Below are 57,671 nucleotides of genomic sequence, written 5' to 3'. Positions count from 1 at the left end.
TGTGAAGATTGCGGAAGACGAGACCAAAAAGGCCAAGGCAAAAAAGGTGACGTTGATTGAACTGGAAATTGGCAAACTTGCTGGGGTCGAGTTTGAATCACTCGATTTTGTATGGCCAGCCGCGGTAAAGAATACTGTGCTGGAAGATGCCGAACGGAAGATTGATGTCAAGGAAGGATTGGGGCAATGTGGGGATTGTGATACGGTTTTTGAAATTCAACATTTTTATGATTCCTGCCCCAAATGTGGTAGTAATCTCAAGGGTATAATTCAAGGAAAAGAACTTAGGGTGAAGGCCCTAGAGGTCATCTAATTTAAAACTTAATACTATGTGCGGTACTTGCGGATGTGGAAGCGATGGGAATGGCGCTAAAATTTTATCCCCAAAAATGGGCAAAGAGGAACATGGGCATCACCATGATCATGGACACAGTCATCATCATGACCACGACAATGACCATCATCATGGGCACCACCACCACAATCACGACCATGATCATGACCACCATCATAAAACCGTTTTGGAGGTGGAACGTGATATCCTTCAACAAAATGAAATTATGGCAGCCAGAAATAGAGGTTACTTTGATGCCAAAGGCGTATTTGTCCTCAATCTGGTAAGTTCTCCCGGTTCCGGAAAAACGTCACTTTTGGAACGTACCTTGAAAGATCTAAAAGGTAAAATTCCGTTTTATGTGATTGAAGGCGATCAACAGACCCTGAACGATGCGAACCGAATTGCAGCATTGGATGTTCCTGTTATTCAGATCAACACAGGGAAGGGGTGTCATCTTGAAAGTGATATGATACATGACGCGGTCAAAAAATTGAACATCGGCAATGATTCGGTTTTGATGATCGAGAACGTGGGCAATTTGGTCTGTCCTTCCATGTTCAATCTAGGGGAACATAAAAGAGTGGTGATCGTGAGTACTACGGAAGGGGATGATAAACCCATCAAATATCCGGATATGTTCCATACTTCGGATATCTGCATCATCAACAAAATAGACCTAGCCCCTTACTTGGACACGAATATTGAGGAGTTGAAGACAAATGCCCTTCAAGTAAATCCTGAATTGGTCTTTTTTGAGGTTTCCGCAACTAAAGGAACCGGAATGGAGCAATGGTATGAATGGCTGGAGACCAATATGAAGTTGGTTCCTGTGGACCACTAAAATAAACTATTATGTGTTTGGCGATACCCGGAAAGTTATTGGAAATCACCTCGGAACTGGATGAAACCTTCCGCATGGGGAAAGTCTCTTTTGGAGGAGTTAAAAAGGAAGTGAGCCTAGCATTGGTGCCCGAGGCCAAAGTAGATGATTATGTTATGGTGCATGTTGGCGCAGCTATCAGTGTTGTAGATGAGGAAGAGGCCAAAAAAACCTTTGAGGTACTTTCACAGTTGGGAGAATTGAATGATTTGGAGCATCCACCGGAAAGCAATCCATAATTTTCATACCGTGCCCTATTTTGAGCTCAAAAACGACGAGATTTCTTTTCCTCCCGCATACTTTGCGGATATAGATGGATTGTTGGCCGTTGGGGGCACCATGTCCGTGGAGCGACTGCTTTTGGCCTACAATAGCGGTATTTACTATTGGCACTATCCCTTAAAACACATCAAATGGTGGTCTCCTGATCCAAGGATCGTATTAAAGCCCGACTCGTTTGTGATGACCAAATCCGAACAGGATACCTTTTTGAAAGATTTTGATATACAGGTAGATACCCGTTTTGAAGAAGTCCTTCGTGGATGCCAAAGTGTGTTCAATATCCAAGACCGAATGGACAATAATTGGCTAACCGAACGGATGGTCCGGTTGTTTATGGAATTGCACCAACAAGGTTGTGCCCACTCTATTGAGGTTTGGCAAAATGATGACTTGGTCGGTGGATTGTTCGGCGTAGCCATCGGAAAATTGTTTTTCGGGGAATATGTGTTCGCCAAAGTGGAACGTGCTGATGAAGTGGCGATGGTTTATTTGATCGAAAAACTCAAAGATCAGAATTTTGACTTGATCGATATGCAAAAGGAGACATTTTTGCTGCCGGGTTTCGAATATGATGAAATGCCCAGGTTGGAATATGTGGATCTGTGCAAAGAAAATGCCCGATTACATCCTGAAGATTACCAAGATTTCAACATTTAATAAATTACAAGATGAACCTATCCTTTGAAGAACAGTTACAGCATGCCAATGTGCTTTTGCAGGAAAATGATCTGGAGAAGTCCATTGAAATTTATTTGGAAGCACTTCAACTGGCCCGAAACGACCAGGAAAGAATCCATTTATATAGTGTTTTGGGCAGATTGTACCAAAAAATGAAAAATCCCAAAGAAGCACTAACGGCTTTTGAAAAGGCCTTGTCATTTTGCAATGAGGAGATCTGTAATCTGGTGGAGAAAGCCTCATTGTTGAACAATTTGGCGGCCATTTATGTGGATTGGGACAGGGCAAAGGCCATCGAGAACTATAAGGCAGCCTCCGAAATATTTTCAAACCAAATTGAAGAGGGAAAAGTGGAGTTTATGCCACATTTGGCCAACACTCAACTGGCGATGGCTGAGGTCTACAACAGAAAGAATGATTACTATTTTGCCAAAAAGCACTACAAGGAAGCACTTAAATATTATGAACGCTTGGCCGAAAATATCTATCAAGGCTTACGGGCTAGTGCACATTATCAACTGGGGAATATTTATACAGAGGAATTCTACGAGTTCGATGCCAAAATGCAATATCTGAAAGCCCTAGCCCTCTATGAAAGTCTAGTCAACGCAGGTGAAAAAAGTGTAAGACCGCATTTGGCTGCGGTCCTTAATAATTTGGGGGTTACGTTCAATGCCATGGGAGAACCCGAAAAGGCTTTGGAATATTATGACAAAGCTTTGGCGGAATATCAAATTTTGGCGAAGGAAGCCTTTGACGTCTTTCAACCATATGTGGCGGCCACCCGAAACAGTATGGGAATTGTACATGCTGAATTGAAGCAACTTGAATATGCCATTGATTTTATATCAAAAGCGGTTGAAATATATAATGACCTAGCTGATGCACGTCCCCAAGAATTTACACATTACTTGGCCACTGGGTTGCATAATTTGGGATTGTTCCATTTTGAATTGAAACAAATGCAAAAGGCGGCCGAGTATTTTCATCAAGCCTTGGAATTACGAAAAAGGCTGTCTGCTGCACAACCCGAAAATTTCGATCCAGATTATTGTGCCACCGCCTTGAACTTGGTGGAACTGTACCAAGCCGAATTGGAGGAAAAGGTTGATTTGGAATACCGGGCAAAGGCCCTTGCTCTCCTAAAAGAAGTAGAAACAAGGTTGGGTCAAGATGAAGACCACAGACCCGTGATCAAAAACATGAAGGGTGATTATGTTTTTTATACAACTTATTTCAATACTGTGGATGAAGAACAACTGGATATGAATCAGGCCTATGGCAGAATCAAAAACTTAAATCAAGAAATTGATAGTACCATTGATGCGATGGAGAAATTGGTATTTCAAGAAGAAATTTGGTCGCTCCTCAGTTCAAAATTTCAACAATATCCGCACAATGAGAGATTGCAAAAAGAATTGGCTATTGCGTATTCCAATTTGGGATGGCTGTATTTGAGGACAAAGCAGTTTGATCAGGCTATGGAGGTTTTACAAAATGCTCCCCGGCTTCCAAATCCGCTGTGGTCCTTAAAATGTAATCTGGCCCATGCCTATCTTCTAAAAGATGAATGGGAAAAAGCGCAAACCCTTTATGCTGAATTAAGAAATCGGGTTAATGATGAGGGAAAATCTTTCCAGGAAATTATCTTGAACGATCTGAATGTTTTGGCAAGCGACGGAATTCATCACCCAAATTTTATTCAGATAAAATCCCTGTTCTCCTAAAAACAATTTATCAAAAAAAGGAACCGACCAAGAAGTGCTTTCCAAATTGGAATAATCACTTTTTGACCGGTTCCCATTACATATGAAAAAGGTATCGTTTTCTATATTGATCAGATGAACAACAATTGGGTTCCCTCTTGATCGGCCCTGCTGTAGAAGTCGCCGATGGTAAGGATGCCATCCAATTCATCGATGAGGTCTTCTTTTTCCAAGTGGAACATGTCCACTGCCAATTTACAGGCCCATAGCTTGCATCCGGAATCTGAGAGGATTTCCAAGAACTCGCCTACGGGGGGCATGTCCAATTTTTCCATTTCTTTCTTCATCATGGTAGAAGCGAAGGCTTCAACACCGGGCAATCCGCCCAACATGGTGGGCATGTGCATAGCTGGGTTACCTACCGTGGCCACATGGAGATGTTCCAATTTTTTCTTTTGAATGGCTTCCAATCCAAAGAAGGTGAAAAATATTTCTGATTCAATGCCTTCCATTCTTGCTCCGTTGGCCATCACAAATGCCGCGTAGACATTTTCCAAGGTGGCCTTGGAGAGGATAAAGAGCATTTTTTTGACTTTTGTTTGACTCATGACCTTACATTTTAGGGTTCATTCAATTTGCTTAAATACAGCTTTTTGGTTTTGGAACACCAGCGATCATAGTGGCTTTTTTCAAGGGGCCTCCAGGGAACAGGTCGTAAAAGGCCTTAATGTCTATTACGCCACTTTTTTTGATGCCCCTGATGGACAAAGGTTCTTCTTCTTTGAACTTTTGTTGGATGTAGTCTATGATGGCCCAGTGTTTATCGCTCATCTCAATGCCTTGTTCTTTGGCTATCTCTATGCCAATTTCTTTGTTCCATTGGGAAAAATCGGTTAGATATCCTTCTGGGTCCACGGAAATTGTTGCATGTGCTAATGTCTTGTCCATTTTGATAGATTTTTATGGTTTATATGCTTTTTGATTCTTCGAATTTTTTGCCTTTTTCGCTCATGGTTGCGGATACGAAGGGGATATGGATACCCTTGATCAACATGTTCCAATAGATCCACCTAAAGGCCAGTTTGCCCATGTGGTTCATTCTACTTTCCTTCAGCAGGTTCAACGGTCCCACTCCAGGGAAAGGGAATGTTCCTTCAACAGGTTCATGGGTGTAATTGAAATCGATCAACAATGCTTTGCCATCACCAGTTTCAATAAAACAGTTGGCATGGCCATCGAACTCTTCTTTCAAGGGCTCCCCGTTGATGTACCTCATGATGTTCTCTGTCAAGATTTCCGCCTCAAAGTGGGCCACGGAACCAGCTTTGGATGCTGGTAGGTTGGTGGCATCGCCCAAGGCAAAAATGTTTTCATAATCCTCGGTTTGTAAGGTGGCCTTGTTGGTAGGAACATAGTTAAGGTCGTCTCCCATACCGGAACGTGCGATCAACGCATCTCCCATGTTGGTGGGAACGGTAACCAGAATGTCATAGGGCACTTCGGTATCTGCGTAATCAATGATCTTATTGTTTTCATAATCCACACGTTCTATATTAAAGTCCGTAACCTCTGTTATGTTTTTATCGGTCAACAAATGGTGAAGGGCTGCAGTGGCTTTGGGTTTGGTGAAGGCACCACCCAAGGGGGTCACGAAAGTGATTTCCACTTTGTCACGCATACCTTTGTTTTTGAAATAGGAATCGGCCAAGAAGGCAAATTCCAACGGAGCAACGGGACATTTGATGGGCATCTCGGTGATGTGCACCACCAATTTTCCACCTTCCCATTCCCTGAATTTGTCACGTAGGGCCTTGGCACCTTCATAGGTATAGAAATCAAAAACGCTCTTATGCCATTCAGGCCCCTTCATGCCCTCAACTTCCTCAGGCGCTATCTTGGTGCCTGTGGCAATGATCAAAATATCATAGTGGAGTTCATCGCCTTTTTCCAACAACACTTTGTTTTCTTTAGGCTTGATCAATTCAATTTTCTCTTGAATATAATCCACACCCTTGGGAATAAACTTGGAACCTTTCTTTTTTACCTGGTCCGTAGTATATATATCAAAGGGCAAGAACAAGAACCCTGGTTGATAGTAATGTGTTTTGTACTGGTCTACAATTGTGATTTTCCATTCGCTATGGGGAAGCTTGTGTACCAGATGGTTCGCCATCATGGTTCCTGCTGTTCCCGCACCCAATATGACCAAATTTTTCATGATTTCTAGATTGTGTGATTTACTGGTGTAAAAGTAGATCAAGGACACATCCATAAATATGATTATTATCAGTTTTGACCAATAAGTTGTGTAACTTAGGTTACATAAGTATCTATAAAACAATTAGATATAAAGAAAGTGCCCGCTGTGAGCCAGTCTCTTGGGAGCAATTTAGACTTCGCGAAATGGTAATCAGGCCACCTTGTTTTTTAACGAAACACTCTTCATGATTTTAGTAAGGAGCAAAGGCCCGTTGACAGGTTTGGTCATCAGATCATTTGCACCCAATCTGAAGATTTCTTTTCGGGTATTGCTGGTATTATCAGCAGTGAGTACAATAATTGGTATTTGGGTGGGGCAGTTGGCCTTTCCACTGCGGATGATACTCGTCGTTTCAAAGCCATCCATTTCGGGCATCTGTAGATCCATCAAAATCAAATCGAAGGATTTTTGTTCCATGATTTCCAAAGCTTCCTTGCCATGGTTGGCTATGGTCAGGTTCATATTCTCCCACTTCTTGAACAGGAGTTTCACCACGGTCTGGTTCATTTTATTGTCTTCAACCAACAGTATTTGACTTTTTTGTAAACCAAAATCATCCTTACTCAATATTGGCTCCTTGTCCAGGACCACCAATGCGTCTTCATCAATTTGGAAGGATAGGCTTAGTTTACAAGTGGTACCTTTCTTGTCGTTGTTGGTGATATCGATGGTACCGCCTTGTAGGTCCACATAGCTTTTTACGATGTACAGACCCAATCCCAATCCGCTGTATTCTCTTTTGTCCTTGAAGGATTTTTTGGTAAAAGACTCAAAAATGGTGCTCATTTTTTCCTTTGAAATACCTATTCCCGTATCCTTTATCGTAATGTCAAGGGTAAAGCGATCAGAACCTTTGTGTTTTGTAAGCATATTGAATTCAACAGTGCCATTATTGGTAAATTTAATGGCGTTGTCCAATAGGTGGTTGAGGATTTGAACCAATTTACCTTTATCACCAACAATCCGTTTTGGCAGGGTGTCCGGCATGGAAACCTTGAATTTCAATTGTTTGGTTTCTGCTTTTTTCTGCTGGGCAGCAATCACTTTGGCAAGGGTTGAAGGCAATTCAAATGAAACCTCTTTCAACTCTTGGTCTCCCTTTTCAATTACCGTAAAATCTAAGATGTCCTCAATATTTCCCAAAAGATTTTTTGAAGAACTGAGGATCAACCTACATTTTTCTTCCAAATCCCCATCCTTTTCATTTTGTTGGAGGGCACTGGCCACTCCCATGATCAAGTTCAAGGGTGTTCTCAGTTCATGGCTGATGTTGGAGAGGAAGGAAGATTTTATCTCGTTCATATCCTCTGCACGCTGGAGCGCCAGCAGCTGATTTTTTTCATTCTCCATTCGGAGGAAACGGATCCTGTTGCTCATGGAAATGGACAGGAAGATAATTTCAAACCCAATACCAAACTTTGCCCCGTTGTTGGTGAAGAATGAATTTTCTATGGTATTGAAGTTATTGAGAATGAAAATCACAAATCCAAATACCAGAAAAGAAATACCCATAATAAAGTAAGGGTCCACAGGAACTTTTTTACTTTTCACCAATATCAGTGAACTGATCATGTGGATCAGCACCAATATTCCTATGGCATTGGCCAATGGGTAGCAAAAGGCAAATCCGCCAGGAAAGGTTAACAAAAGCAATGTTCCTACCAAGGTGGAAACACTCAAAAGGTTACCGGTTCGGTGCAAAAGGGCACTGTTCTTTTTCAGGTTCAAGAATTTATCGCCATATCTTCCAAAAAAAAACAAGGAAACAAAGGCAGTCAAGAGAACAGACCTGTCCGAAAGCCAACCTCCTTCAGGAGTAAGATATTGATGGAAAAAACCATCAAGTGAAAACTGCATCAAGGCGATAAAAAGTACATAGAGACCATAATAAATGAACGCCTGGTCCTTGAGTGCGAAGAAGAAGAAAAGATAGATGATGCAGGCCAATACCAAAATACCATAAAAAAAGCCGTAAAAAACCTGCTCTTTATACGTAAGGTTAAAAAATTGGTCTTTTTTATAAAGTTGAAGAGGAAACATGACCACCTCGCCATCACTCTGTATATGGATATAGGCGGTTACCTTTTCGTTGGGCTTCAGTTTGAGGTCAAATATGGATTTACGGTGCTGTACCGTTTTTTTATCAAAGGGTATTTTGTCACCACTGGCCTGTTTGTTCACTTTGCCATTGCCATCAACAACGTAAAGGTCCACCAAATCGGTGATGGGTCTTCCTGTTTCCAAATAATATTCCTGATAAGCGGAAGAGGTGTTCTCTATGTCGAACCTTAACCAATAGTTTTCATTGGAGAAACCGATGTTTTCCTTGAGCGAGGAAAGTTGAATAAAAGCTAGATCATTGTTCTTCCGAATATCCTGGAAATCATATTCCGTTTTCCCTGCCAAAAAAATGGAGGCATTCTGCCGTAGGGAAACAGCATTGGTTTTTCCATCTAAAATGAAGGTGGCGGCCATCATTACTGTCGGTAGCGAAAAGATTACGGCATACAAAAAAGCTTTGGCCGCAAATGAGGTCAACTGTCGCATAAAGTAGGCATTATAATGTTACCCTTTGGGAAAGTAACATCATGTTTGTTTGGTTATCGAACAATAGCTGTTCAAATACAAGTTAAAGGAACAAAAAACCTTTCATCTTGTTAACTTTTGAAGATGTTCTGCATATTATTTCGATGTTCGACATAGTTTGCCCAACCCTGGGATGGCTTGGTTTTATTGGATTAATCTAGTTTTTTGCCCAAGCTTATTATTAAAAAAGTCAAGGAATTCTGAAAGGAATTCCGAACATCGTGGACTAAATTTTCCATATCCAATCCGTTAAAATTGAGATAATGGGAAAAAGAAAACTGATTTTGGCTCTTTTCTTGGCGATAGGGGTCTTGGCCCAAGCGCAAAGTATAGACTACAACACCAAAAAAGGATATGCCGCCAATGGCTATGATGTAGTTTCTTATTTTGATGGAAAGGCTATGGAAGGCTTAAAGGAATTTACCACTACCTATGATGGGGTAAACTACAAATTTGCAAATGCATCCAATTTGGAAAAATTCAAAGCAGATGCCAAAGCGTTTCTTCCGGAGTATGGCGGTTATTGTGCCTATGCGGTCGCTGTTTCGGGCAAAAAGGTAAGCGTGAACCCAAAAACCTTTGAGGTTCGGGATGGCAAGTTATACCTGTTCTACAATTCGGGCAACACCAATACCTTGGAACTTTGGCTTAAAGAATCACCGGAAAACCTTCAAAATGAAGCCGATACCAATTGGCAAAAGATAAAGAACAACTAACTTTTGATGGAAGGCTTCAGAAAAAGGGTTAGAGAAATCAAAGCGGTAAATATGGTGTTGGAAACCACGTACCTTGGATTTTCTTTCTATCTTATGTTCCAATTCATCAAAAAACTAAATTCAATCAAACTTCAATGATCCTATTCAAATCTTCTTTGGATACCCTTGAACAATTCAAGCAGGTACTATTGGGATTGCCCAAAAATTGTTACTCGCGTTCGTGCAGTGTACTTTCCAATTCCAGTATTGGGCAACATACACGTCATATTATAGAACTTTATCTCTGTTTGCTGCAAGGTTATGATACAGCCGATGTGTCCTATGATCGCAGAAAGCGTGACCTTCAAATTGAACAGGATCTTTCATTCGCCATCCAACAACTGGAATTTATCCAAAAACAATTGGATCGTCCAAATAAATCCATCAAGATCAGTTACGAACTGGCAGGTTCCGAAACTCGTTTGGATTCCAATTATTTTAGGGAGGTCATGTACAATCTGGAGCATACCATTCATCACCAAGCCTTGATCAAGGTAGGTATTGAGCACTTTACCAGTTTGTCACTTCCTGAATCTTTTGGAGTGGCACCTTCCACCATGCAATACAGGGAAACATGTGCACAGTAAGTTTCATATCACGAGGCGATTGCTATTATATTACCTCCAACAGGGATGAACACATTTCCCGACCCATTTCCCATGAGCCAAAAAAGGAGACCATTGGTTCCATGAAACTTTTGTTTCCGAAAGATCCCAAAGCAGGGGGTACTTGGTTTGCCGTGAACGAGTTGGGTTCCGTGGGCGTGTTGTTGAACGGTGCCTTTGTTCGGCATGTCCCTAAAAATAACTATGCAAGGAGCAGGGGGTTGATTTTGTTGGATGTGCTTGCATCAAAAAATCCGTTGGGCTTGTTGGAACAAATGGAACTCTACCAAATTGAGCCTTTTACCTTGATTTTGTTCACTTCCAAATTATTGGAGTTTAGATGGGACGGTACCCAAAAATATTTTAGGCCTTTGGATAAGGCGCAAAACCACATTTGGTCCTCCGCCACCCTGTACCAAGATGAGGTGATGGCACATCGCGCTAATTTATTCGGTCGATTTGTAAATGGGAACGACCAAATCAATGCCCGGGATGTGATGATTTTTCATTCCAACAACCACGACGATTTTGAGAACGGCTTTATCATTAACAGGAAAACAGGCTTGAAAACCTTTAGTGTCACCCAAGTGGTTTTGCATGAAGATGAGATCTTGATGAGGCATGCCGATTTGCTTAACGATAGCATCCTTGAGGTACCATTTTCATCCCGTCAACTTATGGTGTAATGATTATGGATTCCCTTAAACTTATGTGGCATAGGATTACCCATTGGGAGTATTGGCCCTTTTGGATGGTGTATTACCCTATGTTCCCGGTTTGGTTGTATTATTCCTTCAAAGCACGCTCCTTTTTCTTTTTCAACGCAGCCAATCCTGCCATGAAAAATGGCGGTATGGCCATGGAATCCAAAATGGTGATCTATAATATGATCCCCCGGCAATTCATCCCAAAGACGGTTTATATTCCAAAAGAACAATCGCCAGAAATGGTGTTGGAAAAGGTTTTGGCTTCGGATATTGGTTTTCCCTTTATTGCCAAACCCGATATGGGCATGAAAGCATTTGGGGTGGAAAAAATTCATAACAAGGATGAATTTCGAAGTTATGTGTCGTGGAGTCCATCCAATTTTTTGGTACAGGAGCTTATTCCCTACCAGAAAGAGGTAGGAATTTTTTATGTCCGCAAACCTGGGGAAGATCAAGGGACCATTACGGGAATCGTTTCGAAGGAATTCTTGTCCGTTAAAGGAGATGGAAAAAGTACCTTGTTGCAACTGATCAAGAAAAACCCAAGGAGCCACCTGCAGTTAAAACCTCTTCGGAAAAAATTCGGCGAGCGATTGAACGAGGTGCTTTCTGAAGGGGAGGACTTGATTTTGGTGCCTTATGGAAGTCATACCCGTGGTGCCAAATTTGTGGATATCAGCCATCGTATCAATAAAGACTTGACAAAGACCATCCATGCCATCTGCGACCAGATGAAAGATTTTCATTATGGTAGGTTAGATGTGCTGTACAATACCTTTGAGGAGCTGTGCGAAGGGAGAAATTTCAAGGTGATCGAAATCAATGGAACAGGGGGGGAGGCCACCCATATTTATGATCCCAAACACTCCATTTTCTGGGCATGGAAAGAAGTGGCCAGACATTGGGGCTTACTGAACGAGATCAGTATTTTGAATCATAAAAAGGGACATTCTTATCTGAGTTTTAAGGATGGAAGGGCCATGCTCAAACAAAACGGGCAGAACCAGGCACGGATACGCATGAGTTTCCACTAGTTTTCCATCAAACCCAACAACTGTTCCTCAGCCCCTTGTCCAGGTCTATCGGCAAATCTATTTACCAACTGCCCATTTGGATTATAAATCAAATAATGGGGTATAGTCTCAATTCCAAGCTCTTCTATAACCTTGGATACATTGCCATTTTCCATAAAATAATTTTGGCTATCCAAGATTCCGTCCTTATCCATGGCGTTTCTCCAAAGTTCTTTTTTATCATAGGAGCTGATGTAGATAAACTCCACATTCTTGGTAGCCAAACTTTTTTTCATGGCTACCGAGGCAGGCATATTTTCCCTACAAGGTCGGCACCAGCTGGCCCAAAAATCAATATAGAGCCATTTGCCAAGATTCTTTTTCAGCATATCTGAATAGGTGGTGGTATCACTTTGGAAATTGGTTAGTATCAAGGTGTTCGATTTGCTGAAATCCAGTTTGTATTTTTTCTGAAAAGCGTACAATTTTTCTGGATTGGTGGTGTTTTGTTGTAGCTTTTTAAAATAATTTTCCTTGTCCTTTACTTTGAAATTTTGTCCAATTCCCTCATAAGTTTTGAACAACAAATGGTTCTTTGCGGTTTGGTTCAGGCGATTATCGGCCAAGATAGAATCGAAACGGATGCGTGAATCGATATAGGAACCTCCCGAACCACCGTGGTTTTCCGTAATCAAGTTGAGATCATACTTAGTGATTTGGTCCAAATAATCTCGGAAAAATGAAAAGGTCATAAGGGAATCGGTTTTGTCCAGATCAAAAGAAACCGGTTCTTCCATCTGGTCCTCACCAAGTAAGTATTGATTCACATTTAACCAATCGGCAATTGGTTTCATGGTTTTATGGGTCTCCATCAACATGTCCAATGCATCTTTTCGATATTTATAGTGCTCATCTGACAAAATAGTGGATTGATGAAGGGAATCCAAATACGCCATTTCCCTATCAAAATCAATTTTTGCCAATTGATAATAATTAACCGAACGTTCGTCAAAACCTTCAATACCATCATCATGGGCAAGCATATTCCCCAATAAAATGAGGCTGTGGCTGGTGTATTTGTTGTCAAAGAGTTCAGCCAAACGATGCTTGTTATAATTTAATTCCCAATCATTTACGGTTCTGTTCGTGATCTTTGCTTCTGGAATAAGATGGTCGTAAGTAAACAATACAGTATCTCCTTTTTTCACCAAAAAGGTTTCTTTGACGGAAGTAAAAAAGTTTTGGGTAGCTAACTCCAAAAACTCTGAATATGTTTCAACGATCAAAGTGTCATTAATGTTCGGTTTGGGAATCCAAAGTTTTTCATTGTTCATATGGTCCAAATAGTAAAAACCCCTATTCGGATGGATAGCTTTAGGCCCGGTACTGTCCTTGACAGATTTTCCAACACTATCCTGGGCCATGAGATGCACATATTCGGCAGGAGCATCAATGGATATCAGAACCACTTGGTTGAGCGTGATGAGCGGTGTATCCAAAATAGGCGACTCTTTTTTACAAGAAGTAAAAAAGACTGTAATAGTAAATCCGAAAAAGTAAAAGGAGCTCTTATTAAACATTGAAAATGAGAGGCTTCCTTAAAAATAGGAATATTTGGAGGAAAAAAAGATTGAAGTGACTAAAGGATCTCCTTAATATAGTCTTCCATAGATTCTGGAGTGCTGATAGGGGCAAAGCGTTTTATCGGCTTACCCTGTTTATCCACTACAAATTTGGTAAAGTTCCATTGTATTTTGCTTCCCAAAAGCCCACCCAATTCAGATTTCAGGTACTTAAAAATGGGATGGGTGTTTTTTCCGTTTACGTCGATTTTGGCAAACATAGGGAAGCTCACACCGTAATTCAATTGGCAGAACTCCTGGATTTCCTCTGCGGTACCCGGTTCTTGGTTCCCGAACTGGTTGCAAGGAAATCCCAAAATCACCAATCCCTGATCTTTGTAGGTTTCATAAAGTTTTTCCAGTCCCTCATATTGAGGAGTTAAACCACACTTACTGGCAGTATTCACCACAATAATAGTTTTACCCTTATAGGTTGACATGGATTCCAAGGTGCCATCCAAGCGTTCTGCTTCAAAGTCGTAAAAGGTCATGGTTCAAGAATTTAGCTTCCTAAAGTTAAGCATTCTTTTGTGCTTATTACTTCTTTTGCAAAATAGACCCCATAATGATCGGAGCATGGATACGGGAATTTTCAATAAACCATTTATGGGTTTCCATGCCTCCACAGATCACGCCTGCCAAGAAAAGCCCTGGAATGTTGGTCTCCATGGTTTCCGGATTGTAGGTTGGTAATCGTTTTTCGTCATCGGAAAGGGCAATTCCTAATTGTTTTAAAAATTCGAAGTTGGGCATATAACCCGTCAACGCCAATACAAAGTCGTTTTCTAAGGTTAAATCTCCTTCTGGGGTATGTATAATGATTTCAGTTGGAGTAATTTCCTTTACTGTTGCATGATAATACGCTTTAATACTTCCTTCTTCAATCCGGTTGATGATATCCGGTCTTACCCAATATTTAACACGTTGACCCACTTCAGGCCCGCGAATGATCAAGGTTACCTGGGCCCCTTTTCGCCAACATTCCAAGGCTGCATCAATAGCAGAATTGCTGGCACCAATAACGGCCACCTTTTGGCCTGCATAAAAATGGGGGTCGTTGTAGTAATGGGAAACCTTGGGCAAATCTTCCCCAGGTACGTTCATTTTGTTGGGGAGGTCATAAAATCCAGTTGCTACCACCACATTTTTGGCACGATACTGGTTTTTATTGGATTCCACGAAAAAGAAATCCGCTTGTTTTTCCACCTTCAACACCGTTTCAAAAAGATGGATATTCAATTGGTTGGAGGTCACGATCCTTCTATAGTATTCCAAAGCCTCACTGCGTTTGGGCTTGGCTTCCTTACTGATAAAAGGAATTTCATCAATTTCCAATTTTTCCGAAGAGGAGAAAAACTGCATGTTCACAGGATAATTGAAAAGGGAATTTACAATAGGCCCCTTCTCGATGATGATGTAGCTCAACCCCTGTTTTTTTGCCTCCAATCCGCAGGCAATACCAATGGGTCCGCCCCCGATGATGGCAACATCAAATTCCTGCATTATGCTCTTACTTCTTTTAAATGTTTTATGGTTTCCGCTGGCTGTTCACTTTTGAACACAAAACTACCGGCAACCAAGGCATCTGCCCCAAGGTCAATCAATTTTTTGGCATTGCCCGCATTTACGCCGCCATCAATTTCAATCAAAGCGTTGGAATTTTTTCTTTCGATCAAATTTTTAAGGTCACTTACCTTTTGATAGGTGTTTTCTATAAAGGATTGACCACCAAACCCTGGGTTTACACTCATCACGATTACAATGTCTATATCTTGGATGGTGTCTTCCAAAAGGTTGATGGAAGTATGGGGGTTAAGAGCCACCCCTGCCTTCATACCCTCTGCTTTAATGGCCTGCAATGTTCGGTGTAAATGAGAACAGGCTTCATAATGAACGGTAAGGTGATGCACCCCTAGATCAGCAAAGGTTTTAATATATCGATCAGGATCTACGATCATCAAATGGGTGTCCAACGGTTTTTTGGCATGTTTGGCAATGGCTTCCACCACAGGCATTCCAAAGGAAATGTTGGGAACAAAAACACCATCCATGATATCCAAATGAAACCAATCGGCCTCACTTTGGTTCACCATTTCAATATCCCGTTGAAGATTGGCAAAATCGGCAGCCAAAAGCGAAGGAGCGATAATTTTTGTATCCATGAAACAAAGTTAGCCAATTACCAGTATCCTTAAATGAAAAAGATCATGTAATCTGGGTGGGATGAATTGTCTTGAAAGCTTTCAATCACACAGGGAGATCGTTTACAGGAGATTCACAATATCCGAACGGTATAGCCTAATTGTTCTGTATTTTTGCTTAATATTGTACCTTGATACTTGATTATGTGCAAATTCGGATCGTAGTCCAAGTATTTTCTTCAACCTCAAGAGCACCTTACCCAAGCTCGATACATCAATTTATCATTTTTTTATTCTGATCATAATCTCATGAAGACAACGTTTTTGTGCCCCTTGATTCGGCTGGTGTTATTATTTATGCTTATTCCTAAAATGTATTCGCAAAGGAGTGGTTTATCCTTTGGATTGGCTCCTAGTTATAAAGCAAATGGCTACGGAATAAGCTTTAGTGCTGATAATTATTGGAGTGATACGGATTATGCCCATCTTTCTATTACCGCAGTGTTTTCAAATGAACAACCAGATGCGACGGTTGAGTTTCCTTATGAGACCTATCTTTTGAATCTTGGATATTTTACTACGATTCTATCTCGCCCTAATAGGGGATTATTTATGTTTTTTGGAGGTGGCCCATCAATAGGTTATGAGTATATCAACAAGGGTGAAATAGATATTGTTTACGGATATCAAATTCCTAAAAGTGGTGTTATCTATGGAGGATTTACTTCTTTTGAAATGGATTTTTACCTAACGGATTCCTTCTCGCTGTTCGTTCCAATAAGCGGATTCTATCATCTTAATGGCAATTTGAATAAAGCTATACTCTTAGTTGGTGCAGGAATTCGATATTATCTATAAGAATTTTTTAATCCCTGCTGTTTGCTTACCACTGTCCATAGGTTCTTCCAGTAGTGGACTGGAATTAAAGTGTTGGGGAGGTGTCTATTTTGGTTTGTTGTGCAAAAGGATATGTTGTTGTAGGTCCAAAGTATATAAATGAAAAAACTCCGGTAATCAGCCGGAGTTTATTCATCAATCAAAAAACGAACAGTCATGATAAACTGTTATAGTGTCTAAATTACAACTTTCCTGCCAAAAATCAAATTTAAGGATAGTTTAACTGTAATTTATTTGGTCAAATTAACAAATTAGCCCAAATATGTCTTTAAAATCTTACTTCTTGAAGTATGTTTTAGGCGACGGATGGCTTTTTCCTTGATTTGTCGAACCCTTTCCCTGGTCAGGTCAAAAGTTTCACCGATTTCTTCCAAAGTCATGGAATGCTGACCGGCCAAACCAAAATAAAGCCTGATAACATCGGCTTCACGGGGGGTCAATGTCTCCAGGGCACGCTCAATTTCAGTACGAAGCGATTCGTGCAATAGTTCCCTATCGGGGTTAGGGGATTCCCCACTACGCAATACGTCGTAAAGGTTAGAATCCTCACCATCGATCAAAGGTGCATCCATGGATACGTGACGCCCTGAATTTTTCAAGGATTGCTTCACATCTTCCACGGTCATGTCCAATTCTTTGGCAATTTCTTCTGCGGATGGGGTACGCTCATGAGCTTGCTCCAAGAAAGCAAATGTTTTGTTGATCTTGTTGATGGAGCCGATCTTGTTCAACGGCAAACGAACGATACGGGATTGTTCTGCCAATGCTTGAAGAATGGATTGACGAATCCACCAAACTGCGTAAGAAATAAATTTAAAACCTCGGGTTTCGTCAAAACGTTGTGCGGCCTTGATCAATCCCAAGTTACCCTCGTTGATCAAATCAGGAAGGGTCAAACCTTGGTTTTGGTACTGCTTGGCCACGGAAACAACGAACCTTAGGTTGGCTTTTGTCAATTTTTCCAGAGCTACCTGATCTCCCGCTTTAATCCGTTGTGCCAACTCCACCTCTTCATCGGCAGTGATCAAATCCACTTTACCGATTTCCTGCAAATACTTGTCCAACGATGCGGTTTCCCTATTGGTAACCTGTTTTGTAATCTTTAACTGTCTCATCTAAAAATTCCCTTCAAATTAAATTTGTGAGCAGAAGCTCATTAGGTTATACGTTGAAAAAATCAAAAAGTTACAATTCGATAAAAATTATTTTTAAATTATTTAAAAAGAAAACCCTGGAACTGGTCCAGGGTTTCACTTTATTTTGAAGAAAGGAACTAATCCCTTCTTGGCTTTCTGTCGCGGTCACCACCTCTACGGTCGTTACCTCTACGATCTCCACCGCCTCTGCGTTCTCCACCACGATCTTCTCTTGGTGGTCTTTCCTTGTACCCTTCAGGTTTAGGCAACAACGCTTTTCTGGAAACTTTCTCCTTTTTGGTCTTAGGATCTATTCCGAAATATTTCACGTCGATTACGTCACCTAGGTTGACCACATCGGTTACATTTTCGGTACGCTCCCACGCCAATTCAGATACGTGAAGCAATACTTCATTTCCTGGGGCATCAATATATTCCACAACGGCACCAAATTCCAAGATTTTGATGACCTTCACTTCATATGCACTGCCAACTTCAGGCTTGAACAACAAGGAATCGATTTTTTTCAATACCATGTCGATACCTTCCTGATCGGTACCCAAGATTTCCACGATACCTTCTTCTGTATCAGGATCTTCATTGATAACAATGGTGGTCTTGGATTTTTTCTGAAGGTCTTGGATAACCTCACCGCCTTTACCGATAAGTGCACCGATAAATTCACCCGGAATAACTCTGGTGATGATTTTTGGAGCGTAAGATTTCACCTCTGGTCTTGGTTCGGCAATCGTCTCTACCAATTTGCCCAAAATGTGCAATCTACCGTCCCTTGCCTGCATCAAGGCCTTTACCAAGATTTCATAGGACAATCCTTTTACTTTGATGTCCATTTGGCAAGCCGTGATACCATCAGCGGTACCAGTAACTTTAAAGTCCATGTCCCCCAAGTGATCTTCATCACCCAAGATATCGGAAAGCACAGCATATTTACCGGTTTCGGTATCGGTGATCAATCCCATGGCTATACCGGAAACAGGTTTTTTCAATTGTACCCCGGCATCCATCAAGGCCATGGTACCGGCACAAACCGTTGCCATGGAAGATGATCCGTTGGATTCCAATACTTCGGAAACCACACGTACGGTATAAGGGCAATCCGCTGGGATCATACCTTTAAGGGCACGTTGGGCCAAGTTACCGTGACCAACCTCTCTACGTGATGTACCACGAATTGGTCTTGCCTCACCAGTGGAGAAAGGAGGGAAGTTATAATGCAAATAGAATGTTTCCTCCCCTTCGTAAGATGGCATGTCAATTTGGTTGGCTTCTCTTGAAGTACCCAAGGTTACCGTTGCCAAAGCCTGGGTTTCCCCACGGGTAAAGATAGAAGAACCGTGAACGGATGGTAAATAATCGATTTCGCACCAGATTGGGCGGATATCGGTAGTCTTACGGCCATCCAAACGAAGTCCTTCTTCCAAAGTAAGGTTGCGAACGGCTTCTTTTTCAGCTTTGTGGTAGTATTTGGAGACCAATCCACCGATTTCTGCCAATTCCTCTTCAGTAAAAGTAGCTTTGATTTCTTCTTTGATGGCAGCAAAAGCTTCTCCGCGCTCATGTTTGGAAGATCCGGCCTTGGCCACGGCATATACTTTATCATAGGCCATTTCGTGGATTTTTTTCTTCAAATCCTCATCTTCGGCCTCATCTTCGTACTCCCTGGTCTCTTTTTTACCGAAAGCTTCGGCCAATTTTACCTGAGCGGCACATTGAACCTTAATGGCATCATGGGCGAATTTGATGGCTTCCACCATTTCCTCTTCGGAAATTTCACCCATTTCACCTTCCACCATCATAACAGAATCTTCAGAAGCACCGATAACCATATCGATATCGGACTCCTTTAATTGAGCCATGGTTGGGTTGATGATCAATTCACCGTTCACCCTTCCTACACGTACCTCGGAAATGGGGCACTCAAAAGGAATATCTGACAGTTGAATGGCAGCAGAAGCCGCCAAACCTGCCATGGCATCCGGCATTACGTTTTCATCGTGGGACATCAATTGGATCATCACCTGGGTTTCGGCGTGATAATCTTTTGGGAACAAAGGTCTCAATACCCTGTCCACCAAGCGCATGGTCAAAACCTCACCATCGCTTGGTCTGGCCTCACGTTTGAAGAATCCGCCTGGGTAACGCCCAGCGGCGGCAAATTTTTCGCGATAATCAACGGTAAGTGGCAAAAAGTCCACATCCGAAGCTTGATAATTGGAGACAACTGTACATAGCAACATACATTTGCCTGATTGGACCACTACAGAGCCATGGGCCTGCTTTGCCAATTTTCCGGTTTCGATGGAAATTTCCCTACCGTCACCAAGGTCAATGACCTCTTTAAAAGTTTTTGGAATCATAAAAATTGTCTTACCCGTAAAAGGTACGGGTCGTTAAACATTTGGTCTACCGCCATCCGGGCGGTCGGGTTGTGTTGTTGTTGTTTTTGCCTTTCGGCACTGACCAATGAAAAACTATATGAAGCTTTTTGTGTTTGCCCAACTTTGGGTTGGGACTTGTCGTTGGAGCCCGTCCAACTAAAACAAAGGGGAAGCCAAAGCCTCCCCGTTGTCATTATTTTCTGATGCCCAATTCTTTGATCAAAGAACGGTACTTTTCAATATCCTTATTTTTTAGGTAATCCAAAAGACTACGTCTTTTACCTACCAAACGAACCAAGGAACGCTCGGTGTTGTAATCTTTGTGGTTTCTTTTAAGGTGTTCTGTCAAGTGGTTGATACGGTGCGTGAACAAGGCGATCTGTCCTTCCGTAGAACCTGTGTTGCCTTCTGAGCCGCCGTGTTTCTTGAAAATCTCGGCTTTTACTTCTTTGGTTAAATACATTCCAATATTATTTAAATGATTTTTATGTATCGATTGTCTTTCAATCAGCGTGCAAAGATAATCCTTTTTTTGAAACTTCGAACTGTTGCCGTAAAATTACACAGCTCATTAATGGCGCAACAAATTATCAACCAAATCATTATGTAAGCTAGGCTAAACTTGACAAAGAAAAAGCCCCGAACCCAGGGCTTTTTTTATGCTCTAATGGGTTGGTTGGTAATCAAGTCAATATAAAGGTTGACTTTCTTTTTCAGCTCACTGCGGTGTGCAATGAAATCCAAAAACCCATGTTCTTTCAAAAATTCGGCAGTTTGGAAACCTTCTGGAAGATCTTTTCCGGTTGTATCCTTCACTACCCTTGGTCCTGCAAATCCTATCAAGGCCCCTGGTTCTGCAATGTTGATGTCCCCCAACATGGCATAGGAAGCGGTTGTTCCACCTGTTGTGGGATCTGTACACAATGAGATGTAGGGAACCTGGGCTTCGGCCAATTGGGCCAACTTGGCAGAGGTTTTGGCCAACTGCATCAAGGATAATGCGGCTTCCATCATACGCGCACCACCTGATTTTGAAATCATCAGGAAGGGAACCTTTTTCTTTTTGGCCACATCAATGGCGCGTGAAATTTTTTCACCTACCACACTACCCATGGAACCTCCGATAAAGGCAAAATCCATACAGGCAACCACTAGGTCTTGTCCCATAGATTTTCCAATGGCGCACCTAACGGCATCTTTCAATCCTGTTTTTTGTTCGGCAGCCTTTAAACGATCTGAGTATTTTTTGGTATCCACAAATTTCAAGGGATCCTTAGAGGTCATATTGGCATCGAGTTCACGGAACTTGTTGTCGTCAAAAAGAATCTCAAAATATTCCTTACTGCCAATTCGAACGTGGTAATCGTCCTCGGGACTTACATAAAAATTTTTGGCGAGATCTTCGGACTCAACAATTTTACCTGTAGGGGATTTATACCATAGTCCCTTGGGGGTGTCCTTTTTTTCCTCGGTTGCGGTCTGTATTCCTTTTTCCTTTCTTTTAAACCAAGACGACATGCAATCAAATTTAAGTTAAACGAAGGGTGGGTTTACAAGGTGTTTACGTTGTTCAGGTCCTCAAAAGCCTTTTTCAAGCGTGCGATAAAGGTTTTTTCTCCTTCACGAAGCCAAACTCTTGGGTCGTAATATTTTTTATTGGGTTGGTCGTCTCCTTCGGGATTTCCAATTTGGGATTGTAGGTAAGCAGATTTACCTTGAACATAATCCCTAACACCTTCCAAAAAGGCATATTGAAGATCGGTATCGATGTTCATTTTGATTACCCCGTATCCGATGGCTTCCCTTATCTCTTCCAAAGTAGAACCAGATCCACCGTGGAAAACAAAATCGATATGGTTGTGCTCCACTCCGTATTTATTGGAAATATATTCTTGGGAGTTTCTCAAGATTTTTGGAGTCAATTTTACGTTACCAGGTTTGTATACCCCATGAACGTTACCGAAAGCGGCAGCAATGGTAAATCGAGGGCTTACTTTTGAAAGTTCCTCATAAGCATAGGCAACTTCTTCAGGTTGGGTGTACAATTTGGAATCGTCCACATCGGAGTTGTCCACACCATCTTCCTCACCACCTGTAATGCCCAATTCAATTTCCAAGGTCATGCCCATTTTGCTCATACGTTCCAAATAGCCCTTGCAGATTTCAATGTTCTCTTCAAGTGGTTCTTCGGATAGGTCGATCATGTGTGAGCTAAACAATGGTTTGCCCGTGGCTTTGAAATGTTCCTCGCTGGCATCCAAAAGGCCATCGATCCAAGGCAATAATTTTTTGGCACAGTGGTCGGTATGGAGAATTACAGTTGCACCATAGGCTTCTGCCAATTGATGAATGTGCTTTGCACCGGCTATACCACCGAGGATGGCGGCTTTCTGACCTTCGTTGGAAAGTCCTTTACCGGCATTGAACTGTGCACCCCCGTTGGAAAATTGAATGATCACAGGAGAGTTCAAAGTGGCAGCAGTTTCCATAACGGCATTGATGGTGTCCGAACCGATCACGTTTACCGCTGGTAATGCATAACCATTCTTCTTTGCGTGCTTAAAAATTGCTTGTACTTCATCGCCGGTGGCAACGCCCGGCTTGATATTGTGGGACATAGTTATAGATGGTTTCGAATTAAAATAGGGAACAAAAGTAATAAAATATTTGCTCTAGAAAGGATAATTGATCCCGATATTGAAGACGGCGTTTCCGAGGTTATAGCCATTGAACCAGCGATCTGATCCCACTTTTGCGGGATTATAGGTTTTGAAGCCCACATCCAGTCGGAAGACAAAATAGGTGAAGTCATACCGTAGACCGAGTCCTGTACCCAAGGCGAGATCGGCCAAGGAGGAAAAGCCTGTGAAGATGGCATCGGGGTTGTTCTCATTGTCAAATACGTTCCAAATGTTACCTGCATCGGCAAAAAGGGCTCCTTTTACATCCCCTGCAATGGGAAACCTGTATTCCAAGTTGAAGGCCAGTTTTAGGTTAGCTTCATTAAAGTCGTTGATGTTGTCCGTTTTACCGGGCCCCAGTTCATAAGCGTTCCAAGCCCTGTTGTCGTTAGATCCGCCCGCAAAGTAACTCCTAACGAATGGAATACTATTGGAGTTTCCGTAAGGGACCGCCATTCCGAAGAAACTTCTAAAGGCCAACACCTGGGAACCTCCAATGTCCCAATGACGGATATAATCGAATTCCGATTTTACATATTGGGAAAAGGGTACTCCGAAAACCAACAATTGTCCATTGTCATTCTTATTGTAAGGTACTGCATTGGCAATCAGCGACAGCATGCCGCCCGCACTTTCAACTTTGACCCGATATTGGTAAAAGTCGTTGTCGTTGATATCAGACTTGCTGTTCTTGGTATGGGTAAAGTTGCTTGCAAAGATGAGGTTGTTTTCCGTCAATCGCCTTCTTCGTTCCTCAATGCTGTTCACCTCATCCAGTTCATCGGCCGTAACGGGAATTTGATTGTTAAGTACATCACGGGCAAAATTATTTGCACCTTCGGGGATGTCCAAGCGGAGGGAATCGGTTGCATTATCAATGGTTTTAAAATAGGAGGCATATTGGGGGTCATCCTGAAATTGATCGGCGATGTCATCCAAATTTGAAAAGGTGTTCCGGTATACATTGTAAAAGTTGTCCGGATTCACATTTCTTACAAATTCAACATTCAACAATTCAAAGTTGTTCTTCAACCTATCCGAAGGGGTCCAGTTGTACGACAATATGGAGTTGAGCGACTGTTTATCCAGACCAATGTTTTTCTGAAAATTAGTACCGGCAAGCAACCTACTTTGGGGCAACATGTAATATGGAATTATTTTTTCCGTGCTAAAGGGCAACCAAATCCTTGGGAAAGTAATGTTGATGTCTCCACCAAGCTCTGAGGTGAAGGTTTCATTGGAAAGGGAGGCATCACTCAAAAGACCAATGGATCCCCTGGCCGACACATTCAAAGTTTCTGCACCGCCAAAAACATTTCGGGTGATCACTGAGGTGCTGAATGCAGTCCCCACCTGTTGGATGTTGGAATGGGTCACATCAAAATTCATGTTGAGCGAAAACTTCTTTTTTGCAGCCAAATACACATTGGTGGTCAATTCAGTTTGCGAAGAATCCGGGATAAATTCAATATTGGGGTATTTAAAGGTGTTCAGGTTGGTGATCTGTCTGTAGGTCCGGATGCGGTCCAAATCCCGATACACACTATCCTTTTCAAAAAATATGGCATCGGTGAGTGCTTTAGGGCTATACCTCAATTTATTGGCGTAGTGAATTACAAAATTGTCGTACTCCAAAGTTTTTAACGAATCAGTGTTTCCATTGATGTCGTAGTCCGCATAAATATTCACTTGTTTATGCCTAGCTACCCTATACGGACTATTGGTGTCCGTACTATCCGTGGCACTCCTGAATTTTTTGATATTGAGTTGTACATCCATCAATTGATCATCTGCCAAAAGGGTAGTGTCCCTCAGGATATCATAGTTAATGGAGCTCTCCTGAAAATTGTATACCCCTGAGTTTCGGAACAGGCTGGTCAATCGTTCCCGTTCCAATGTAAAATTTTGAAGGTCGAACTGTTCGCCTTTTTTTACATAACTACGTTTGGAGGCCACATCGTAAATGGAATCCAGTTCTGGGGAGGTGATGTTTTTTTGGACCGTATCAATAATATAGGGCTTGTTCAGGGTAATGTTGTAGGCTATCTGCGCCCTTTTTTTACGGGAACTTTCCACAATTTCATAAGAACCTGAATTATTGAAGTACCCCTTACTGTTGTAATAAGCCTCCATCCTGTTCAGGGATTTGTTGGTCAAAGCAGTATCAATGACCACTGTGGGTTCTCCCACACGTTTTAGAAATTCACTGGCGCCTTTTACCAGAAAGGATTCCTGTAACCTGCTCACCTGTTTTTTGGATAACAGGCTGTTGAGGCGTTTTTCGCGTTTGTCCTTTCTGTGCAGCCAATCCTGAAAGGAGGAATCCGGATTTTCCTTGGCCATGTTGTATAGGTTCAAACGGAGAGGATATCCAAGAACACTGCTGTTGGGTTTTTGGTCGATGAGGCCTTTGATTTCGCTATCGGTTACCTTTTCATCATCCACATAAATGGTGTTCTTGGTGAGCAGCAATTCATCGTCTCCCACCTTTTTAAGTGTATTGCAACCCGAAATGCTTACCATAAGCAACAATAATCCTATTTTTGCCCAGTTGCACATTAGACTTAAAGAACCCCTCATAGACGCCAAAAATACACGATTTAGATGGTTACAAAAAACCAAATTAAACTAGTTGTAAGCCTAAAGCAAAAAAAGTACCGATCTCAACACGGGCTGTTTGTGGTAGAGGGTGAAAAGTTGGTGAAGGAGTTGTTGCGAGAGGGATTAAGGCCTTTCAAGATTTTTGTGGCAATAGGCCATGATTTCAAGGGATATGCTGAAGTGGACCAAATCTCCACAACGGATTTAAAACAAATGAGCAGTTTGAAACAGCCCAACGGTGTCTTGGGAGTTTTTCACATGACCCGAGCACGCCAATTCGAAACTTCTGATTGGATAGTGGCCTTGGATGCTGTTCGCGATCCGGGTAATTTGGGAACGATTATAAGACTGTGCGACTGGTTCGGAATAAAACAACTGGTCTGCTCCGAGGATACGGTGGATTGCTTCAATCCAAAAGTACTCCAAGCTACGATGGGTTCCATTGCCAGGGTAAATATTCTTTATACGGATTTGACTGACTTCATCAAAAAAGCAGGGTTGCCCGTTTTTGGCGCCTTCATGGACGGTTCTTCCATCTATACCCAAAAAATGCCCGAAAGAGGAGTGCTGGTCATGGGAAATGAGGCCAACGGTATTTCCAAGGAAATGACTGATTTGGTCACGGAGCGTATTTCTATCCCCCAATTTGGTGCATCAACGGCCGAAAGTCTCAATGTGGCCACTGCAACAGCAATTCTCTTGAATGAAATCAGGAGGTAATCAGACTGTTGGCTTGATGGACTGTTGGATTTTTGGACTAGTGGCAGTTAACTATCTAATCCTCCAAAAATCTAATAATCTAATAATCCAGGTTATTCAAAAGTAAAGTTGATGAAAATTCCACGGGTACGCATGGCGTTGATGTTGCCCGTCCAAGGACTGTTGGGGTCGTTGTCAGGAACAAGTTCGTTGGTCAGGGCAAATACCCCCCGAATGGATGGGGTAAATTTGAAGTACTCGGTATACAAATCGATTCCAAAACCCAGTTCATAACCGTATACGTTTTTCTTCATCCTGAACTCGCCACTGCTGTTATCGTCCAGACTATCTTCCTTGCTCCCCAAGTTAATGGCGGCATATACCCCACCTTCAATAAAAGGTTTCCAGTTGCCGATCCTTCGGGTACTGGCCTTTAATAGTAACGGAAAGCGGATGTAAGTGGAGCGCACTTCGCGGATGGCATCGGCCTCTGTGGTGAATCCAGGGAATCCTAAAGTTCTTGCGGTATACAGCAATCCGGGTTCAAAACGGGTGTCCAAAAATTCGTTGATATTGAGCTCTCCGATCAAACCCACATTAAAACCGATGCTTTTATCTACCAATATATCCCTACCAATGTCGTTTTTGTATTCAAATTGAAAATCATATTGGTTTAAGCCGAGGTAATAGCCCCAGTTCAAAAGTCTTTTGTCTTCATTCTGAAGATTGAGTATGGGTTCTTTGCCAAATTGTGCAATGGACTTCGGGCCTGTCAATGTCAAGAGCCCAAATAGGATGAGGATGTTTTTCATTAATCTACTTTGTGGCGACATAGATGGTGGCTACACCCAATGTCTGGGGTTTGTTCTCTATTCCTATAAACCCAATTTTGTCCAAAATATTGTTGAAGGCTTTTCCATGTGGGAAAACAGAGGCGGATTCACTCAAATATTGATAGGCCGATCGGTCCTTGGAAAAGACTTTACCGATGGTTGGCATAATATATTTGGTGTAGATGCGATACCCTTGCTTGATGGGTGTTTTGGTAGGTACAGAGGTTTCTAGGATAAGCAGGTGGCCGCCAGGTTTCAACACCCTTCGGATTTCCTCCAACCCTTTTTCCAGATTTTCAAAATTACGAACGCCGAAGGCCACGGTTACCGCGTCGAAGGTGTTGTCGTCAAACGGAAGGTTTTCGCTATCGCCAACGACCATTTCAATGGTGTCCTGAAGATTTTTTTTCGAGACTTTTTCCTTGCCAACTTCCAGCATCCCGGGGGACAGGTCCAACCCTACGATTTGTTTCGCTCCCGTTTGTGACAGCGCAATGGCGAGGTCGCCGGTGCCAGTGGCAATGTCCAAGATGTTTTGCGGATGTTGTTCCTTGAGAAAGGTCACGATGCGTTTCCTCCATTTTACATCGGTTCCAAACGAAATTACCCTATTAAGGCCGTCATAGCTGCCCGAAATGTTATCGAACATCTGTTTTACCTGTTCCTTCTTACCAAGCTCCGATTCCTTGTAGGGCAATACTTTTTTAGACATCTTTTTAATTTGCTGGCAAATATACAACTTAGCAATATGGAAGGTGGACAAAAATATTTGTGTAATTTTGCCCTTCAAGTGGATAATCCATTCCGTATTTAGTTAAAAGTATGTCACTTAGACTACGTTTACTATTCTATTTTTAATTTGTGTGGTGCCAATTGGACTTATTTAGGAACACATCTTTTTTTATTCAATGAAGATCATTATTGCAGGAGCTGGTGAGGTAGGGTTTCATTTGGCAAAACTATTGTCCTATGAATCTCAGGATATAACGTTGATCGATACGGACAAGGAAAAACTGTCCTATGCCGATAACCATTTGGATATAAGGGTGCTGCGGGGTGATGCCACTTCCATACAGGTGTTGAACGACGCCCAAGTGGACGGATCCGATCTGGTGATCGGGGTAACCGCTTCCGAGACCACTAACCTGACACTCTGTTTGTTGGCCAAGCAATTGGGCTGTAAAAGGACCATGGCACGTATTTCGAACACTGAGTTCATGGACAACCGTGAAACTATAAAGTTTGAACAATTGGGTATCGATGAATTGATTTCACCGGAACGTTTGGCCGCCATGGAGATACAACTCATGCTGAACCAGTCCGCGTTTAACGATACCTACGAGTTTGAAGGTGGCCTGTTGACCATGTTCGGGGTGATTTTACCTAAAACCGCTCCTTTTGTAGGTAAAATGGTGAAAGAGGCCGCCCGCATTTTTCCTGAACTGCATTTTATGCCCATCGCCTTGCAGCGAATGGGAACCCAATATACCTTAATTCCCCGTGGTGATACCGTTTTTAAGGAAGGGGATCAGGTCTATTTCATCACCTCTGATAAAGGAGTGGAGGAGCTCTACAAGCTAACGGGCATGCAGAAGCAGGAAATCAAAAACGTGATGATCTTGGGAGGCAGCAAGGTCGGGTTTAAAACGGCCCGTGACCTGTGTGGCAAAAAGTTCAATGTGAAATTGATTGAAAAGAGCAAGGAGAAGGCTTTTGATATTGCAGACGAACTGCCCCATGCATTGGTCATTAACGGGGATGGTAGAAATGTGGAACTCTTGGATGAGGAAAGTTTGGATTCCATGGACGCCTTTATTGCGGTGACCGGGAATTCCGAGACCAATATCATGTCCTGTTTGGTGGCAAAGTCCAAAAAGGTGAAGAAGACCATTGCCCTGGTCGAGAATATGGACTATTTTCAATTGTCCCATTCCATTGGGGTGGATACCCTTATCAATAAAAAACTACTCGCGGCCAATAGTATCTTTAGGTATATCCGAAAAGGGGAGGTATTGGCACTCACCCGCTTGAATAACCTGAATGCGGAAATTCTGGAATTTGAGGTAAAAGCCACCTCTCTGGTAAATGGCGAACTCATAAGGGAATTGAACTTTCCACGGGAAGCCAGCATTGGTGGTGTGATCCGAAACGGTGAAGGTATCATCGCTTTGGGTGATTTTAGGATCAAACAAGGGGATAAGGTAGTAGTCTGCTGCCTCCCCAAGGCCATTCCCAAGATTGAAAAGTTGTTCCTATAATGAGGCTCAATACAAGAATCATCATCCACATTATGGGATTGTTGTTGTTGTGCAACGGTTCCTTTATGCTTTTGGCGGCTTTTGCCAGCGCCATGTACAAGGATGGTGCTACCCTTGATATTTCCTTGGCGGCCATTGTTACCATGCTTTTTGGGATTATGGCCATGTTCTATACCCGGGGGCATAAAAAGGAAGTAAAGCGCAAGGAAGGTTACATTGTAGTGACCTTCGGATGGATTATCATGTCCATTTCAGGCATGTTGCCCTACCTTTTTTCAGGGTCGATCCCTTCCATTACCGATGCATTTTTTGAAACCATCTCTGGCTATACCACCACAGGGGCATCCATTTTGGACGATATTGAGGCTTTGCCCAAGGGTGTTTTGCTCTGGCGTAGTTTGACCCATTGGATTGGGGGGATGGGTATCATCGTTTTGGCCATTGCCATTTTACCGCTTTTGGGTATTGGGGGTATGCAATTGTTTGCGGCCGAAGCTCCTGGTCCAGGTGGGGACAAGCTTCACCCAAGGATTACCGATACCGCTAAGCGACTTTGGCTCATCTATTTTGGGTATACCGTGTTGGAGACCATTTTGTTAAACGTGGCAGGGATGTCATTTTTTGATGCTATCAACCACTCCTTGGCCACCATGTCCACCGGCGGATTTTCCACAAAAAATGCTAGTTTGGCCTATTGGAACAACGAACCGATTATTCAATATATCGTAATTGTGTTCATGTTCTTGGCAGGGAGCAACTTCGTACTCAGCTATTTTGCCCTGACCGGAAAAGTGCAACGGGTATTGAAGGACGAAGAATTCAAATACTACTTTGGTTTTGTGGTCATTTTTTCCATTTTGGCTGCTTTGGGCGTTTATTTTAAGGCCGATGTGCCCGTTTCTGATTTTCATCCCATGGTTTGGGGGAAAGCGGAAAGTGCCTTTAGGCATACCTTGTTCCAAGTGCTGACCGTGATCACTACCACAGGGTTTGTTACGGCGGATTTTACAGGATGGACCCATTTTTTAACCGTTTTCTTTTTCGGGCTGATGTTCCTCGGAGGCTCTGCAGGTTCCACGGCTGGGGGTATCAAAGTAATGAGGCATATTTTGATAATCAAGAACGGAATTTTGGAGTTCAAAAGAACCCTTCATCCCAATGCGATCATTCCTGTTCGCTATAACCAAAAAACGGTTACGGAACATATCGTCTACAATGTAATCGCCTTTTTTGTGCTCTACATGCTCTTGTTCATCATCGGCGCTTTGGTGCTTGGTTTTTTAGGGTTGGATTTTGTTTCTGCGGTGGGAGGTTCGGCCTCGTCATTGGGTAACGTAGGCCCTGCCTTCGGTAGTCTGAACCCTGTAAGCAATTACAACAGTTTGCCCGATGCAGGGAAATGGTGGTGCGGTTTCTTGATGCTCTTGGGCCGATTGGAATTGTTCACCGTTTTGATTGTCTTGACTCCCTACTTCTGGAAAAAGACCTAAAACAAAAAACCTCCTGAAGTTTTCACAACAAGAGGTTTTTACATTTCTATTCTTTTCTGTTTCAATTCGTCACCCTGAACTGGTTTCAGGGTCGCATAAAGCTGTAACAAGATGCTGAATCAATCCCAATAAATATCGGGATGGCATTATATTATTTTAAAGTACCTCCTTTATTTGGGCAATGGCCTGTCTTAATTCTTTTTCTGATGCCGCGTAAGAAATGCGGATGCAGTTCGGGTTACCAAAAGCTTCTCCTGTAACGGTGGCCACATTGGCGTGCTCCAACAGATACAGTGCAAAATCCTCTGCACTATTAATGGTGGTACCTTTCAACGTTTTTCCAAAGAAGGATGAAATATCGGGGAATACATAGAATGCTCCTTCGGGAACATTGAGTTTGAATCCGTCGATTTCTCCAAGTAGATGCAATACTAGATCTCTTCTTTTATGGAACTCGTCAATCATAAACTGGATTTTGCTAAGAGGAGCATCCAGTGCGGCTATCACGGCTCGCTGTGCAATGGAGTTGGCTCCACTGGTTACCTGTCCCTGAAGTTTGGTACATCCCTTGGCGATCCATTCTGGTGCACCGATGTACCCAATACGCCATCCGGTCATGGCAAAAGCTTTGGAAACTCCATTCACGGTAATCGTCCTGTCGTACATTCCATCAATGGCAGCAATGCTTACATGGCCACCAACAAAGTTGATATGCTCATAGATCTCATCGGAAACCACATAAATGTCCGGATACTTTTTTAACACGGCAGCAAGGGCTTCCAATTCTTCCTTACCGTACACCGAACCACTTGGGTTACAGGGTGAACTGAACCAAAGCATACGGGTTTTAGGAGTAATGGCAGCTTCCAGTTGTTCCGGCGTCATTTTAAAATCCGTTTCAATTCCGGTTGGAACTTCAACAGGAACACCTTCGGCCAATTTTACAATATCACTATAGCTTACCCAATATGGGGCGGGAAGGATCACTTCATCACCTGGATTCAAACAAACCATGGCCACGTTGAACAACGATTGTTTTGCTCCGGTGGACACCACAATTTGGTTCAACCCGTAATCCAAACCATTATCTCGTTTGAACTTACCAGAAATGGATTTCTTTAATTCGGCATACCCATCAACAGGGGTATAGGCACTGTAGTTTTCGTCAATGGCCTGTTTGGCGGCCTCTTTTATAAAATCGGGAATATTGAAGTCGGGTTCCCCCAAACTCAATCCGATAATATCTTTTCCTTCACTTCGGAGTTCACGAGCTTTGGCAGCCATGGCCAAAGTTGCTGACGTGGACATGTTCTTGATCCTGTCAGATAAATGGTTGCTCATCTATTATGCTATTTTACTGGTATTGAAGTGCTGGGTTTTTACCCAGTTCCTTCAAATGTTTGAAGTGCGAAATTATAGCTTTTCTGGTAGTTTTATACTCGTTGTAGGGCAAATTGAACTCCTTGGCAGTCTGTTTCACAATTTTTGAAATTTTTGTGTAATGTATATGACTGATATTGGGGAAGATATGGTGCTCTACCTGATGGTTCAAACCGCCGGTAAACCAGTTTACTATCTTGTTCTTGGTCCCAAAGTTCACGGTGGTAAACAATTGGTGGATCGCCCATGTATTTTTCATGTTCCCTTCTGCATCAGGTAGAGGTTGGTCCGCATCGTCCACAATGTGGGCCAATTGGAAAACCACACTCAAAATCACTCCAGCAACATAATGCATGATAAAGAATCCGAGCAATACTTGCCACCATGCAATGTTGGCAAAAATCAAGGGCAAAACGATCCAAACGGTCAGATAAATGACTTTAGTGATTACCAAGGTACTCCAGTTAATGGCAGGGTTGGGCAGTTTTCCATAACTGAGGTTACGCTTCATATAGCGGTACATCTGTTGGAAATCTGTGGTAAGCGCCCAATTGAAGGTAAGTAACCCATAAAGGAAAATGGAGTAGTAATGTTGGAATCGGTGGTGTTTGTGCCATTTGGCATGTTTGGAGAACCTTAGGATTCTTCCGGCTTCCATATCCTCATCGTGCTCGTGGATATTGGTATAGGTGTGGTGCAATACATTGTGCTGTACCTGCCAGTTATAAACATTACCGGCCAAAATATAAATGCTGCTGCCCATAATCTTGTTTACCCATTTTTTGTTGGAATAGGCGCCATGGTTACCATCATGCATTACGTTCATACCCACACCTGCCATGCCCACACCCATGGTGATGGAAAGTAGCAAATAGGCCCAAAAGGGGAGGTGAAGGGTTAAAATTAAAAAATAAGGGGTCAGAAAAATGGCAAACATCACAATGGTTTTCAAGTGAAGTTTCCAGTTCCCGGTTTTTTTGAGATTGTTCTCGTTGAAGTATTCATTGACACGTTTGTTCAACGTCTTAAAAAATTGTGCTGAATCCTTTCTTGAAAACCGGATGGTACTCGTATTCATAAAATAATTGTTTTTACAAAAATAGCTTTTTTAATCCGATGAGATCAAATGCCTTATGTTAGAACGATGTTAAGGTCTTTAAAAGTATTAATTTTGCTAAAAATAAGTTCGTGGGAATGACTGTTGATATCATCCAAAAATATTTTACGACGCTCACCGAGGAACAAGTGGCCCATTTTAAGGCATTGGAAGGATTATATCAGGATTGGAACCAAAAGATCAATGTGGTCAGTAGAAAGGATATCGACGAGCTTTATCTTCGGCATGTACTTCATTCTCTGGGAATTGCAAAGATTCAGACCTTTAATGAAGGGGCCCATATTTTAGATGTGGGTACAGGCGGGGGCTTTCCCGGTATTCCGTTGGCCATCCTTTTCCCGAACGTCAATTTCACCTTGGTGGATGCCATTGGTAAAAAGATCAAGGTGGTTCAAGAGGTGATTGATGGGCTACAACTTGAAAATGTAAAGGCCATTCATTCCAGAGTGGAAGATATCCCTGGACAATTTGATTTTATTGTCAGCAGGGCCGTTGCCGCTATGCCCACTTTTGTGTATTGGACCAGGGGAAAAATAAAAAAGGATTCTTCCCATGAACGGAAAAATGGGATACTCTATCTAAAGGGTGGTGACTTGGAAGAAGAGTTGAAAGATTATACCACCGTTCAGATCTTTGATCTTAAGGATTATTTTGAGGAGGATTTCTTTGATACCAAGAAAGTGGTGTACCTTCCTCAAAAGTTTAAATCTTTCTAACATTTATCGCGGGAATCGTTGGGTTGGGGTTTTAAAACCAGATCCCAAAAACGAATATCTGATTTAAGAGTGTCCAACTCTTTTTCATTTTGTAGCAAACTTCTTTTGGTGACATCCAGTAAAATTGTTTTGGCAATACATTCAAGTGTCATATCATGTGCCCCCTTTTTTGTCAACAAGATGGCTTTCAGATACCACAAATAACAGTAGTCTTTATTCAAGTCCATGGCTTTTTCCAAATGCATGGAGGCCTTGGTTTTGTCGCCCTCTTCCATATATAGCCATGCAAGTGATCCCAAGAGGATTGCTTTTCGTTGTGGGGATTCCATCCTGTCCAAAGCAGTATTTAAAAGAAGTTGGGCTTCATTGGCTTTCTTTTCATAAAGTAATGACGTGGCAAGCCAAAGCGTTACATCAAATTCTTGAGGAGTACCAATTCGAAGAGCTTTCTTATAAGCTGTCACAGCTTTTTCAAAAGCGTTGAGATGATAATGGCAATGTCCGAGCTCTATCACTAAAGAAACATTTTTAGGGGTTTCTTTTAACTTTTGTATACATTGGTCCAATGCATTTTTCAATTCTTGTTGGGCGTAGGAACTATTGTTGATCTTTTGGGTATGCTCCAGTTCTAAATTAGTTTTCAACCTGTATAATTCGCTTAATCTGCTTTCGATGTCGCCAATGGTAGTATGCAATGTCTCGGGTTTGGTAAAGGCAATTTCCCGCAGGACTTTAAAGGCGTCAATTTTAAGATCCAAGATATCTATGTTAACGGATTGAATAGTATAAAGCGTCTGGAACGATTGCTCTGCTAAAGCCGTGTTATTTTCCAACAGCAATATTTTTCCCAAATAATAATGTGGAATGGGTAGGTCATTGTCAATTTGAACGGCCGTTTCAAATTGTTTTTTACTTTGTATGTAATTGGATTTGGAATAGAGGATGATGCCATAGGAAACTAAAGCTTCAATATTTTCTGGATTGTATTGCAGGGCTTTGATGAGACGTTCCATGGATGTATGGTTTTCCCTGTAAACCGAATCCGGATTTACATGGTTGACCCTTCCGTAAGTTTCAAATGTTTTGGAGATGATTTTGTTCAGCTCCAGATTATTGCAATTTTTAAGGGCTATCTCCTCGTAGGTACTTAGTTTGGATTCCAAAGTGTCATCTTTTCCGTAGTACCGACAATAACTGGAAAGGCCATCTTGAGACTGGAAATGATCGATCCAATTTTCATACATCTCGGAGATCAAGATTTGAATGTCCTCTGCATATTGGCATAACCAAAGCAAAACTTGGGCAAAATGCCCATAATCTCCAAACCACTTATCCGTTGGGCAATGAATTTCGATATAAGTGGATTTTTCATCCAAGTTTTTGTGAAAATGCGGAATTTCAGATGATCCCAATATTTGGATGATGTTTTCCAAGCTTGGGGACAACATCCGTATTCTCTTTTTGATTTGGAAGGAATGGGGTTCCTTAATTTTCAATAAAATACTGTAGGTTGAGGTGTTGGATGTGAAATCAATATCATTTCGTCCAATACTCTCAAATTCATATAGCAATCGGGTATAATACAGTTCATCTTCAACACAGTTTTCAAAGAACGATTTGGCATCTGCTTCATCCTTAAAATTGTTTATGCCCATCAAAAAACATTCATTCAATTTGCATGCATGGGAAGGTCGGTAATTGATGTATTGTTCATAGATTTCCCCAAAACCAGGTGTGTTTTGTGCAAACCCCACTGCAATTTTGAGAAACTGTAGTTCCGTGCAATCAAATGACTCCAATTCGTGCATAATGTACTGGACCTTTTCTGGATCATTTTGTTGGAGCAATGCTATTAGGTAGAGGTAATAATGAAGATAGGTTTGTGATAATTGTCTTGTATTTTTTGTTGGATAAAATAAGAAATAGGTCTCCAAGGTATCTAGGAGTTGGCGCAGCTCATTCTGTTCAAGGTAGCAAAGGGCAAGTTGTAAGGAAATGTAATGATCGAGAAGGGGGTCATTTCCAGAAGCGGCAAATGCTTTATGGTAAGCGCTCACCGCGGAACCATACTCGTTCAATGTTATAAAAAGCTCCGCTTCAATACAATAAAACCATGCATTTGGGTATTCAGTATTAATGGTTTGGCATTTATGGAGAGCAGTACGATAATCCTGAATTTTGAAAGAATGGAGTATGTCATTGTAGTTAATCTGGGTCGGAACAGGGTCATCCGTTAAAAGTTTTTCGAATGTATTGGCCTCCTTTTTCATTGCAAAGCAAACTTTGATTTGTGCAACGGAAATCAATTCAGGATGAAAAGGAGGTTATTCCTTGTGCAATAATTACAATAACCAAATATAGGAGAAAATATGGGCTTTTGGGTGAATTTGTTGGTTTGGCAGACAGGCTTTATCAAATACTGTACATCCTTTTATAAACCAACCTACATTTCCGGGAATAGTCTTTGCCAAATTTCCAGAGACGGTTGTATTTATCAACGAATTTTTTCCACCAAACATGTTTTCCTAAGCTCATAACGAATTGATTTGATACGGTAAAAGTAAATAGATTACATTCAAGTAACAATTAATTAACGTTAAATTTACAAATGAATTGTTCGCTGAAGTCTAAAACTTGTCTGGAATTGCTTAATTCTACTCGTAAAGCGTCTCTAAATCGGCCTCCGAAATATCTTTGAAAAGCTTTGCCATTTTTGCACAAACCGCATCAAAAAACAGCTTTCCTTTTTCTGCCGTTGCTTTGGATGGGTCACCTACACCCGTATCCGAACTTATCTTGGACCAAGGTCGTTCCGTCCAGGCCCATCCTTCGGAAAAGGCCTTGATTTTGTTTTTGAACTCTTTTCCATCGCCCCAATCTTCCTTGGGTAGCACCAAATCCGGCGCCAAATGAAGGATGAGACTGGTTTCCATTTCATCCGCGTGATCACCAGGATTTTCAAAAATGTGCTTTTTTTCCACCATTTTGAACCAATTGGTAACACAAAGGAACAAATTGGGGAAGAGCAGTCCCAATTCCCGTACCAGAGCTTCCCAATTATTGCCTCCATGACTGTTCAATATCATGAACTTATGTATTCCTTGTCTGTCCAAAACGGTCAATACATCCTTCAAAATAGCAAATTGGGTGCTGGGGTTCAGGTTCATATCCAGATAGATATCGGATTGTCCCGTGTTTACCCCAAATGGAATAGTGGGCAACACTACCACCTTGCAACCTTGCTCCCAAGCCAATCTTGCGGATTCTTCGGCAATTTTGGTCGCTTCGATTACATCTGTGGCATATGGAAGGTGATAGTTATGGGCTTCCGTGGCACCCCAAGGGAGCACTGCCAAATCAAAGGATTCGTCCTTAAGGTGTTTCCAGTTGGTTTCGGCCAATACAAAGGGTCTGGGCATAGATTTTATTTTTGAGTCAAAAAAAAGGCTGCCATTAATGGCAGCCTTTAAATTAGGTATTTCAGAATTATCCCAAAAATGGATAACGATAATCTTCTGGCGTCACAAAGGTTTCCTTGATCAATCGTGGAGAAACCCAGCGAAGTAAATTTTGGGCAGAGCCCGCTTTGTCATTGGTTCCAGATGCCCTAGCACCGCCAAAAGGCTGCTGGCCTACAACGGCCCCAGTAGGCTTGTCGTTGATGTAGAAGTTCCCCGCACAATCCTGAAGGGCCTTGGTGGCCTCTTCAATGGCATATCTATCAGTGGACAGAACAGCTCCTGTAAGTGCATATTCGGAAGTGCTGTCAACCAATTTAAGGGTTTCACTCCAATCCTGGTCCTCATAGATATACACGGTGACCACTGGGCCGAACAACTCGGTGCACATGGTCTCATACTTTGGATTGGTGGTCAAAATAACGGTAGGTTCCACAAAATAACCTACGGATTTGTCGTATCCCCCTCCGGCAATGATTTCGGCATCCTTGTCGGTCTTGGCCTGATCGATATACTTGGCCAGTTTGTCAAAAGAAGCTTCGTGGATCACAGCGGTAACAAAGTTGCTCATATCTTCTGGTGATCCAGGTTTGTTGAACGAGGCCAAATCCGCTTTTACCAGATCCAAGATTTCATTTGCTACGGATTTAGGAAGGTACACACGGGAGGCGGCACTACATTTTTGCCCCTGTAGCTCAAAAGCACCTCTTACAATCGCAGTGGCCACCTGTTTTGGTTTTGCCGATGGGTGGGCAATGATGAAATCCTTTCCTCCGGTCTCTCCAACAATTCTTGGGTAGGTCTTATAGGAATGTATATTGTTCCCGATCTGCTTCCAAAGTTCCTTGAACACATAGGTGGAACCGGTGAAGTGCAGTCCCGCAAAATCAGGGCTGGTCAAAAGGGTTTCCGAGATCATGACGGGGTCACCCATCACCATATTGATCACGCCATCGGGAAGACCGGCTTCTTTAAAAACGTCCATGATCACCTTGGCGGAGAACACTTGACTGTCGCTGGGTTTCCAAACAACCACGTTGCCCATCATGGCGGCACTGGCAGGCAGGTTACCTGCAATAGCCGTAAAGTTAAAAGGTGTTATCGCATAGATGAAACCTTCCAAAGGGCGATACTCTACACGGTTCCAAATACCTTCGGAAGATTCTGGTTGTTCCCCATAGATCTGCGACATGAACTCTACATTGAACCTTAGGAAATCGATCAACTCACAAGCGGCATCGATTTCAGCTTGGTGTATGGTCTTGGACTGCGCCATCATGGTAGCCGCATTGATCTTGGCGCGATATGGACCGGCAATCAGCTCGGCGGCTTTTAAAAAGACCGCGGCGCGCTGTTCCCATGGGAGATTTGCCCAGGCCCTTCTTGATTCCAGGCAGTTGGCGATGGTTTTTTCCACAAGTTTTTTGTCGGCGGTATGGTAATGTCCCACAACATGTTTGTGCTCATGCGGAGGGGACATGGGTTTGGTATTGCCTGTCTTTACCTCTTCACTGCCAATATAGAGGGGCACCTCTACCTTTCCTTTATAATAGACCTTATATTGTTTTAATACCTCGTCGCGTTCCGGGGTTCCCGGGGCGTAGCTTTTTACAGGTTCGTTATATGCAGTCGGAACTTGAAAAAATCCTTTTCCCATGGTGTAGTTCTTTTTATTTTTAAAATTCCACCAAAGGTAAGCAATCAGATATCGAATAGAAAATGATAGGCTTTAGTTTATGGCAAACGGAGCTGCAAATTTGAAGGTGGGTATCTCCACTTCAAATTCTTCCGTAGTAGTAAAGTTTACCATTTCATAATACCCTTTCATGGCACCGATGGGGGAGGCCAAAAGACATCCTGAACTATAGGTGTGCGACTTGCCGGGCTTGATCACAGGTTTTCTACCTATCACCCCTTCCCCGTCAATGGTCTCCATATCCTTCAAGGCATCAAAAATGTCCCAATGTCTTGCCACCAATTGCACGGCATCCTTGCTCAGGTTTTCAATGGTTATGGTGTAGCCAAAGGCATAATGCATTTTATAGTTCTTGAAGAAAGTGCCTTCAAAAGTGGTCTGTACGGAAACCTTGATGCCTTTTGTTACTTGTGTGAACATACGCTAGTTATAGATAAAGACACTTCCCGTGAACAATACGAGTACGGCGAAAAACGCCAAAATCGTAAAAATCGTGTTCAGAAAAATGTATTTCACAATCGTTTTAAATATGCCTTGTCCGTAAAATTTTTTCATGGCCATGAACAGATAAATACTGAAAATGGTCACAAACAGTCCTGCGGTGCTGATCTTGAAAATCGTGTCCAAGAGCAAGCTAAGGATGAGCAAGATAAACAAGAGGGACTGATTGTGGAAACTAAAAATAAGATGATCGGTGTAGGTGTATTTTTTTCTGATGTACACCAGCCAAATGAAGATGGTGAACAACGGCATGAAGAAGAAAATAACGAACGGAAGCTTGGATATAGTGCTCTTTAGAAAGATACTGGGCCGTTGTAGTATGGTAAGAAAATTGTTGGAAGAATTAAAAGCCATCCTGTTGGACAATGTACTCTCGATGTCATATTTTTCACTAGCCTGCTCAAAGGAATACAGGGTATCCTTCTTGATCATTTGAACAAAAAAATCGACCTTATCGGAGAAGGCATCCAAGCCCGATTTTTTGCTGATGCTATCATAATATCCCTTTGGATTTGCCGCCATTAAGGAATCTTTGTTCACTTTTGGTTTTTGGTTTTTCAAATGGGTCAGGGAATCCAGCATGCCAATGGAACGCGCCACTTCGGGGTCGGCATTCCGGATGGAATCGAATTTTTTAAGACCAAATGCCAATCCTGGACTTTTGTTTTCGACGGAATCCAAGGATTGCAAGACTTCTTCGGCCTGCTGTTTCAATTTTAAACTGTCAACCATGGTTTCGCCGGTTTTTACATTGTACGATACCGGTGATCCTCCTGAAATGGTGCCATCAAAATCCTTGAAACTCTTATCCAACTCCGCAAACCTATTATTGAAGGTGAACATCAAAAAGTAGATAAACGCCAAGCTCAACAAAAATCGAAAAGGATTGGTGTAGGACACTCTTTTCCCGTTGATGTAATCCTTGGTAATGGTGCCAGGGCGCCACAGCAAAGCCGAAAGTGTTTTCAGTAGTTTGGAATCGTAATTGATGACGCTGGAAAAGAACTCGTCAACAAAATCCTTGATGGTCAATTTTTTGGTGCTATTCGCCTGCGAGCAATTGGGGCAGAATTTATCGCTGATGTCCAATGGATGGCCACAGTTTAAACATGAAACGCCCCTAAATTGAAGTTCGTAACGGCCCTTACTGACCAAGCTACCTTTTTTGCCCATAGCCTTCCCAGGATTTGGGATTAAATATAATCAATTGCTGATAGTTCTGGAATTTGCGGTACCTATACCTATTATACCATCGTACAGGTCGCCAAAATCACGATAATAGACCAAGATCAGGTAATTGTTCTCGGTAAAATGAAAATTACCGCTGACAAAGTTGGGCTCAATGGTGCCATTGTTCCTTTCCACCACATATTTGTAGTTATAAAAACCTTGCTTCATCAACAAGGTAACCTCAAACATTCCGCTTTCAGGATTAAAGGTCATCCGGTTTTCATCCGCAAGGGCGTAGTTGTTGAATTTGCCCACCACGTATACTTGGTCCAGGCCTATTAAATTGGAGTAAGGCAGCTTAAAATGTACTTTGGTGTATTCTGCCTCGCGCGAAACATCGTCCCCCTGTAAAGTTCTAACCACGAAATCCCCGTTAATGTCAGGAAAATAGGTGTACGGCTCATCATATCGATATTCGCTGGGGAAAAGGTAATGGTTGTACACTTGTCCCATTTCAATTCGGGAAATGGCAAAGGTAGGTGATCGTAGGTCCTTGGTATCGAAGTTGAGGAATTCGTTGCCTCCAAAAAAGCTGGTCTCCTTATCATATTTATAAACCAGTTCGGTGCCGATGGTGAATTGGGGTTTGATATTGTACAGCGCCGTAGGCCAAAAATAATTTTGAAGGATGGCCACCTTAATCTCGTTCTTTGGGTTCACCACTGGGAACCCATTGGTATTGATGGAAAATTGGACCACTTGTTTATCGTTGAGATAGTTAAAGTCTCGTGATCGTTTGACCACGCCGCCCACGGTAACCGCATCGCGGTACACCACGAACCTTCTGGAAAATTGGAGGTCCCCATAACTATTGTATATCTCCAAAACATAGTTGCCACTCACCTTAAGCCTTATATTGTCGTTCGGAATGGTCAACCGATAATTGGAATAGGGCTGCAGGGTGGTATAGCTGTTCTCGTAATCAATGATGCGTTGATTGTCAGCCCCGGCCAAATATTGGGATTTCAATAATTGGGAAGGCGTCCAATCGTAATTGCAGTGTACTATTTTGTAATAATAATCCTGTTCTTTTGCGGTAATGTCATCAAACTCCAAGGTCATGCTTTCGCCAAGGAGCACCACCGGAAATTGGTCATCCGTGGGACCCTTGAAAATGATGGTCTTGATGTTTTCGGGAGGGTCTACCTCTTCCTGAACCTGTGCAAAGGTGCTGATGGCCAAAAGGCACGGGAAGAAATGTTTGATCAAATAACGCATTTAGGGCATTTATTTTAGGTAAAGGTAAACAAAAAGTGTGCCTTGTGAATTTAGCTCGACATAATCCCAATTTTATGGATAATAATTATGAAAAGAATCTTGTAAGTACTAAATTTGCCAGCGATTTTGATAACAAAAGGTCTACAACAATATGTCTAAAGACATCCGGATTAGAAAGGGGTTGAACATCAACCTCGTCGGGGCAGCAGAACATACAACTTCCAAAGCCGTTACAAGTAACGTGTATGCCCTGAACCTGAATGAGTTCCACGGAATCACTCCAAAAATGTTGATAAAACAAGGGGAAGAGGTAAAAGCGGGTGAGCCCCTTTTTTACAATAAGAACAAAGAGCAAATGCACTTTGTGTCCCCGGTGAGCGGTGAGCTTGTGGAAATTGTGAGGGGGGCAAGGAGGAAAATCCTCAGCCTAAAGATCCTTGCGGATAAAACGCAGGAGTATATGATCAACAAAGTGCCGGATCTGGATACAGCTGATGGTGCTGCCATAAAAAACTATCTGCTGCACAGTGGAGGGTGGCCTTTTATCAAACAACGGCCTTATGATGTGATCGCCAATCCCGACGCGACACCGAAGGCCATTTTTATTTCAGCATATGCCACGGCGCCTTTGGCTGCCGATGTGGATTATGTGTTGAAAGGAAAAGAACAGGAATTGCAGGCCGCCATTGTTGCCTTGGGCAAAATGACCCCAGGTAAAATCCATGTCTCCATAGGAAACTCTGCCCGTTCTCCTTTCGCTGATTTGAAAGGTATTGAACTGCATAAGGTTTCCGGGCCTCACCCAGCGGGTTTGGTGGGAACACAGATCAACAAGATTGATCCCATAAACAAAGGTGAAGTGGTTTGGACCGTTTCTCCGCAGGATATGGTTATTTTGGGAGAATTGTTGCTTACCGGTAAATTCAATGCTGAAAGGACCATCGCTTTGGCGGGTTCGGTGATCAAAGCTCCAAAATACCATACTACCAAAATAGGTGCTGAAATATCTACCTTTCTTTATGCCAGTGGTGTGAGCGAGGATAGGTTCCGATTGATTAATGGCGATGTGCTTACAGGTAGCAAGACAACTACCGAAGGATATCTAGGTTTCTATAATAATACGGTAACCGCCATTCCCGAAGGGGACGATTATGAACTTTTCGGATGGAACAAACCTGTTTTCAATAAAATTTCGACCACAAGGGCGTTGACCTTTTCTTGGCTACAACCCAAGAAAAAATACGATTTGGACACCAACACCAATGGTGAACACAGGGCATTTGTGGTAACAGGCCAGTATGAAGAAGTATTCCCAATGGATATTTACCCGCTTCAGTTACTCAAGGCCTGTATGGTGAAAGATTTGGACGAGATGGAACAGTTGGGACTTTATGAAGTGGCCCCAGAGGATTTCTCGTTGACGGAATTCATATGTATTTCAAAACAACCACACCAACAGATCATCAGGGATGGATTGGATCTGTTGCAAAAAGAACTTGGATAATATGGGCATGAAAGATAAATTACATCAGCTTAAACTAAAGTATGAGGGCAAAAAAATGGCTCCTGCCTTTAATGCGCTCCATACCTTTCTTTATACGCCAAACGAAACTACGCATTCAGGGGCGCACGTGCGCGGAGCGGACGATTTGAAACGTACCATGAACACTGTGATCATGGCGCTGGTACCCTGTTTGATTTTTGGTATGTTCAATGCCGGATATCAACAGTACATCGCCATCAACGGTGCTCCTGAAAACTTTTCTTTGTTCAACGATTTCTTGACCTGGAGCAATTTCTTGGTGGGACTTACCACTATTTTGCCTTTGGTTATCGTTTCTTACGGAATCGGTTTGGGTATCGAGTTCTTGTTCGCCGTGATCAAAGGTCATGAAGTGGAAGAAGGCTATTTGGTCACCGGTATGTTGGTGCCATTGATCGTACCTGTGGATACCCCACTTTGGATGTTGGCCATCGCCGTTGCCTTTGGTGTTGTAATCGGTAAAGAAGTGTTCGGGGGTACGGGGATGAACATCCTCAACCCAGCATTGACCATTCGTGCCTTTTTGTTCTTCGCTTATCCAACTTGGATGAGTGGTGATAAGGTTTGGGTGCACGGTGCTGTGGATGGATTGACCAAGGCAGGTTCTGCCGATGCCATATCTGGGGAAACTATTTTGGGATCGTTGGCCCAAGGTACTTCGAATCTTTCTTATTCCTTATCCGATATGTTCTACGGTTTTATTCCTGGATCGGTGGGTGAGACTTCCAAAATCTTGATTTTGTTGGGTGCTTTGTTCCTGATCTTTTCCAAGATCGCCTCATGGAGGATTATTGTGAGTGGTGTTTTGGGAGCATTGGCCATGGGCTTGATCTTTAACGGTATCGTGGATGCAGGTTGGCTGCCCACTTATAGCAAATTTTACACCTTGATGAGCTTCCCTTACTGGCAACATTTGCTGGTAGGTGGTTTGGCTTTTGGTATCGTCTTTATGGCTACAGATCCCGTGACGGGATCACAGACCAACAGAGGTAAGTGGATCTATGGGTTCTTGATCGGTTTCATGTCGGTCATGATCCGTGTGTTCAACCCAGGGTATCCTGAAGGAGTGTTCCTGGCCATCCTATTGATGAACGTTTTTGCACCTACAATTGACCACTACGTGGTTAGAGGAAACATCAAAAAGCGATTGAAACGATTGAAGACGGCCACCATCTATCCCAAAACTTCAGATGAGGTGGATTCATTAAAAACGGAAACAGCATAGTATTATGGCATTCAATACAGAAAAAAATAGCTACACCGTAATCTTTGCGGCCATCATGGTGGTTGTTGTCGGTTCATTGCTGGCATTTGTAGCATCTGGGCTTAAGCCAAAGATTCACGAAAATCAGCGCTTTGAAAAGCAGCAAAATATCCTCTATGCCATGGGGGTAAACGATAATGAAGGGGAAGGCGATGTTACTTTTGTCCCCACAACTTCGGTTGAAGAGGATTTCAGTAAATACATTGTGAAACAAATGGTGTTGGATGGTTCTACTGCCGTAGAAAAGGAAAACGCTTATCTAATCGATGTTTCCAAGGAGATAGCAAAGGCAAAAAATGGCGAGAAGGCTGAGCTTCCATTACTCATAGGTGAAAAGGAAGGGAAGACATTCTACATCATTCCATTATATGGAAGAGGGCTTTGGGATGCTATTTGGGGATACATTTCGTTGGACGATCATATGGTGGTGCAAGGAGTGTATTTTGATCACAAAGGGGAAACACCGGGTTTGGGAGCCAATATCAAGCAACGCTTTTTTATGGACGATTTTACAGGGGAGTCCGTAATGTCAGGGAACAGCTTTGAAGGAATCACTGTTGCCAAAGGAAACGGAGATCCCTTGAACACGGACAAGGAGGATAACCAAGTGGATGCCCTTGCAGGAGCAACCATTACTGGTAACGGGGTAACCGCCATGATAAAGGACTGCATTAAACTGTACAAACCTTATTTACAAACCATAAGAACTAAATAATATGGCACTACTATCAAAAAAAGATTCAAAACTGGTGCTGGATCCCTTGGCGGACAACAACCCGATCACCATTCAGGTATTGGGTATCTGTTCTGCCCTTGCAATTACCGCGGAGCTTAAAGCTTCTGTGGTAATGGCCCTTTCAGTATTGTTTGTGCTAAGTATGGGTAACGTGGCAATTTCCTTGTTGAGGAACATTATCCCGTCCAAGATCAGGATCATTGTGCAATTGGTGGTCGTGGCCGCTCTGGTAATTATTGTGGACCAGGTGTTAAAGGCCTTTGCTTACGAGTTGAGCAAGACTTTATCGGTTTTTGTGGGATTGATCATTACCAACTGTATCATCATGGGACGTTTTGAAGCCTTTGCCTTGGGCAATGGTCCCAAAAAAGCCTTTTTGGATGGTATCGGTAATGCCCTGGGATATGGTATTATTTTGGTGATCGTAGGATTCTTCAGGGAACTTTTGGGCTCTGGAACTTTATTCGGATTCAAGGTATTGGGTGATCCCGTTACCAAGACAGGATTGTATGCCATTGGATATGAGAACAACGGTTTTATGATCATACCACCTGCTGCATTGATTGTGTTGGGTGTTATTATTTGGGTGCAACGCTCCAAAAACAGGGCATTAATAGAAGAAGCTTAAGGATATGTTAGAGCATTTAGAACTTTTTTTCAAGTCGATTTTTATAGACAACATGGTGTTTGCCACCTTTTTGGGTATGTGTTCCTATTTGGCTGTTTCCAAAAAAGTATCTACCGCTGTGGGTCTTGGCGCAGCCGTTATATTCGTATTGGCGGTTACGGTACCCATGAACTGGTTGTTGGACAAATATTTGTTGAAGGATGGAGCCTTGGCCTGGATGGGTCCGGAGTATGCCGATTATGACCTTAGCTTCCTTTCTTTCATCCTGTTCATCGCAACCATTGCAACCATGGTGCAATTGGTAGAGATTGTGGTGGAGAAATTCTCACCATCGCTATATAACTCTTTGGGTATCTTTTTACCTTTGATCGCGGTAAACTGTGCCATTTTGGGTGGGTCGCTGTTCATGCAAACCCGTGACATCCCTAACATAGGATTGGCCTTCAACTACGGAATTTCATCAGGAATTGGATGGTTCTTGGCAATTTTGGCCATTGCTGCCATTCGAGAGAAGATCAGATATTCCAACGTTCCGGCACCATTGCGTGGACTTGGAATCACGTTCATCATCACAGGATTGATGGGCATCGGTTTCCAGAGTTTTGGTGGAATGCTTACTGGTGACAACGAACCACCAGAAGAGGCACAAACCACCACCGTGAAAGCTGAAAAGGAAAAAGAAATTAAGAAAGAGATTGAGGATAAGGAAAAAGCAGTCTCTTATAACGAAGCCATAAACAAATAAAGATGATAATAGCCGCAAGTACTGGAGGTACTATTCTGATTACCGTTGTAGCATTTCTTATTTTGTTGCTGATGTTGGTGGCCGTTTTGTTGTTCACCAAAGAAAAGCTATCCCCATCAGGTCCCGTGACCATCACCATCAACGGTGAAAAGAAAGTGGAAGTGGCATCTGGAGGTTCCTTGTTGTCCACTTTGGGTAACCAAAAAATATTCTTGCCATCTGCCTGTGGAGGTGGTGGTACCTGTATCCAATGTGAGTGCCACGTGCTTTCTGGAGGTGGAGAGGCTTTGCCGACAGAAACACCGCACTTTTCCAAAAAGGAATTGCAACACGGGGCACGTTTGGCCTGTCAGGTGAAGGTAAAACAGGATATGGAGATTACCATTCCGGAAGAAGTTTTCGGAATCAAAAAATGGAATGCCAAAGTAGTGCGTAACTATAACGTGGCATCTTTCATCAAGGAATTTGTTGTGGAGATTCCAGAAGATATGAACTATAAGGCTGGTGGTTACATTCAGATCGAGATTCCACCTTGTGAGGTGAAATATTCCGATATCGACATCACCGCGCACCCTGAAGAGCATGAGACTCCCGACAAGTTCCAAGCGGAGTGGGACAAGTTCAATTTGTGGCCGTTGGTCATGAAAAACCCAGAAACTGTGGAGCGGGCCTATTCCATGGCCTCTTACCCTGCTGAAGGGCGCGAGATCATGTTGAACGTACGTATTGCAACCCCACCTTGGGATCGTTCCAAAAATGGATGGATGGATGTAAACCCTGGTATAGCATCATCCTATATCTTTAGCTTGAAAAAGGATGACCCTGTGGTTATTTCGGGCCCGTTTGGTGAGTTCTTTATCAACGAATCGGAGGCAGAAATGCTTTATGTGGGAGGTGGAGCCGGCATGGCGCCAATGCGTTCTCACTTGTACCACTTGTTCAAGACCTTGAAGACCAATCGTAAAGTGACTTACTGGTACGGAGGACGTTCCAAAAGGGAATTGTTTTACATCAATCACTTTAAGCAATTGGAAAAGGAATTTCCAAATTTCAAGTTCTATATGGCACTTTCTGAACCGCTACCAGAGGATAATTGGAAAGTGAAAAAGGATATCAATGATGAAGCTGGGGACGGTTTCGTTGGTTTCATCCACAATTGTGTGATCGATAACTATTTGAACCTTCACGATTCCCCTGAAGACATAGAATTGTACTTCTGCGGACCACCGTTGATGAACAAAGCTGTTGAAAAAATGGGTCAGGACTTTGGTATTCCAGATGAGAATATCAGGTTCGATGATTTTGGAGGATAATTTTAAAGTTGATTCATCACCTCAAGTTGAAATCCTGAGAATATTGAAGGAACCATCGAGAGGAATTTATAAAACCAACCGATGCTCAGGCATCGGTTTTTTTGTATCAAATGGGAAGACCGTTAACAGAACAGGAACTGCATAATCTGGCCATGAACATTGTGGGGCGAGAGCTCGAGGCCGGCGGTTTTGAGTTTATGGCCATAAACAGTAAGCTAAAAAAGAATCCCCAGTACGTTTGCTTGAAGGAGAAGGTGCTGCATTTTATCGTGGTGCGGAACATTGAATTTCCCAACGATCCGAGGGATTATGATGAAGAGCTGATGCAGAAAGTGAAGGACCATGCGGAAAAGTTTGAGGCTAGGACCTATTTTGCAGGAGTGGGACTTTCCAATGCGGCGGATAGGGACCTGCCTGTCCATTTGGATGAAGAGTATATTGTGGAATACCAAGGTTTAATTGAGATTTAGATGTTGAAAAGAGCACTTTTATTCTTTGTTGGAGCCCTACTTTTGGGTTGTGGTACCAAAGATTGGGTGAAGAACCAAAACTGGGGGAATGCCCTGGGTACCACCTATTCCATCATTTATTTGGCTGATGAAGAGTTGGATTATCAGCAAGAAATCGATTCGGTTTTTCAGGTGTTGAACCAATCCATGTCGACCTATATTCCCACTTCTGATATCTCCAAGATCAACGAAGGGGATTCTACCATTGCTGTAGATGATATGTTCAAGGAAGTTTTTGATATCTCCACACATGTACACAAGGCCTCAAATGGCTATTTTGATCCTACTATCGGTGTTTTGGCCAATGCATGGGGATTCGGACCCGGCAAGCAAATTACGCTCGATAGCCTTAAGGTAGATAGCCTTTTAGGTTATGTGGGATGGGAAAAGGTGAAGTTGAATAAGGACCATACCATAACCAAGGCGCATCCTGCCATTCGATTCGATTTTAATGCGGTAGCCAAAGGATATGCCATTGATCGCCTTGGCGCTATGTTGGATGCCAAGGGTATCGACAATTATTTGGTGGAAGTTGGGGGAGAGGTGTTGGCTAAGGGAACCAATTTGGTATCGGGTAAAGATTGGACGGTCGGTATCGATGATCCCCAGGTAGAAACCGGGCGACAATTAAAACGCATCGTAACCTTGAAGAATGTGGCCATGGCCTCATCGGGGAATTACAGAAAGTTTAGGGTAGACCCTGAAACGGGGGAAAAGTACGTGCATACCATAGATCCCAAAACGGGGTACACCAAAAATTCAAATGTGCTGGCAAGCAGTGTGGTGGCCAAAACCTGTGCGGTGGCCGATGCTTTTGCCACTTCTTTTATGGCCATGGATCTTGAAAAATCCAAAACAATTTTGAAAAATCATGACGAGCTGGAGGCCTATATCATTTACTTGGACAAAGATGGGAAGACGCAGGAGTTTTTTACCCCGGGTTTTGAAGCTTTGGTAAAACAGTGATTATTTCTTGACCAAGGGGATAAGCTCCCCCTTTGCCAATCGGTACTTTTCCACTTCTTCCTTTGGAAGAACAGTGGTGTAATCAACTTCGTTAACGGTAAAGCCAACGGCACGTAGCTTATCAAAATAGTCTCTGCCGTAAATTCGGACATGATCGTACTGCCCAAAGATTTTGGTTCGTTCCTTTTTGTCCGTGATGGAATTGTCCTCGAAGGTTCTTTCGCGTTTCAAATCTTGTGGAATCTGAAAGATGCCCCATCCGCCCGGTTTCAGTACACGATACAGTTCTTGCATGGCCTTGGTATCATTCGGGATGTGCTCCAGAACATGGTTGCAGAGGATTACATCGAACTGGTGATCCTCAAAAGGAAGATTGCATATATCTGCCTTTACGTCCGCGAGAGGTGAATTTAGATCAGTGGTGGTGTACTCCAAGTTTTTCAACTTTTTGAACCTTTTGTAAAAAGCCTGTTCGGGAGCAAAATGAAGGAGCTTTTGATGAGCGGTAAATAGGTCGGTTTCGTTTTTGAGATAGAGCCAAAGCAAACGGTGACGCTCTAACGAAAGGGTAGAGGGGGAGAGCACATTTTCCCGTGGACTTTCATAGCCGTAGGGCAAAAATGTTCTAAAGCTCTTTCCATCGATGGGGTCGGTGACGTTTTTTCCTTTCAAGGTAAAGGCTATAAAAGGTCGAACCCAATAACTCAACCTGATGAGTAACGGTCTTGGAATAAGATTGAGAAAGTACTTAAATATTTTCGACACGAATTACACTAATTTTCACGAATGGCTCAAAGTAAAACTCTCTATAATTAATTTGGTCCTCACCAAAATTTACAATCAACGTACAAATGATTTTTAGGGTAATTGGCGAAATTCCTGCTCGCTGCTGGCAGGCGTGTCAATATAAAAAAGTAGTGTATTAAAGCACTAATTTCTTTGCCCTAAACTCATCTTCCTCGTCACTAGTGATTCCCAAGGCTTCATAAATGTATTGGAAGGTTGAAAGTAGTTCCGGTTTGCCATCCACAAGCGCAACGTCGTGTTCAAAGTGGGCACTGGGTTTTCCGTCAGCGGTCAAGATGGTCCAACCGTCCTTCAATTGCTTGATGCGTTGGGTCCCCATATTGATCATGGGCTCTATGGCCACAACCATACCGTTCACAAACTTTTTACCCCGACCCCGTTTACCATAATTGGGCATTTGGGGGTCTTCATGAAGGTCCTTTCCGAGTCCATGACCTACCAGTTCCCGTACCACTCCATAACCATGGTCCTCACAGTATTTTTGGATGGCGTAACCCACATCGCCAACACGGTTACCTTCTTTAAATTCCCGTATGCCAATGTAAAGGGATTCTTTGGTGACTTTTAGTAGCTTTTTGGTTTCTTCGGCCACTTCCCCCACTTGAAAGGTATAGGCATGATCCCCATGGAAACCATTTTTTACGGCACCGCAGTCCACGGAAACAATATCACCTTCCTTTAGGGGTTCGTTATTGGGAATGCCATGTACCACTTGGGCGTTGGGGCTCCAGTTTAGGGTGTTCGGAAAATCGTACATGCCCAAAAAACCGGGTACGGCACCTTGGGAACGAATATATTCCTCTGCCATTTTATCCAATTTTAAGGGATTGGCACCTGGTTTGATCTCTTTGGCCAACATCCCCAAAGTTCTGGATACCACAAGTGCACTTTCGCGCATCAATTCAATTTGCTCTGGTGTCTTTACTTGAATCATAGCCGCAAAGATAAATTGAATCTATGGATTTTGCGGCATTGGGCTAAACCAAAGGTTTTTGTGTCATCAGGGAGGGTTGTGGAACCCCTATCATTTTTAAAATAGTTGGGGCAATATCTCCCAAAACTCCACTTTTTACCTCTTTGATGTCCTTGTCCACAATGATCAGCGGCACCGGGTTGGTGGTATGTGCTGTATTGGGGCTTCCATCAGGGTTTACCATGGTATCGCAGTTACCATGATCGGCAATCACGATGGTGGAATAACCATTCTCCAAACCGGCAGTGATCACATCTTTGGCACATTCATCTACCGTTTCACAGGCTTTGATAGCCGCTTCCATAACCCCGGTATGGCCCACCATATCCGGGTTGGCGAAATTGAGACATACAAAATCGACCTCTCCTTTTTTAAGTTCCGGGATGATGGCGTTGCGGATATCGTAGGCACTCATCTCGGGTTGAAGGTCATAGGTGGCCACTTTTGGTGAGGGGCATAGAATGCGTTGTTCCCCTTCAAAAGGCTCTTCGCGCCCCCCATTGAAGAAGAAGGTCACGTGAGGATATTTTTCAGTTTCGGCAATCCGAATCTGTTTCTTTCCATTTTTGGCGAGGGTCTCGCCCAATGTATCCTGAATGTTGTCCTTGTCATATATGACCTTGATGCCCTTGAAGGATTCATCATAGTTGGTCATGGTAACATAGTACAGGTTCATTTTGTGCATGTTCTGCTCATGAAAATCCTGCTGGCTCAAGGCTTGGGTAAGTTCTCGGCCGCGATCGGTCCTAAAGTTGAAGAAGATGACGACATCACCTTCCTTGATCTGTGCCATGGGTTCTCCTGTGCTATCGGTCAACACCAAAGGTTTCACAAACTCGTCGGTAACCCCATTATCGTAACTTTTTTGCATGGCAGCTCCAATATCCTGTATTTTTTCACCTTCGGCATTCACCATGACATCATAGGCCAGTTTTACACGTTCCCAACGTTTATCACGATCCATGGCATAGTACCTGCCGATTACGGTAGCCAACTTGGTGTTTTTATCCGAGCAGAAGCTGGCCAGGTCCACCAAAAAGCCTTTGCCGCTCTTGGGATCCACATCGCGTCCATCGGTAAAAGCATGAACAAACGATTTTTGAACTCCGGCATCCTGTGCCACTTGGATCAGTGCCTTGATGTGGTCTATATGGCTGTGTACGCCTCCATCACTGACCAATCCCAAAAAATGGACCGGTTTGTTGTTGGATTTGGCATAGGCCAAGGAATCCTTTAGCACGGGCTCGTCCTTTAGGGTGTTTTCCTTAACGGCCTTGTTGATCTTGGCCAAGTCTTGGTAGACGATCCTTCCAGCACCAAGGTTCATATGGCCTACTTCACTGTTACCCATCTGACCTTCGGGTAGGCCAACGTTCATTCCGTCGGTATGCAAATCGGCATTGGCGTATTGTGTATAAAGCGAATCAATAAAAGGAGTATTGGCCTGTGCAATAGCAGAAACCTTGGGATCGGGAGACTTTCCCCATCCGTCCAAAATCATTAGGATTACCTTCTTCTTCATGGTGTTAAATTCTACCCCAAAAATAAAGTGATCTCATGGTATCCCCTAGGAATTGTTTGGATTTCTTATTGCGATTTTGTTAATTATTTTATGTTAAATATGTGATATTGTTAAACTTTAGTTATTTAACTGTTAATCCTGTAACACTCATGCTTTTTTCAAGTCTACTTTTATACAACATTCATTAATCAAAATCAATTCATCATGAAAAAAGCAATTTTGGCAGTAGCTACAGTGTGTATGCTAGCAGTATCAGGCGTTTCCGCCAAAGAACTTCCCACCAATACCAAATTGGACATGACCACGGTAACCGAAGACCTTAGTGCCTTTTGCAAGGCAGTAATGCAAGGCGATGTGGAAACCGTAAAAAAACTTATTGAACTAGGAGAGGATGTCAACCAAAAATCTTTGGGCAGGGCACCGATCCATTACGCAGCCCGTTACAACAGGGCAGAGGTACTCCAAGTTCTTATTGACAATGGTGCCGACCTTAAATCGCGTTGCGACAAGGGTATGAGCGCAATTAAATATGCTAAAATGTCCCATGCCGATGAGGCATTGGCCGTATTGGAAGAAGCTATGAAAAAATAGAAGGGGTTTATTCATCCAAAAACAAAAGGCCCGCCTATTAAGGCGGGCCTTTTTGTCTCATTTACGTATCTAGTGTTCTTGCAAAAGAGTGGTTCTCGAAATTAAAATTCGAAGCCGGTAAATGCCCTGTACAACAAAGCGTAAAATGCCATGAAAAGCATTAACGCACAGAAAATGGAGTACCCTTTTAAAAAAAGTACCACAAAACTTGGTTTACAATCGTCGAATGCCTCCAAATAGAGGTGCTTAAAGTGTAATAGTGTTCCCATAATGTTCTCTCTTTTTGGATAGCACAAATGGGATAAGAAAGGTTATGTAGACTTGGGGTTCTTTCAAAGGTAACGAAATTAAGACAAACCTCCTCTTTTCTCGATGAAAGTGTCGATTCTATCGACCTGAATATTTATGGATGGATTCCTTTATTTTTTCTATCCTGTTTTCAGGATCTGGGTGCGTGCTTTGGAACTCCGGAACCCGGTTGGGGCCGGCCGCCGCTTTCAATATTTCCATGACCTTGATCATTTCATTGGGGTCGTACCCCGATTGGATCATAAAAAGAACACCGAGGTCATCGCTTTCCAGTTCGTCACCACGTCCATTCTTCAATAGTGTGTTCTGCCCAATGCCCGCCACCAAATTGCCCATGTCCCCGCCAACGGAAGCTCCCGTTGCCAAGGTTTGCCAAAAACTGCTCTCGGCTATGCGTTCCGCGGAATGCCTGCCGATCACATGCCCGATCTCATGACCCAAAACTCCTGCCAACTGGGCTTCATTGAGTTGCGAAAACAAAGCATAGGTGATAAAGATTTGTCCCCCTGGCAGTGCAAAGGCATTGATGGTCCTGTCATCTGCCAACAAATGGAATTCATACTCATATGGGGTCTCACGGGCCACACTGTGCTGTACCAATCGGTTACCTACATTGTCCACTAGGGACTGCATGCGTTGATCAGGGTAGAGTCCCCCGTGTTGTTGGGCCATTTCGGGGGCGGTTTGCAACCCGATCGCAATTTCCTGCTCGGCAGACATATTGATGTTCTGCACCCTGCCGGTATAAGGGTTTTCTTCTTGGTTGCTGCATCTACGGATAAAGGCAAAGGCCACAATGGCCAATCCTATCAAGATACGGATCCTCCAACTTCCTCTTCTCATGATGGTAGTGTTCTAGCTAGTTGAAGATACAAAAAAAGGCCTATAAAAGGTTTGGGTTGATATCCAAAATATTGTCCTGTACATAGGTTTTGATAAAACCCGTGGTGAAATGCTCCGTACCCAAAAATTCTTCTTTTTCCAGAAGCCTTAAAACGTTGAGCTTACGATAGGCCGCCAACATGGGAATGGAAATGGGTGCATAGCTGTAATGCCAAGGCTCGTATTTAAAGCCCCGTCTTCTTGGGTCATTGTTGTATACCAGATAGAAACCGAACTTTTCCGAATTTTCATCCAACCATGATTTGAGGCCTTCGAACGGACCACCTGTCTCGAATTTTTCGGGGACCAGTACATCCCCGGATGATTTGGGATACCCATCAATGATGTCAATATCGGTTCCCCAGTGGTGTCTACTGGTACCAGGTATGGTAGAGTATTCAATGATCTTGTCAATGGCCCTCAATGGGTCCATACCGTCATCTTCGGTGTATTGGATGTATTTGCGTTCCCAAATGGCCTCTTGCCTATAAAAATCCCGAAAACTGGATACGATCTTGATATCATACCCATCCGTGTAAGCGGCTTTTTTCATTTCAAGGAAGGATTCATAAGCTTCCTTTCTCAAATTGATGCCTTCCCCAAAAAGTTCCACATCGGCCTTTCCCATCAGTTCGTCCGTACTGTAATCGCTGTTGAAAGTTGTGGTGATCAACGGTGGTAGGGTACAGGCCATGCCTGTCAGGGAGGTCGATTTGATAAAAGTCCTTCTTTTCATGGGATGCATTTTGGCTTCCAAGTTAAGAAGTATTTTTTGTAAACAAATCACAAATTGATGGGGAACGCCTGTCGGTTTATCGATCTAGGAAAATAAAACCGGTGTACTGCAATTGCAGGTCCAATAGAGACACTAAATAGAAATAAACCCCCTCGGCCAGCCCTTGTTCTTGGTTCAAGATCATGGTCCCGGTATTGGCCATACCCCTAAAGTCATTGGTGTAGTTGACTTTTTCGAATACTTTTTGACCGTATCGGTTATAAATGCTCAGGAGGTTGTTGGGAGATTCCTCCAAACCGTCAATGATCAAAAAATCATTGATACCATCCCCGTTCGGACTTAAGAAATAATTGCCCAAAGTGGGGTTTTCCACGGCAAAGGTATCGGTTGGCAAGGGTATGGTACCGAAGGTAATGGCAGCATAGTCACTGGGCACAAAGGTCTCCGAGGTCACAAAGCCTTGGTTGATATCCCCACTAACGGCCGTGTTGCCGATGACCGTCCATTGGTTGGCGGCCTTGTTCCAACCTACCACGATTACGGATTCCGCCGTGGCATTGGGGATCAGGCCCAAACCGCTCCTTGGGTTCCATCCGATGGTTACCTTGGCCGGCACATCACTGTCTACGATCCAAAACTCACGATCGGAAACCGTGCCGATGTTCCGTACTTTTTGCTCCACATCAAAAGTGGTGGACAAGGAAGAGGGACTCGATGGATTTTCAAAAAAATAGGCGCAGATCGATAGCGGTGCCGTACCTTCCGAAGTCAAGGTCAAAGGACGCAACAGACTACGATCACCCACGGGGAATGCAAAAAAGCTACGGTTGTTCACCGCGGCAAAACCGATAATTTTGGCCGTATCGTCTTCGCCGGTAAAAAAGCCCTGATCCAGAAAATTAAGGTATACCAAGGGATTGTCCTTTGGGCTCGACACATCGCCCGAAATAAAATTTAGATTGTTGCGCACGTTCAACGTGTTCACCAATTCAATTTGGTCCGAAACAAAGATCTCCATATCCCACAAGGTTGCGGGAACGGTACCCGAAACCTGTAGCTGGTTGGTGCCATAGAAACCCACCAAACCTTCGGTCTGATCAAAAGTGGCATGATTGATCAAGTTGGTATGCAGACCCAGATTACCACTGGCATGTACCACCAAGTTACCGGAATTGTACAGCCCTTGGGCCATGGCAAAACTGGCAACTAAAAGGAAGGATATGTGGAGGAAGGATTTCAAGACCTAGTTTTTCTTCGATTCGGTAAGCAATGCCTTGATTTTATCCATTTCTGCCTTAAGATTATTAATCTCGCTTGAAAGCTTTTCGTTTTCAGATCGAAGTTCATTAATTTTCTTTTCTTGCTCAATGGTGTGTAGGAACAATTCCTCAATTTTTTCTAATTGACCAAGCGATGATTCAGTAAGTCTATATTTTCCAGAAGCTTTGATTTCATATGCTGACCTAATACCTGGCAGGTGATTGTTCTTTTTTACAAACTCTTCTACCTCCTTTAAACTCTTAAATCGATATGAATTGTTAAGTTCTGAAAATCCACTAAAATATTTTTGAAATACAAAATCAGGTACATTCAAAATTGTGCCTCCAGAAATAAAGTCTCCAGTGGTTGAAACATCACTAACAAAAATTGGATTTACCTTACTACCATCAATTCCTGCTCCGGGTTGAATATCATCATTGGTAATTGTACCATCTGCTATTTTAGCGGAAGTCACCGCGTCATTGGCTATCACAGTAGCACTGGTAGGTCCGGTTACATCTCCTAGTAAATTGTCCACTGCAAAAGTTGTGCCTGTCAAGGTTAGCCCAGTTCCGGCGGAATAGGTGGTATCATCGTCAATATCGTCCGCGAAGCCTGCCGGTATTCCTGTCAGGGTGGACCAATCGGGTGCAATCGTTGCATTGTCCACTGCAAAAGTTGTACCTGTCAATGTTAGCCCAGTTCCAGCGGAATAAGTGGTATCATCGTCAATATCGTCCGTGAAGCCTGCCGGTATTCCGGTCAGGGTGGACCAATCGGGTGCAATCGTTGCATTGTCCACGGCAAAAGTTGTACCTGTCAAGGTTAGCCCAGTTCCAGCGGAATAGGTGGTATCATCGTCAATATCGTCTGCGAAGCCTGCCGGTATTCCGGTCAGGGTGGACCAATCGGGTGCAATCGTTGCATTGTCCACGGCAAAAGTTGTACCTGTCAAGGTTAGCCCAGTTCCAGCGGAATAGGTGGTATCATCGTCAATATCGTCCG

Annotated in this window: 56 protein-coding genes (1 of these 56 running past the window's edge); 23 read left to right on the top strand and 33 right to left on the bottom strand. The window is 42.9% G+C overall.

What is annotated here, in order from left to right; genetic code table 11:
* On the top strand, positions 1-313 hold the 3' portion of the coding sequence (gene hypA / locus GTK07_RS15185) for a hydrogenase maturation nickel metallochaperone HypA (protein ID WP_163636093.1). 29 nt of this gene lie to the left of the window's left edge; the window shows 313 of its 342 coding nt (coding positions 30-342); its start codon lies beyond the left edge, outside the window; the stop codon is at positions 311-313.
* Positions 314-377: 64 nt separating this feature from the next.
* Here the strand turns inward: hypA and GTK07_RS19285 are convergent, their stop codons facing one another.
* The gene (locus GTK07_RS19285) at positions 378-548 is read right to left on the bottom strand and encodes a hypothetical protein (protein WP_235932885.1); all 171 of its coding nucleotides are present in this window, start codon (positions 546-548) and stop codon (positions 378-380) included.
* 12 nt (positions 549-560) lie between these two features.
* On the opposite strand from GTK07_RS19285, the gene hypB reads away from it, so the two are divergent.
* Genes hypB through GTK07_RS15165 form a run of 4 tightly spaced genes read left to right on the top strand, consistent with a single transcriptional unit; the run spans position 561 to position 3,904 of the window.
* The gene (gene hypB, locus GTK07_RS15180) at positions 561-1,178 is read left to right on the top strand and encodes a hydrogenase nickel incorporation protein HypB (protein WP_235932884.1); all 618 of its coding nucleotides are present in this window, start codon (positions 561-563) and stop codon (positions 1,176-1,178) included.
* Between the two features lie 11 nt (positions 1,179-1,189).
* Positions 1,190-1,456, top strand: coding sequence for a HypC/HybG/HupF family hydrogenase formation chaperone (locus tag GTK07_RS15175; RefSeq protein WP_163636091.1), 267 nt, complete (start codon positions 1,190-1,192; stop codon positions 1,454-1,456).
* Positions 1,457-1,466: 10 nt separating this feature from the next.
* Positions 1,467-2,156: a leucyl/phenylalanyl-tRNA--protein transferase gene (gene aat / locus GTK07_RS15170; RefSeq protein WP_163636090.1), complete on the top strand. Its 690-nt coding sequence runs from the start codon at positions 1,467-1,469 to the stop codon at positions 2,154-2,156.
* Positions 2,157-2,167: 11 nt separating this feature from the next.
* Positions 2,168-3,904, top strand: coding sequence for a tetratricopeptide repeat protein (locus GTK07_RS15165; RefSeq protein WP_163636089.1), 1,737 nt, complete (start codon positions 2,168-2,170; stop codon positions 3,902-3,904).
* A 110-nt stretch (positions 3,905-4,014) separates the two neighbouring features.
* Here the strand turns inward: GTK07_RS15165 and GTK07_RS15160 are convergent, their stop codons facing one another.
* From GTK07_RS15160 to GTK07_RS15145, 4 genes are all read right to left on the bottom strand, one after another.
* A complete protein-coding gene (locus GTK07_RS15160; protein WP_163636088.1) occupies positions 4,015-4,491 on the bottom strand; it encodes a DsrE/DsrF/DrsH-like family protein in 477 nt (158 codons plus the stop codon).
* Positions 4,492-4,522: 31 nt separating this feature from the next.
* Positions 4,523-4,831, bottom strand: coding sequence for a TusE/DsrC/DsvC family sulfur relay protein (locus GTK07_RS15155; protein ID WP_163636087.1), 309 nt, complete (start codon positions 4,829-4,831; stop codon positions 4,523-4,525).
* A 19-nt stretch (positions 4,832-4,850) separates the two neighbouring features.
* Positions 4,851-6,101, bottom strand: a complete 1,251-nt coding sequence (sqr, locus tag GTK07_RS15150; protein WP_163636086.1) for a type III sulfide quinone reductase, selenoprotein subtype — start codon at positions 6,099-6,101, stop codon at positions 4,851-4,853.
* Positions 6,102-6,293: 192 nt separating this feature from the next.
* Positions 6,294-8,690, bottom strand: a complete 2,397-nt coding sequence (locus tag GTK07_RS15145; protein WP_163636085.1) for a 7TM diverse intracellular signaling domain-containing protein — start codon at positions 8,688-8,690, stop codon at positions 6,294-6,296.
* 302 nt (positions 8,691-8,992) lie between these two features.
* On the opposite strand from GTK07_RS15145, the gene GTK07_RS15140 reads away from it, so the two are divergent.
* From GTK07_RS15140 to GTK07_RS15125, 4 genes are all read left to right on the top strand, one after another.
* Positions 8,993-9,445 carry a YHS domain-containing (seleno)protein gene (locus tag GTK07_RS15140; RefSeq protein WP_163636084.1) on the top strand — a complete coding sequence of 151 codons (453 nt, stop codon included), beginning with the start codon at positions 8,993-8,995 and terminating at the stop codon, positions 9,443-9,445.
* Positions 9,446-9,579: 134 nt separating this feature from the next.
* Positions 9,580-10,071 carry a DinB family protein gene (locus GTK07_RS15135; RefSeq protein ID WP_163636083.1) on the top strand — a complete coding sequence of 164 codons (492 nt, stop codon included), beginning with the start codon at positions 9,580-9,582 and terminating at the stop codon, positions 10,069-10,071.
* On the top strand, positions 10,059-10,775 hold the full coding sequence (locus GTK07_RS15130) for an NRDE family protein (protein ID WP_163636082.1): 717 nt from the start codon (positions 10,059-10,061) through the stop codon (positions 10,773-10,775). The genes GTK07_RS15135 and GTK07_RS15130 overlap by 13 nt, the downstream gene beginning before the upstream one ends.
* Entirely contained in the window at positions 10,775-11,830 is a 1,056-nt protein-coding gene (locus GTK07_RS15125) for an ATP-grasp domain-containing protein (RefSeq protein ID WP_235932883.1), read from the top strand. The genes GTK07_RS15130 and GTK07_RS15125 overlap by 1 nt, the downstream gene beginning before the upstream one ends.
* Here the strand turns inward: GTK07_RS15125 and GTK07_RS15120 are convergent.
* From GTK07_RS15120 to rpe, 4 genes are all read right to left on the bottom strand, one after another.
* Positions 11,827-13,308: a TlpA family protein disulfide reductase gene (locus GTK07_RS15120; RefSeq protein WP_163636081.1), complete on the bottom strand. Its 1,482-nt coding sequence runs from the start codon at positions 13,306-13,308 to the stop codon at positions 11,827-11,829. The genes GTK07_RS15125 and GTK07_RS15120 overlap by 4 nt on opposite strands.
* Before the next feature lie 140 nt (positions 13,309-13,448).
* Positions 13,449-13,922, bottom strand: a complete 474-nt coding sequence (locus tag GTK07_RS15115) for a glutathione peroxidase (RefSeq protein ID WP_163636080.1) — start codon at positions 13,920-13,922, stop codon at positions 13,449-13,451.
* Positions 13,923-13,968: 46 nt separating this feature from the next.
* The gene (locus GTK07_RS15110) at positions 13,969-14,934 is read right to left on the bottom strand and encodes a YpdA family putative bacillithiol disulfide reductase (protein ID WP_163636079.1); all 966 of its coding nucleotides are present in this window, start codon (positions 14,932-14,934) and stop codon (positions 13,969-13,971) included.
* On the bottom strand, positions 14,934-15,593 hold the full coding sequence (rpe, locus tag GTK07_RS15105) for a ribulose-phosphate 3-epimerase (protein WP_163636078.1): 660 nt from the start codon (positions 15,591-15,593) through the stop codon (positions 14,934-14,936). The genes GTK07_RS15110 and rpe overlap by 1 nt, the downstream gene beginning before the upstream one ends.
* A 288-nt stretch (positions 15,594-15,881) precedes the next feature.
* Here rpe and GTK07_RS15100 point away from each other — a divergent pair, with 288 nt between their 5' ends.
* Positions 15,882-16,430 carry a conjugal transfer protein TraO gene (locus tag GTK07_RS15100; RefSeq protein WP_163636077.1) on the top strand — a complete coding sequence of 183 codons (549 nt, stop codon included), beginning with the start codon at positions 15,882-15,884 and terminating at the stop codon, positions 16,428-16,430.
* 290 nt (positions 16,431-16,720) lie between these two features.
* Here the strand turns inward: GTK07_RS15100 and GTK07_RS15095 are convergent, their stop codons facing one another.
* The 6 genes from GTK07_RS15095 to tamL form a co-directional block, all read right to left on the bottom strand.
* Positions 16,721-17,584: a sigma-70 family RNA polymerase sigma factor gene (locus GTK07_RS15095; RefSeq protein WP_119641932.1), complete on the bottom strand. Its 864-nt coding sequence runs from the start codon at positions 17,582-17,584 to the stop codon at positions 16,721-16,723.
* Between the two features lie 158 nt (positions 17,585-17,742).
* On the bottom strand, positions 17,743-19,983 hold the full coding sequence (locus tag GTK07_RS15090) for a polyribonucleotide nucleotidyltransferase (protein ID WP_163636076.1): 2,241 nt from the start codon (positions 19,981-19,983) through the stop codon (positions 17,743-17,745).
* A gap of 214 nt (positions 19,984-20,197) precedes the next feature.
* Positions 20,198-20,467 carry a 30S ribosomal protein S15 gene (rpsO, locus tag GTK07_RS15085; protein WP_119641935.1) on the bottom strand — a complete coding sequence of 90 codons (270 nt, stop codon included), beginning with the start codon at positions 20,465-20,467 and terminating at the stop codon, positions 20,198-20,200.
* 194 nt (positions 20,468-20,661) lie between these two features.
* Entirely contained in the window at positions 20,662-21,522 is an 861-nt protein-coding gene (gene accD / locus GTK07_RS15080) for an acetyl-CoA carboxylase, carboxyltransferase subunit beta (RefSeq protein ID WP_163636075.1), read from the bottom strand.
* 32 nt (positions 21,523-21,554) lie between these two features.
* Positions 21,555-22,622, bottom strand: coding sequence for a class II fructose-bisphosphate aldolase (gene fbaA, locus GTK07_RS15075; protein WP_163636074.1), 1,068 nt, complete (start codon positions 22,620-22,622; stop codon positions 21,555-21,557).
* A gap of 54 nt (positions 22,623-22,676) precedes the next feature.
* Entirely contained in the window at positions 22,677-25,265 is a 2,589-nt protein-coding gene (tamL, locus tag GTK07_RS15070) for a translocation and assembly module lipoprotein TamL (RefSeq protein WP_163636121.1), read from the bottom strand.
* Between the two features lie 24 nt (positions 25,266-25,289).
* Between tamL and GTK07_RS15065 the strand changes: the two genes are divergently transcribed.
* Entirely contained in the window at positions 25,290-26,006 is a 717-nt protein-coding gene (locus GTK07_RS15065) for a TrmH family RNA methyltransferase (RefSeq protein ID WP_163636073.1), read from the top strand.
* Positions 26,007-26,098: 92 nt separating this feature from the next.
* Here the strand turns inward: GTK07_RS15065 and porT are convergent, their stop codons facing one another.
* Both porT and ubiE read right to left on the bottom strand, forming a co-directional pair.
* Positions 26,099-26,797, bottom strand: a complete 699-nt coding sequence (gene porT, locus GTK07_RS15060; protein ID WP_163636072.1) for a type IX secretion/gliding motility protein PorT/SprT — start codon at positions 26,795-26,797, stop codon at positions 26,099-26,101.
* Between the two features lie 4 nt (positions 26,798-26,801).
* Positions 26,802-27,530 (bottom strand): bifunctional demethylmenaquinone methyltransferase/2-methoxy-6-polyprenyl-1,4-benzoquinol methylase UbiE, encoded by a 729-nt coding sequence (gene ubiE, locus GTK07_RS15055; RefSeq protein WP_163636071.1) that lies wholly within the window; start codon positions 27,528-27,530, stop codon positions 26,802-26,804.
* 196 nt (positions 27,531-27,726) lie between these two features.
* Between ubiE and trkA the strand changes: the two genes are divergently transcribed.
* The gene (trkA, locus tag GTK07_RS15050) at positions 27,727-29,076 is read left to right on the top strand and encodes a Trk system potassium transporter TrkA (protein ID WP_163636070.1); all 1,350 of its coding nucleotides are present in this window, start codon (positions 27,727-27,729) and stop codon (positions 29,074-29,076) included.
* On the top strand, positions 29,076-30,566 hold the full coding sequence (locus GTK07_RS15045; protein ID WP_163636069.1) for a TrkH family potassium uptake protein: 1,491 nt from the start codon (positions 29,076-29,078) through the stop codon (positions 30,564-30,566). Before trkA ends, GTK07_RS15045 begins: the two co-directional genes overlap by 1 nt.
* Positions 30,567-30,722: 156 nt before the next feature.
* On the opposite strand, the gene GTK07_RS15040 is transcribed toward GTK07_RS15045, so the two are convergent.
* On the bottom strand, positions 30,723-31,907 hold the full coding sequence (locus tag GTK07_RS15040; RefSeq protein ID WP_163636068.1) for a pyridoxal phosphate-dependent aminotransferase: 1,185 nt from the start codon (positions 31,905-31,907) through the stop codon (positions 30,723-30,725).
* Positions 31,908-31,920: 13 nt separating this feature from the next.
* Positions 31,921-33,024, bottom strand: a complete 1,104-nt coding sequence (locus GTK07_RS15035; protein WP_163636067.1) for a fatty acid desaturase family protein — start codon at positions 33,022-33,024, stop codon at positions 31,921-31,923.
* Between the two features lie 116 nt (positions 33,025-33,140).
* Between GTK07_RS15035 and rsmG the strand changes: the two genes are divergently transcribed.
* A complete protein-coding gene (rsmG, locus tag GTK07_RS15030; protein ID WP_163636120.1) occupies positions 33,141-33,779 on the top strand; it encodes a 16S rRNA (guanine(527)-N(7))-methyltransferase RsmG in 639 nt (212 codons plus the stop codon).
* On the opposite strand, the gene GTK07_RS15025 is transcribed toward rsmG, so the two are convergent.
* The 6 genes from GTK07_RS15025 to GTK07_RS15000 form a co-directional block, all read right to left on the bottom strand.
* The gene (locus GTK07_RS15025) at positions 33,776-36,049 is read right to left on the bottom strand and encodes a tetratricopeptide repeat protein (RefSeq protein WP_163636066.1); all 2,274 of its coding nucleotides are present in this window, start codon (positions 36,047-36,049) and stop codon (positions 33,776-33,778) included. The genes rsmG and GTK07_RS15025 overlap by 4 nt on opposite strands.
* A gap of 384 nt (positions 36,050-36,433) precedes the next feature.
* Positions 36,434-37,198, bottom strand: coding sequence for a creatininase family protein (locus GTK07_RS15020; RefSeq protein ID WP_163636065.1), 765 nt, complete (start codon positions 37,196-37,198; stop codon positions 36,434-36,436).
* A 67-nt stretch (positions 37,199-37,265) separates the two neighbouring features.
* Complete coding sequence (gene pruA / locus GTK07_RS15015) at positions 37,266-38,894, bottom strand: L-glutamate gamma-semialdehyde dehydrogenase (protein WP_163636064.1); 1,629 nt, start codon at positions 38,892-38,894, stop codon at positions 37,266-37,268.
* Positions 38,895-38,966: 72 nt separating this feature from the next.
* A complete protein-coding gene (gene apaG, locus GTK07_RS15010; protein ID WP_163636063.1) occupies positions 38,967-39,353 on the bottom strand; it encodes a Co2+/Mg2+ efflux protein ApaG in 387 nt (128 codons plus the stop codon).
* A 3-nt stretch (positions 39,354-39,356) separates the two neighbouring features.
* Positions 39,357-40,607: a DUF3667 domain-containing protein gene (locus tag GTK07_RS15005; protein WP_163636062.1), complete on the bottom strand. Its 1,251-nt coding sequence runs from the start codon at positions 40,605-40,607 to the stop codon at positions 39,357-39,359.
* 30 nt (positions 40,608-40,637) lie between these two features.
* Positions 40,638-41,882: a type IX secretion system plug protein gene (locus tag GTK07_RS15000; protein WP_163636061.1), complete on the bottom strand. Its 1,245-nt coding sequence runs from the start codon at positions 41,880-41,882 to the stop codon at positions 40,638-40,640.
* Between the two features lie 151 nt (positions 41,883-42,033).
* On the opposite strand from GTK07_RS15000, the gene GTK07_RS14995 reads away from it, so the two are divergent.
* The 8 genes from GTK07_RS14995 to GTK07_RS14960 all read left to right on the top strand — a co-directional run bounded on the left by GTK07_RS14995 (position 42,034) and on the right by GTK07_RS14960 (position 49,586).
* Entirely contained in the window at positions 42,034-43,386 is a 1,353-nt protein-coding gene (locus tag GTK07_RS14995; RefSeq protein ID WP_163636060.1) for a Na(+)-translocating NADH-quinone reductase subunit A, read from the top strand.
* Between the two features lies 1 nt (position 43,387).
* Positions 43,388-44,650 carry an NADH:ubiquinone reductase (Na(+)-transporting) subunit B gene (locus tag GTK07_RS14990; RefSeq protein ID WP_163636059.1) on the top strand — a complete coding sequence of 421 codons (1,263 nt, stop codon included), beginning with the start codon at positions 43,388-43,390 and terminating at the stop codon, positions 44,648-44,650.
* 4 nt (positions 44,651-44,654) lie between these two features.
* Entirely contained in the window at positions 44,655-45,404 is a 750-nt protein-coding gene (locus GTK07_RS14985) for a Na(+)-translocating NADH-quinone reductase subunit C (protein WP_163636058.1), read from the top strand.
* Between the two features lies 1 nt (position 45,405).
* Entirely contained in the window at positions 45,406-46,053 is a 648-nt protein-coding gene (locus GTK07_RS14980; protein ID WP_163636057.1) for an NADH:ubiquinone reductase (Na(+)-transporting) subunit D, read from the top strand.
* A gap of 4 nt (positions 46,054-46,057) precedes the next feature.
* Positions 46,058-46,798 carry an NADH:ubiquinone reductase (Na(+)-transporting) subunit E gene (gene nqrE, locus GTK07_RS14975; RefSeq protein ID WP_163636056.1) on the top strand — a complete coding sequence of 247 codons (741 nt, stop codon included), beginning with the start codon at positions 46,058-46,060 and terminating at the stop codon, positions 46,796-46,798.
* A gap of 2 nt (positions 46,799-46,800) precedes the next feature.
* Positions 46,801-48,111, top strand: a complete 1,311-nt coding sequence (nqrF, locus tag GTK07_RS14970; protein WP_163636055.1) for an NADH:ubiquinone reductase (Na(+)-transporting) subunit F — start codon at positions 46,801-46,803, stop codon at positions 48,109-48,111.
* A gap of 110 nt (positions 48,112-48,221) precedes the next feature.
* A complete protein-coding gene (locus tag GTK07_RS14965) occupies positions 48,222-48,581 on the top strand; it encodes a Na(+)-translocating NADH-quinone reductase subunit F (RefSeq protein WP_163636054.1) in 360 nt (119 codons plus the stop codon).
* The gene (locus tag GTK07_RS14960; protein ID WP_163636053.1) at positions 48,582-49,586 is read left to right on the top strand and encodes an FAD:protein FMN transferase; all 1,005 of its coding nucleotides are present in this window, start codon (positions 48,582-48,584) and stop codon (positions 49,584-49,586) included.
* On the opposite strand, the gene GTK07_RS14955 is transcribed toward GTK07_RS14960, so the two are convergent.
* From GTK07_RS14955 to gpmI, 3 genes are all read right to left on the bottom strand, one after another.
* On the bottom strand, positions 49,587-50,351 hold the full coding sequence (locus GTK07_RS14955) for a class I SAM-dependent methyltransferase (protein ID WP_163636052.1): 765 nt from the start codon (positions 50,349-50,351) through the stop codon (positions 49,587-49,589).
* A 157-nt stretch (positions 50,352-50,508) separates the two neighbouring features.
* The gene (gene map, locus GTK07_RS14950; RefSeq protein WP_163636051.1) at positions 50,509-51,327 is read right to left on the bottom strand and encodes a type I methionyl aminopeptidase; all 819 of its coding nucleotides are present in this window, start codon (positions 51,325-51,327) and stop codon (positions 50,509-50,511) included.
* Positions 51,328-51,370: 43 nt separating this feature from the next.
* Positions 51,371-52,888, bottom strand: coding sequence for a 2,3-bisphosphoglycerate-independent phosphoglycerate mutase (gpmI, locus tag GTK07_RS14945; protein WP_163636050.1), 1,518 nt, complete (start codon positions 52,886-52,888; stop codon positions 51,371-51,373).
* Positions 52,889-53,092: 204 nt separating this feature from the next.
* Here gpmI and GTK07_RS14940 point away from each other — a divergent pair, with 204 nt between their 5' ends.
* Positions 53,093-53,479, top strand: a complete 387-nt coding sequence (locus GTK07_RS14940; protein WP_163636049.1) for an ankyrin repeat domain-containing protein — start codon at positions 53,093-53,095, stop codon at positions 53,477-53,479.
* A 101-nt stretch (positions 53,480-53,580) separates the two neighbouring features.
* Here GTK07_RS14940 and GTK07_RS19190 read toward each other — a convergent pair whose 3' ends face one another.
* From GTK07_RS19190 to GTK07_RS14920, 5 genes are all read right to left on the bottom strand, one after another.
* Positions 53,581-53,748, bottom strand: a complete 168-nt coding sequence (locus GTK07_RS19190) for a DUF6747 family protein (protein WP_203583814.1) — start codon at positions 53,746-53,748, stop codon at positions 53,581-53,583.
* A 118-nt stretch (positions 53,749-53,866) separates the two neighbouring features.
* Positions 53,867-54,631 (bottom strand): M48 family metalloprotease, encoded by a 765-nt coding sequence (locus GTK07_RS14935; RefSeq protein ID WP_163636048.1) that lies wholly within the window; start codon positions 54,629-54,631, stop codon positions 53,867-53,869.
* A gap of 40 nt (positions 54,632-54,671) precedes the next feature.
* Entirely contained in the window at positions 54,672-55,406 is a 735-nt protein-coding gene (locus tag GTK07_RS14930; protein WP_163636047.1) for a M15 family metallopeptidase, read from the bottom strand.
* A gap of 76 nt (positions 55,407-55,482) precedes the next feature.
* Positions 55,483-56,646: a gliding motility-associated C-terminal domain-containing protein gene (locus GTK07_RS14925; RefSeq protein ID WP_163636046.1), complete on the bottom strand. Its 1,164-nt coding sequence runs from the start codon at positions 56,644-56,646 to the stop codon at positions 55,483-55,485.
* A gap of 3 nt (positions 56,647-56,649) precedes the next feature.
* A partial coding sequence (locus GTK07_RS14920) for a bZIP transcription factor (RefSeq protein ID WP_163636045.1) occupies positions 56,650-57,671 on the bottom strand: 1,022 nt, incomplete at its 5' end.

The sequence above is a fragment of the Flagellimonas sediminis genome, from assembly GCF_010500845.1.
Classification (GTDB): Bacteria; Bacteroidota; Bacteroidia; order Flavobacteriales; family Flavobacteriaceae; genus Flagellimonas; species Flagellimonas sediminis.
This window is presented reverse-complemented; position numbering and strand designations above follow the sequence as displayed.

Bases quoted from the DNA above. Each gene is read 5' to 3' on its own strand.
- GTK07_RS15135 (WP_163636083.1), top strand. From the start codon at position 9,580: ATGATCCTATTCAAATCTTCTTTGGATACCCTTGAACAATTCAAGCAG.
- porT (WP_163636072.1), bottom strand. From the start codon at position 26,797: ATGAAAAACATCCTCATCCTATTTGGGCTCTTGACATTGACAGGCCCG.
- apaG (WP_163636063.1), bottom strand. From the start codon at position 39,353: ATGTTCACACAAGTAACAAAAGGCATCAAGGTTTCCGTACAGACCACT.
- GTK07_RS15020 (WP_163636065.1), bottom strand. From the start codon at position 37,198: ATGCCCAGACCCTTTGTATTGGCCGAAACCAACTGGAAACACCTTAAG.
- GTK07_RS15160 (WP_163636088.1), bottom strand. From the start codon at position 4,491: ATGAGTCAAACAAAAGTCAAAAAAATGCTCTTTATCCTCTCCAAGGCC.
- GTK07_RS15040 (WP_163636068.1), bottom strand. From the start codon at position 31,907: ATGAGCAACCATTTATCTGACAGGATCAAGAACATGTCCACGTCAGCA.
- ubiE (WP_163636071.1), bottom strand. From the start codon at position 27,530: ATGTCTAAAAAAGTATTGCCCTACAAGGAATCGGAGCTTGGTAAGAAG.
- GTK07_RS15065 (WP_163636073.1), top strand. From the start codon at position 25,290: ATGGTTACAAAAAACCAAATTAAACTAGTTGTAAGCCTAAAGCAAAAA.
- GTK07_RS14985 (WP_163636058.1), top strand. From the start codon at position 44,655: ATGGCATTCAATACAGAAAAAAATAGCTACACCGTAATCTTTGCGGCC.
- GTK07_RS14965 (WP_163636054.1), top strand. From the start codon at position 48,222: ATGGGAAGACCGTTAACAGAACAGGAACTGCATAATCTGGCCATGAAC.
- GTK07_RS14960 (WP_163636053.1), top strand. From the start codon at position 48,582: ATGTTGAAAAGAGCACTTTTATTCTTTGTTGGAGCCCTACTTTTGGGT.
- GTK07_RS15145 (WP_163636085.1), bottom strand. From the start codon at position 8,690: ATGCGACAGTTGACCTCATTTGCGGCCAAAGCTTTTTTGTATGCCGTA.
- map (WP_163636051.1), bottom strand. From the start codon at position 51,327: ATGATTCAAGTAAAGACACCAGAGCAAATTGAATTGATGCGCGAAAGT.
- GTK07_RS15110 (WP_163636079.1), bottom strand. From the start codon at position 14,934: ATGCAGGAATTTGATGTTGCCATCATCGGGGGCGGACCCATTGGTATT.
- nqrE (WP_163636056.1), top strand. From the start codon at position 46,058: ATGTTAGAGCATTTAGAACTTTTTTTCAAGTCGATTTTTATAGACAAC.
- GTK07_RS15000 (WP_163636061.1), bottom strand. From the start codon at position 41,882: ATGCGTTATTTGATCAAACATTTCTTCCCGTGCCTTTTGGCCATCAGC.
- rsmG (WP_163636120.1), top strand. From the start codon at position 33,141: ATGACTGTTGATATCATCCAAAAATATTTTACGACGCTCACCGAGGAA.
- accD (WP_163636075.1), bottom strand. From the start codon at position 21,522: ATGTCGTCTTGGTTTAAAAGAAAGGAAAAAGGAATACAGACCGCAACC.
- GTK07_RS15005 (WP_163636062.1), bottom strand. From the start codon at position 40,607: ATGGGCAAAAAAGGTAGCTTGGTCAGTAAGGGCCGTTACGAACTTCAA.
- GTK07_RS19190 (WP_203583814.1), bottom strand. From the start codon at position 53,748: ATGGGAACACTATTACACTTTAAGCACCTCTATTTGGAGGCATTCGAC.
- GTK07_RS14995 (WP_163636060.1), top strand. From the start codon at position 42,034: ATGTCTAAAGACATCCGGATTAGAAAGGGGTTGAACATCAACCTCGTC.
- GTK07_RS14980 (WP_163636057.1), top strand. From the start codon at position 45,406: ATGGCACTACTATCAAAAAAAGATTCAAAACTGGTGCTGGATCCCTTG.
- GTK07_RS15175 (WP_163636091.1), top strand. From the start codon at position 1,190: ATGTGTTTGGCGATACCCGGAAAGTTATTGGAAATCACCTCGGAACTG.
- GTK07_RS15165 (WP_163636089.1), top strand. From the start codon at position 2,168: ATGAACCTATCCTTTGAAGAACAGTTACAGCATGCCAATGTGCTTTTG.
- GTK07_RS15035 (WP_163636067.1), bottom strand. From the start codon at position 33,024: ATGAATACGAGTACCATCCGGTTTTCAAGAAAGGATTCAGCACAATTT.
- rpe (WP_163636078.1), bottom strand. From the start codon at position 15,593: ATGGATACAAAAATTATCGCTCCTTCGCTTTTGGCTGCCGATTTTGCC.
- GTK07_RS15095 (WP_119641932.1), bottom strand. From the start codon at position 17,584: ATGAGACAGTTAAAGATTACAAAACAGGTTACCAATAGGGAAACCGCA.
- GTK07_RS15140 (WP_163636084.1), top strand. From the start codon at position 8,993: ATGGGAAAAAGAAAACTGATTTTGGCTCTTTTCTTGGCGATAGGGGTC.
- GTK07_RS15130 (WP_163636082.1), top strand. From the start codon at position 10,059: ATGTGCACAGTAAGTTTCATATCACGAGGCGATTGCTATTATATTACC.
- GTK07_RS15125 (WP_235932883.1), top strand. From the start codon at position 10,775: ATGATTATGGATTCCCTTAAACTTATGTGGCATAGGATTACCCATTGG.
- GTK07_RS14930 (WP_163636047.1), bottom strand. From the start codon at position 55,406: ATGAAAAGAAGGACTTTTATCAAATCGACCTCCCTGACAGGCATGGCC.
- rpsO (WP_119641935.1), bottom strand. From the start codon at position 20,467: ATGTATTTAACCAAAGAAGTAAAAGCCGAGATTTTCAAGAAACACGGC.
- GTK07_RS15100 (WP_163636077.1), top strand. From the start codon at position 15,882: ATGAAGACAACGTTTTTGTGCCCCTTGATTCGGCTGGTGTTATTATTT.
- pruA (WP_163636064.1), bottom strand. From the start codon at position 38,894: ATGGGAAAAGGATTTTTTCAAGTTCCGACTGCATATAACGAACCTGTA.
- hypB (WP_235932884.1), top strand. From the start codon at position 561: ATGGCAGCCAGAAATAGAGGTTACTTTGATGCCAAAGGCGTATTTGTC.
- nqrF (WP_163636055.1), top strand. From the start codon at position 46,801: ATGATAATAGCCGCAAGTACTGGAGGTACTATTCTGATTACCGTTGTA.
- GTK07_RS15155 (WP_163636087.1), bottom strand. From the start codon at position 4,831: ATGGACAAGACATTAGCACATGCAACAATTTCCGTGGACCCAGAAGGA.
- tamL (WP_163636121.1), bottom strand. From the start codon at position 25,265: ATGAGGGGTTCTTTAAGTCTAATGTGCAACTGGGCAAAAATAGGATTA.
- gpmI (WP_163636050.1), bottom strand. From the start codon at position 52,888: ATGAAGAAGAAGGTAATCCTAATGATTTTGGACGGATGGGGAAAGTCT.
- sqr (WP_163636086.1), bottom strand. From the start codon at position 6,101: ATGAAAAATTTGGTCATATTGGGTGCGGGAACAGCAGGAACCATGATG.
- GTK07_RS15090 (WP_163636076.1), bottom strand. From the start codon at position 19,983: ATGATTCCAAAAACTTTTAAAGAGGTCATTGACCTTGGTGACGGTAGG.
- trkA (WP_163636070.1), top strand. From the start codon at position 27,727: ATGAAGATCATTATTGCAGGAGCTGGTGAGGTAGGGTTTCATTTGGCA.
- GTK07_RS14940 (WP_163636049.1), top strand. From the start codon at position 53,093: ATGAAAAAAGCAATTTTGGCAGTAGCTACAGTGTGTATGCTAGCAGTA.
- GTK07_RS14990 (WP_163636059.1), top strand. From the start codon at position 43,388: ATGGGCATGAAAGATAAATTACATCAGCTTAAACTAAAGTATGAGGGC.
- GTK07_RS14935 (WP_163636048.1), bottom strand. From the start codon at position 54,631: ATGAGAAGAGGAAGTTGGAGGATCCGTATCTTGATAGGATTGGCCATT.
- GTK07_RS15115 (WP_163636080.1), bottom strand. From the start codon at position 13,922: ATGACCTTTTACGACTTTGAAGCAGAACGCTTGGATGGCACCTTGGAA.
- GTK07_RS15045 (WP_163636069.1), top strand. From the start codon at position 29,076: ATGAGGCTCAATACAAGAATCATCATCCACATTATGGGATTGTTGTTG.
- GTK07_RS15025 (WP_163636066.1), bottom strand. From the start codon at position 36,049: ATGAAAAAGGAGGCCAATACATTCGAAAAACTTTTAACGGATGACCCT.
- fbaA (WP_163636074.1), bottom strand. From the start codon at position 22,622: ATGTCCCACAATATCAAGCCGGGCGTTGCCACCGGCGATGAAGTACAA.